Origin of the sequence: Gracilibacillus lacisalsi DSM 19029 (assembly GCF_000377765.1) — a bacterium.
Taxonomy (GTDB): Bacteria; Bacillota; Bacilli; order Bacillales; family Amphibacillaceae; genus Gracilibacillus; species Gracilibacillus lacisalsi.
On the sequence record NZ_KB898664.1, the window covers coordinates 1 to 45,388 of the forward strand.

Below are 45,388 nucleotides of genomic sequence, written 5' to 3' on the forward strand. Positions count from 1 at the left end.
AAAGTGGATCTTAGTCGAAAATCATCCCGTAGGAATGGAAGTGGACGGCCTCCGCTATGAAACTGTTCTACAACGTTTGTGACTGCTCACTTCTCGAGCTTTCTTAACCTGTGTAATAAAATTGGAATGTCAGCGAGTACATTCATTGTAGAGCATTAATTAGCGTAGGCGTCCACTTCGACTCCTGTGGGATCAGCGTGATCTGAAGATCCACTTTTGTAAAGCGATCTTCTTTACAAAAGTTAGCTGAAGAAACGCCCCACGGAAAGCGAAGTGGGCAAGCCTTAGCGGTTGTTACGCCTATTATTCATGTCAAAATAACTACTTTGCACAGGACCGGCGGGGGTTGCCGGTTTTTCTATTTCAGTTGAAAGAAAGCTATTAATCAGATATATCTGCGACTTTTACTAATAGTTTCCCGATGTTGTGACCTTTGAATAGATCTAGGAACGCGTCAGGGATAGTTTCAAAGCCTTCTTTGATTGTTTCTTGATATTTTAATTTTCCTTCATTCAGCCATTTTGCAAGTTCAGCTGTACCACTAGGGAATTGATTGGCAAAATCTCCGACGGTAAAACCTTGCATTAAAGCACTTTTCTTAATAAGCGTTGTTTGTACTCGTGGACCAATATCCTCTTCTTCCAGATTATAGCTTGATATGGCACCGCAAACTGGAATGCGTGCGAATTTATTTAAGTTTGCATGTACTACATCAGAGATTTCTCCACCAACATTATCAAAGTAAACATCTACACCGTTTGGACAAGCATTTGCCAAATCATCCTTGAGATTTGATGTTGTCTTATAATTAATCGCCTCGTCGAATTGTAATTCTTCTTTTAAGTATTGAAGCTTCTCATCTGAACCAGCAATTCCAACAACTCGTGCGCCTTTAATTCGGGCAATTTGGCCAACAACAGATCCGACAGCTCCTGCTGCTCCAGAAATAACGACAGTTTCACCTTCTTTGGGCTTACCAATTTCGAGTAATCCAAAGTATGCGGTTAATCCAGTCATGCCTAGAATACCTAAATGAGTAGAAATCGGGGCAATATCTTTATCTAGTTTTCTCACTTCCTTTTCTTTAGCAGTATAGTATGTCTGCCATCCAAATCCGCAAATGACTATATCACCTTCACCAAATTGATCAGACTGTGACTCAATTACTTCACCAATTGCTCCACCTTCAATTACTTCATTCAATTGAAAAGGTGCTACGTAAGAAGGAGAGTCAATCATTCTCCCGCGCATATACGGATCAACTGAAACATATAAAGTGCGAATAAGTACTTCGCCTTTCTTAGGCTGTTTTATATCTGTTGTAACAAACTGAAAGGTATCTTTACTGGGCGTTCCACTTGGACGTTTAGCTAAAAGTATTTGTTTATTTTTGTTATTCATTTTTACCTCTCCTGTCAATTAGAATTTTCTTACACATTCAACATAACAAAAAACGAACGGTTAACAGAAATCAAGTGCTTACCATTCATTTGTAAATAGGAGAGTAGCACTTAAACAGGAAGAACATTTGCTTGTTATCAGTTAACTTGAGCTAAATACTTGATGTATAAAATTTCAAATTCCATATTATCTTACAACATTAATAAAAATTAATATTGTAAAGAAAAATTTACAAGTAATTATCACTTTTCTAGTGTAAATCTATTCACATTAATTGCACGTCCATGTATGATTAAATTAAGATAGATATAAAAATGGGGTGCTTTTTTTATGGAAGAGAAAGTATTAATCGTTGATGATGAACAATCTATTGTAACTTTATTACAATATAATATTGAGAAATCTGGTTTTAAAACGGATACTGCTTTCGATGGAGTAGAAGGTTTACATAAAGCGGCTACCGGGGAATTTGATTTAATTATATTAGATTTAATGTTACCAGGTATGGAAGGCACAGAAGTGTGTAAAGCTTTACGACAGAAGCAAATTGAAACACCTATTTTAATGTTAACGGCAAAAGATGATGAATTTGATAAGGTGTTAGGGCTAGAATTGGGTGCTGACGACTATTTAACAAAACCGTTTAGCCCGAAGGAAGTAGTCGCAAGAATTAAAGCGATCTTACGAAGGACTAGAAAACAAGAAGGAGCAGCAGACCAGCCGTTTATTAAAATATCTGACTTACTTATCTATCCACAACAATATGAAGCTACGATCAAAGGGGAACCTCTTAGCTTTACCCGTAAAGAATTTGAGCTATTACACTATCTGTCTAAACATAAAGGAAAAGTATTGTCACGTGACCAATTGCTTAGTGCAGTGTGGAATTATGACTTTGTTGGTGATACAAGAATTGTAGATGTACATGTTAGCCATTTACGTGAAAAAATTGAACCAGATACGAAACATCCAGTTTATATTAAAACGATTAGAGGGCTTGGTTATAAAATGGAGGAGCCATATTAATGGACGCCAAAAAAAGAATAAATCTGTTTTATCGCTACATTTTAATGACAGCTTCTGTATTTATTTTAATCGGTATTGTTATTTTGCCTCTTACCTCTGGGGAAGAGCAATTTTTTGTACTATTTTCCTTAATTATTGGATTTATCATATTATTGATATTAATATATCATATGTTTGAAAACTATGTTCGTCCAATTCGAGCGTCCATTAATGTTACAAATGAACTTGTTAAAGGGAATTATAATGCCCGTACTTATGTAAAGCCTCACGGTGAAGCACAACAGTTAAGTAATGCAATTAATGTACTGGCAAGAAATTTACAAGAAATGACCATTCAAGAAAAAATGCAAGGTAGCCAATGGAAAACAGTGATGAATAACATGGAAAGTGGATTGATGCTAATTGATGAACGAGGATATGTCCATTTGATCAACCGCAAATTCATGCAAATGTTTGGCAAAAAATCTGTCGACTATATTGGTTTCCTATATTATGACGTGTTACAGGATAAGACGATTCATAAAGTGGTGCAGGAAACTTTTTTGTACGAAGAAAAAATGACTGGTAATATTACCAAAACAATAAATGGTGAAAAACATTACTTTGAAGTTGCAGGAGCACCTGTTATTAACGATGTAAGGGATTTAAAGGGAGCTGTACTAGTTTTTCATGATATAACAGATTTGAAGCGAGTCGAAGAAATGCGAAAAGATTTCGTAGCAAATGTGTCGCATGAATTAAAGACACCGATAACATCGATCCGTGGTTTTGCTGAAACATTGTTAGAAGATGAAAAAGCAGACGATGCAATTAAAGAACAATTTTTAACGATCATTTTAAAAGAAAGTACTCGTTTACAATCGTTAGTACATGATTTACTCGAGCTGTCCAAAATAGAAAAAGAAGAAATGAAGCTTTCAACTAAACTCATTGAAGTGGACGAATGGTTACAAAGCAGTTTGACGTTAATCGAGCAACAAGCAAGTAAAAAATCACTGGAATTTACCAAAGAAATAAAACCGAATATTTCCTTCCATGGTGATCCAGACCGCTTACAGCAGGTGGTATTAAATTTAATGTATAATGCGATTAATTATACTGCTGAAGAAGGAAGCATTTTCCTTCGAGTTGATGAAAATGATCATGAAGTGATAATCGAAGTAGAGGACACTGGAATTGGTATACCTGACGAAGCAAGACAACGTATTTTCGAAAGATTTTACCGTGTAGATAGAGCAAGAAGCCGCAATACGGGAGGAACAGGCTTAGGGTTAGCCATTGTAAAACATATTATCGAAGCACATCAAGGCACGATAACCGTAACAAGTGAAATGGGAAAAGGATCGTGCTTTACCGTAAAAATACCGAAAAAGTGGTGAGAGAATGGAATAGATTCTTTCACCACTTTTTTTGTAAAGAAAATGAAACTTTTCTGTAACATCTTACGTATGTACTGGTTGTATGGTAAAGTTACAGAGGAAGTACAGAAGGGGGAAATAGAATGACTTTAAAGCAAATATACAGCTGGATCGGAATTGTTGTAGCTGTAGTTGTCTTAGGTTTATTTGCGGCAACAAGTTGGTATACCGTAGATGAATCAGAGCAAGCTGTTTTAATTACATTTGGTAAAGCAGAAGAAGGAACGACGGAACCAGGTCTGCATTTTAAATTGCCATGGCCGATTCAAACAGTAGAAACTTTATCAAGGGAAACGTTTAGTTTGAACTTTGGATATGACCCGGAAAACGAAGAAGATGCAGATGTTGTACGAATGATTACCGGGGATGAGAATATACTTCAAGCAGATTTAGTCGTTCAGTGGAAAATAATTGAGCCGAGCAAATACTTATTTAATTCAGATGATCCACAACAAGTACTTTATAATGCGACCTCGGCTTCTTTAAGAAGTATTATCGGATCTTCGACAATTGACGAAGCACTAACAGATGGTAAAGCAGAAATCGAGAATGAAGTATTGGATTTATTAGTAACACTTATGGAAGATTATGAAGTCGGAGTTGCGATTCAGGATGTTAAACTGCAAGAAGTAGATTTACCTAACGAAGAAGTGCGTCAAGCTTTTATGAAAGTAACCGATGCACGTGAAACAATGAATACCAAGAAAAATGAAGCAGATAAATATCGTAATGAGATATATGAGGAAGCTCAAGGGGAAAAGGATGCTATTATCTCAAGAGCTGAAGGTGATAAGATTGAAAGAATTGAAACAGCGAGAGGGAATGTAGCAGCATTCAACGCATTATATGATGCATATGAAAGTAATCCTGATATTACAAGACAGCGACTGGTGTTAGAAACACTTGATCAAGTCTTGCCAGATGCAAATATTTACATTATGAATGATGATGGAAATACATTGAAATATCTACCGTTAGGAGAAAACACATCATCGCCCAAACCACCAGTAACAGAGTCCTCCGAAGATAATCAATCAGATAATGATACTGAAGATAGTGAGGAGGGAAATAATAATGACAGATCAGAATAATGTCTATGAAATGAAGAAAATGACACCAAAAGAAATCAGAAGATTAATTAAAATTGGTCTTGCTATTTTGCTTACAGTAGTGCTTTTAATCATTTTTGTAAGTAGTATGTATGTTGTGAAAGAAGGAGAATACAAGGTTGTTCGTCAGTTTGGTGAAGTGGTTGATATTAAAGACGAACCTGGACTTAAGTTTCGGGTACCTATATTACAATCCATTACAACACTTCCAAAGAAAAAGTTAGTATATGATGTAATGGAGCGTGAAATCAATACGTTAGATAAGAAACGTATGATTATTGATAATTATGCTATTTGGGAAATTACAGATCCTGCTTCGATGATTGCGAATGCCCGAACGGAAATGGGTGCAGAAGCAAGAATGGGAGAGTTTATCTTTTCTGTTATTCGATCCGAACTTGGAGCCATGGATTACGATGAAATTATTAATGATGAAGGAAGTACTAGAGGTGACCTTAATGAAAGGGTCATGGAACGTGTTAATACACTCTTAGAACGAGATAACTATGGTATTCAGGTAGACGATGTTCGCATCAAGCGTACAGATTTGCCAGAAGAAAATGAACAATCTGTTTTTAACCGAATGATCTCTGAACGTGAATCACAAGCTCAGCAATATTTATCCCAAGGGGAAGCAGAAAAAAGCAGAATTACCGCCAATGCCGACCGTGATGTAACCGAAATGTTATCGAAGGCAAATGCAGAAGCAGAAGAAATCCGTGCTGAAGGGGAATTAGAGGCTGCAGAAATGTATAACGAAGCATTCTCACAAGATCCGGAATTCTATCAGCTTTATCGAACACTTGAATCATACAAAGAAACAATAGATGGCGAAACAACCATCATTATCCCGCAAGGATCACCATATGCGGACTTATTGTTAGGATATATCGAATAATCAGTGCTTAGACCAACCTGTGTCCACTTATGTGGAATCAGGTTGGTCCTATTTTTAGTGAAGATTAAATTGATGAACAAATCTACGAAGTAAAGTGGACATAGATTTACTCTCTTCTATTCTTGACTAAGAGAGTGCAAACAAACCGCTCCGGCAGAATACTGCGCTTTCCATGCTCCCTTGCACCGAGGAAGCCAACTTCGGAGCATTACTAGCAGACGCAGGTGCATCACAGGGTCTTCGGCTCGCGCTACGTCGTGAGGAGTCTACGTATCTTGCCTCCGCTTTGTGTAGTATCCCGATTTTTGAAAGAAGTAACACAGGGGAATTGGTTTCCGAGTATTTCCTCTTATAAAAATATAAGAACTATTCACATAGCGTAGGCAGAATACGGAGACTCCTGTGGGACTCACGAGAGCTGAAGATCCACTTTGCAAAGTGGTTTTCTTTGCAAAGTTAGCTGAAGACGAGCCCACGGAAAGCGGAGTATTCTGCCGGAGCGGTATCCTAGCACTCCTTATGGAAAGAATGGAAGAAATCCTCATCACAAATTTTCATTACTTCGCAGTATGTATCTTTTTACATTAGTTAATTTATACATAAAGACGGTAACAAGAGTAACGAAAGTTTTTATAATCATTTGCAATCATGGTAAAATAGAAGCAATGTATAGAATCGAAAAGGAGATCGGTAAAATGACGAATAAATTAATATTAATCGACGGAAACAGTATTGCATATCGTGCATTTTTCGCCTTGCCATTATTAAATAATGATAAAGGCGTATACACGAATGCGGTATATGGCTTCACCACCATGTTATTAAGAATTTTGGAAGAAGAACAGCCTACTCATCTGCTAGTTGCATTTGATGCTGGGAAAACGACATTCCGCCATAAAACATACAAGGAATATAAAGGCGGACGAGAGAAAACGCCATCTGAATTAAGTGAACAGTTTCCCGTTTTGCGACAACTATTAGATGCCTTTAACATTAAACATTATCAATTAGAAAACTATGAAGCAGATGATATTATTGGTACGGTTGCCAATCAGGCTAAAGATAAGGATTGGCAAGTCAAAGTAATTTCAGGTGATAAGGACTTGCTACAACTAGTTTCTGACAAAGTCGATGTCAGACTAACTAAAAAAGGTATTAGTGATGTTATGACCTATACACCAGAAACATTGAAAGAAGATATGGAAGTTACACCGGAACAAATCATTGACCTGAAAGCATTGATGGGAGACAAATCTGATAATATCCCAGGTGTACCAGGTGTTGGAGAAAAAACAGCTGTCAAACTGATCAAACAGTTTGAAACGGTGGAAAATTTATATGAACATTTGGATGAAGTATCTGGAAAAAAATTAAAAGAGAAGTTAGAAGCAAATAAAGAAGAAGCCTTTATGAGCAAAGAGCTTGTAACGATAAATCTACAAGCACCAATTGAAATAGCAGCAGATGATACAGTGTACGAAGGATACGTCGATCAAAATGTTAAAGAAATCTTTCTGGATTTAGGCTTCCAGTCCTTATTAAATCGGATAGACGGTGATGTGGAAGAGACTGAACAGTCAGAAGCATTAGAAGATATTACATATGAAAATCTGACAGAAATTAAAAAAGATATTTTTACTGGACATGACGCATTTGAAATAGAAATACTAGATGAAAATTATCATACTGAGAAAATGATTGGTGCTTCATTGGTGAATGACAATGGTAAGTATTTCATTCCGATTTCTATACTTGAAAGCTCACAAGTGTTCCAAGAATGGGCAGAAGATGAGACCCAGAAGAAATATGTGTTTGATGCTAAGAAAATTACTGTTCTATTAAAGCGATTATCGATTTCCATCAAAGGTATTGCCTTCGATACCCTGTTAGCATCTTATCTAATTAATCCATCTGAAAACAATCATGACATTCCTGCGATTAGCCACCGATTTGGTCAAAAAAATGTGCTGTTTGATGAAGAGGTCTACGGTAAAGGAGCAAAGAAAGGTTTACCTGAAGAAACCAAGCAATGGGAAGAGCATATTGTCCGGAAAACGAATATGATTTATCAACTGAAAGAACAAATGGAACAAGCATTAAAAGAGAATAAGCAATTGGCATTGCTTATTGATCTGGAGTTACCACTTGCGCTTGTTTTAGGTGAGATGGAGGCAACAGGTGTAAAGGTGGACAAACAGCGTCTCGTTGATATGGGTGAAGAGTTAAAAGCAAGCCTTGCTACGTTAGAAAAAGAAATTTACGAGTTAGCAGGTGAAGAATTTAATATAAACTCACCAAAACAGCTTGGTCCGATCCTTTTTGAAAAATTAGAATTGCCTGTGATTAAGAAAACGAAGACGGGGTATTCTACTGCTGCTGATGTATTAGAGCAATTACAAGGAAAACATGCCATTATTGACAAGCTCTTATTATACCGTCAATTGAAAAAAATAGATTCAACGTACATCGCGGGATTATTAAAAGTAATTCATAAGGATACTAGTAAAATTCATACTCGTTTTAACCAGGCATTAACACAGACAGGAAGATTAAGTTCAATTGATCCTAACTTACAGAATATCCCAATCCGAATTGAGGAAGGGCGTAAAATCCGTCAAGCATTCATTCCATCTACTGCAGGTTGGAAGATGATTGCAGCAGACTACTCACAGATTGAATTACGAGTGTTAGCACATATTGCTAAGGATGAAAGGTTACAGGATGCATTCAAACAAGATAAGGATATTCATACCCAAACCGCTATGGATGTATTCCATGTGGCGGAGGAAGAAGTCACTTCCAATATGCGACGTCAGGCTAAGGCGGTTAACTTCGGTATTGTTTATGGTATAAGTGATTATGGGTTATCTCAAAGTCTAGGGATTACTAGAAAAGAAGCAAAATCGTTTATAAGCCGTTATTTGGAAAGCTATCCAGGTGTAAAAGAGTACATGGATGAAATCGTCCAAGAAGCGAAGCAACATGGATATGTTACAACGATTATGAACAGAAGAAGGTATTTACCTGACATTACGAGCAGAAACTTTAATCAGCGAAGTTTTGCAGAGCGAACTGCGATGAATACACCAATTCAAGGAAGTGCCGCTGATATTATCAAATTGGCAATGATTGAATTAGACCAACAACTCAAGAATGAAAACTACCAAGCAAAATTGTTATTACAAGTACACGATGAATTGATTCTGGAAGTACCTGAAGAAGAATTAGAAGCGATATCTCAGCTTGTTGTGGATGTCATGGAGAATGCGATCGAACTAACTGTTCCTTTGAAAGTGGATGTTGAACAGGGGGACACTTGGTATGATGCGAAGTAAGGAGTTAAAAGAAAATGCCAGAATTACCTGAAGTAGAAACGATTAGACAGACTTTAAAACAATTAGTAATAGGCAAAACCATTCAAACTGTTGATGTGTTTTGGCCAAAAATCATTCAAGAGCCAGATGATATGGAACAATTTATTGCATTAATCCAGGAACAAACAATTCATGATATTCGCAGGAAAGGTAAATTTTTATTGTTTGATCTGGACGAGCATGTCTTAGTATCTCACCTAAGAATGGAAGGGAAATATGGTGTGCATGATAGGAAAGAAGAAGTTGTACCACACACTCACATTATTTTCCGTTTTACTGATGGAACAGATTTACGCTATCGGGATGTTCGAAAATTTGGAACGATGCATTTGCAGGAAAAAGGAACGGAAGCAACAAAGAAACCACTTGTTTTGTTAGCAAAAGATCCGCTAGAAGCTGATTTTTCCGTGCAAACATTTAAAGAGAAAGTGCAAAAGAGTGAGCGTAATATTAAAAATATACTATTGGACCAATCGGTTATTGCAGGTTTAGGTAATATTTATGTAGACGAAACCTTGTTTTTGGCAGGAATTCATCCATTAACGAAAGGTGTAAGTCTAACAGATGAAGAAGTCATTAAAATCAAACAAGCAGCTGTTCTGACGTTAGAGGATGCTGTAAAGCAAGGAGGAACAACGATTCGTTCATATGTCAACTCACAAGGTCAAATTGGCATGTTTCAGCAAAAGTTAAATGTATATGCGCAAAATGAGAAGCCATGTAATAGATGTGAAGATACCATTATGAAAATAAAAGTAAATGGACGAGGAACACACTATTGTCCGACGTGCCAGCCGATTTAAATTTCTCACAACTTCTTTCCTTACTCCATATAATACAGAAACGACGTATGAAGGAGTAATGAAGGAAGATGATGTTAACCTTACTTATTATAGCAATTAGCATTGATAGCTTTTTAGTGGCATTTACGTACGGATTAAGAGGATTGACGTTACCTGTTCGAGCGTTGCTGTTAATTTCGGCGACGGTCGGGATAGTCTTTACTATATCAATGCTATCAGGTTCGATTTTATCTTCTATTATCTCGATTCGTTCTACAGAAATAGTGGGAGGATTTATTTTGGCGCTAGTAGGTGTCGTCTTATTAGTTTCACTATTTCAGGAAAAAAAGAAGAAAGATATTCCTTTTTTAAGAAGGAAAGAAAGTAGCGATCTGTCTAGCTCTGATCGCCAAGAAACGAAGCGAAATCACGAATTACCCTACGGTAAGTCTTCATCGGTTCGTAAACGCACAAGGATTTCTTTATCGCAGTTGATTCGCTCCAGTCGCTTCGTTTCTATACGAGCGCTTTGCGCCTTTTTTATAAATATTTTAAAGAAGCCAATGGCAGCTGACATTGACCGTTCTGGAAAGATTAATGGTGTGGAACCAATTCTGATTGGAATCGCCTTATCCTTAGATTCTTTTGGTGCTGGAATCGGGATTTATATACTGGGTGCTTCCCCGATTTTCACACCACTATATGTCTTTTTCATAACCGTTGTCTTTTTATTATTAGGTGTAAATGTTGGTAAATATTGCGCAAATATTAAAGGGTTAAAGAACATGTCGTTTATCCCAGGATGTCTACTTATTATTATTGGGATATGGAAAATGGTAGTTTAAAAAAGACACACCGTTCATTTTATTTAGCAACTGGGATATACGAATAAGGTCGTGTATCCCAGTACCACTATCTATTGTTACCTTTTTGATGGATAAAAGTGGACAAGGTGTCGGTAGAAAAGGGTGAAAGAATTGATTATTGGATTAACAGGTAATATAGCAACAGGGAAGTCAACCATCAGTAACATGATACAGGAAAAGTATCAGATTCCGGTTATTGATGCCGATATAGTTTCGCGTGAAGTAGTAGAACCGGGAGAACAAGCATTAGAAAAAATAGCAGCAACATTTGGTGAAGAAATCTTACTCGAAGATGGAACGCTAAATCGCAAGCTACTTGGATCGATCATCTTTCAGGATCAGAGCAAGAGAGAACAATTAAATGCTATTGTCCATCCCGCTGTTCGAAAGAGGATGATTTCCCAAAAAGAAGAGCTACTTCAACAAGGATACCAATCGATTGTGATGGATATCCCGCTTTTGTTCGAAAATAATCTTACATATTTAGTTGAAAAAACGATAGTAGTTTATACTACAGAGGATGTGCAATTACAGCGTCTTATCGAACGAAACGACCTGACTGAGAAAGAAGCCAGAAACCGAATGAATAGTCAAATGAATATCGAAGAAAAACGGGAACTTGCTGATGCAGTAATTGATAATAGTGGTTCCATCAAAGAGTCAGAAATTCAATTAATAAACATCCTCAAAAAATGGGAATTAATCGATTAGGTATTGTAAAAAATACAAAGGTAACTAATTTTGTCTTGTCAAAGTCGACAAAAGTAGATATAATCTTTTTGCAGCTAAATCATTTAAAGGAATGATTAGCTTGTAACGAGAACTTTTGAATAATGGCAACCGAATGATTGCTTAAAGGGTTAGGACCTCTTTGGACTAACTTTCCCCCGAGGCATATCAGGCATTATTATTCGAAAGAATTAGCGAACAAGGGGGAGTAATATATGGATACAATGGGAAGACATGTAATAGCAGAATTATGGGAATGTAATATTGATATGTTAAATGATATCGAACGTCTCGAAAGAACATTTGTTAATGCTGCTCTAAAAGCAGGTGCCGAAGTAAGAGAAGTTGCCTTTCACAAATTCGCACCTTTTGGAGTAAGTGGAGTAGTCATTATTTCCGAGTCCCATTTAACGATTCATAGTTTTCCGGAGCATGGTTATGCAAGTATTGATGTATATACTTGTGGTGACATAATTGATCCTAATGTTGCGGTTGCATATATTGAAGAACACTTAGAAGCCAAATCAACAGAAAAAATGGAAGTACCAAGAGGTATGGGTGCTGTCCAAATGAAAAATATAAAAGTACAATAAACAGGCTGAAAACGAGAGAACCCGTTTCGAGAACCAATGAAACGGGTTTTTACTTTTGAAGAATGATGAACAACATCCATAAACTGCGAAGTAACTCTCTTGAGGATCTGCTCTGTCCATCCCCCATAGAGAGTGCACCGAATACCGCTTCGGCAGAATACTGCGCTTTCCGTGGGCACGGCCTCAGCTAACTTGGTAAAGAAAAGCACTTTACCAAGTTAGCTGAGGCTCGTGCTGTTCCCACAGGAGTCTCCGTATTCTGCCTCCGCTATTGTTGTGCTCTGGTTATAGAAAGGATAGAACTCATGGAACTAAACTCTTTGAATTTCTTGTCACTTGATCAGAATTGTATACTAAGCTGTGGAAAATGCGACACTTCTGGAACTACATATGGTGGAGAAATCGACTGGTTGATTTCGGATTAGTGTTGTGGAGCATATCTTAACGAAGGCCGCCCACTTCCACTCCTGTGGGACCTGTTTGACCTGAAGATCCACTTTTTCTAGCGATTTTGGCTCGAAAAAGTTAGCTGAAGGGCAAACCCACGGAAAGGGAAGTGGGCAGCCGGAGTGGTGGTTATCATCACTATACATTTCAAAATTATGTTTTAGATTACCGCACATCTAATTAATACACTACTTCGAACAAACAAAACTTTTATTACTTCGCAGTATATATCTACTATCTATTAGAGCACGGGGTAGGGTTGTATATTATTGTCATGGTCATTTATGAGAGTTGTAATCATTAGATGGTTGGCTGTTTCTAGTGGAGATTAATCGTTTTCTTTTTAAAAACATGTTACAATTATAAGTAAACAAAAATACATAATGAGGTGTAAGTTTATGTCATTTCGTAACACGTTAAATAAGCATTTTAATAATCATTCGGAAACGAGAGACAAGCATTGGGACCCTGCTTTGCAAACACACTATTTTAAAACAACAAAAGATAAAGCCTTCGATAAATTAGAGCCACTTTTCCGAAATATGAAAGAATGTCAGATCGTCGGTATCTCAAAGGATCATGGGGAAATCAGCTTTAATTATAAGGCAGGTAGAAAAGTATTTGTTATCATGACTATTATTATGGTAAAACCTTATCGTACGGCCATTGATATTTCTGCAACAACAGAATCAGCTATTCCATTTGATTTTGGTTACAGCCATAAATTAATTCCTAAACTTTATGATAAAATAAAAAAAGAACTAGACTTTATTGGTACGAAAGAATAATGAACGAAGGATGATTGAGATTGCGATGTCCACATTGTCACTATAAAAACACAAAGGTTTTAGACTCCAGACCAATTGAAGAAGGACGATCGATTCGACGAAGAAGAGAATGTGAATCATGTGATTTTCGTTTTACTACTTTTGAACGTATCGAAGAAGTACCGTTAATTGTAGTTAAAAAAGAAGGGACAAGGGAAGAGTATAGTCGTGATAAGTTAATGCGTGGCTTAATACGAGCATGTGAAAAACGCCCTGTAGCACTTGAGCAGTTAGAACATATCGCAGTGGAAATTGAAAAGGAATTACGTAACAGAGGTACTTCAGAGGTAAAAAGTGATGAGATCGGTGAAATGGTAATGGATCGCTTAGCTGATGTCGATGAAGTAGCTTATGTGCGATTTGCTTCGGTTTATCGCCAGTTTAAAGATATCAGTGTATTTTTAGATGAATTAAAGGACTTAATCCGTAATGATAACAATGATAAGAACGAGTAATGGATAGGAAGGGGATGTGCATATGGAACTCGGTGACATCGGAAAAATACTACCATCAGAATTATATATAGTTGAAATGTCTCAGGAGCTGCCACTATCCTATACCAATGCATTAACACACTTATATCAACCTCTTATCGGTATTGATGCGCTATCCCTTTATCAAACATTGTACACAGAGTCAACATTATCTACCAATTTTCAAACACATCACATGTTGATGAATTATATTGGTTTACCACTCGATCGTATTTATAGAGCGAGAAGAAAACTAGAAGCAATTGGCTTATTGCAAACATTTGAACAAGAACAACAAGAACATAAGGCTTATCATTATCTGTTACATCCACCTCAATCACCAGCTCGTTTTTTTGAGAATGATTTTTTAAGTCACTTATTATATCATCAGCTTGGAAGTGACAAGTTTAAAAAAGTCAAACAAGCATTTGTTAAACAAGACGGTGAAAAGAAAGAACAAAAAGAAACGACGGCAAGATTTGAGGAAGTGTTTCAACTTGTTGATCAACAACCAAATCCATCTGATCTACAAGCGGAAGAGCAAGTTGTCGAAGTGCCAATACAGGAGAAAGTGGACTTTGAATGGTTAGAGCAAATGTTAAAACAACGGATGCTACCTGTCCAATCGATCTTAACTCCGGCAACAAGGAAATTGATTAATCAAATGTATGTTGCATACGACTTACACAATCAAGATATAGAAAAAGCATTGCTCTGGTCTATTAATGATGAAAACCAGTTACAAACAGAAGAATTTAAAAATGCTTGTATGGACCTTATTAGCGGATCCAATAAGCAAGTGTCTATTCAGGTTAGTTCTGATAAACAAAAATTACCTGATAAACCGGCAAAAACAACAAAAAAATCAAAAGAAGAACAATTTATTGAAATGTTGGAACACATTTCACCAAGACAACTTTTAGAAGACCTTGCAGATGGAAATCAGGCATCACAACAAGATTTAAAAGTGATCAGTGAGGTTATGACCAGCCAGGGCTTAAATCCAGGTGTCATGAATGTTTTAATTCATTATGTTTTATTAAAAACAGATATGAAACTTTCTAAAAGTTATTTAGAGAAAATCGCCAGTCACTGGGCACGAAAAAATGTAAAAACAGTCAGACAAGCTATGACACTTGCCAAGTCTGAAAATAAGAAATATCAGCAGTGGACCAATAGTTCAAAAAGTAATCAACGATTTTCGTATAAAAATACTAAAAAAGACATTGTACCGGATTGGTATAAAAAACAAAAACAGCAAACCAAACAACAGACAAAGAAAGAAACTTCGACAGAGGAAAAAGAACGCCTCGCGAAAGAAACGGATGAAATGCTTGCACAATATTTGAAACAGCAAGCGAATGAGGAATAGGGTGATAATCATGGAACCAATTCAATCTGCCATGAAAAAATGGATGAAAGAAAATAAAAAAATGAAAGATAATTTTACCCAGCAACGAAATAAAGTTATCAATGATCCGGAAATCAAACAAAAGTTAAGTGAACATGTTGAAATAGATGAGCAAGATATTAACCGTAATTTAATGAAATTATACGAATATCAACAGGCGTCTAAAAATTGTGCCGATTGCCCTAACTTAGAAGGTTGCAAAAATATTCTAAAAGGTTATACACCTCATTTAGATATTGACGGCAAAGATATTTCCTTACGATACGAAAAATGTAAAAATAAAGTCCATGAGGAAGCACAGCTTGAAAAAGAATCACTGGTTCGCAGTTTGTATATACCAAAACAAATTAAAGAAGCTGACTTAGCAAATATGGAACGTAATTCTTATGAACGCCAGGAGGTCATAAGAGAGATTATTGAGTTCGTGCAAAACTATTCCAAAGGGGAATTCCGTCGTGGTTTATATATTCATGGACCTTTTGGAACGGGAAAATCTTATATACTTGGTGTTATTGCTAATGAACTCAAAAAACAATATATTCAATCAGACATTATTTACATGCCTGAATTTGTAAGAGAGATAAAGGCCTCCATTGGAAATGACAGTTTTCAGTCGAAAATTGAAAGCTTTAAAAAGGTGCAAGTTCTTATGTTTGATGATATTGGGGCGGAGTCGATATCACCCTGGTTCCGAGATGAAGTACTCGGTGCTATCTTGCAATATCGGATGATGGAAGAGCTGCCTGTTTTCTTCACGTCAAATTATAATTTAGAGCAATTAGAGGATCATTTATCTACATCCAACCGAGGAGATGTAGAAACGATCAAAGCTGGAAGAATAATTGAACGAATTACCCAGCTTAGTAAACCAATCGAATTAACGAATCGTTTTCGAACGAATGAATAACCATGACTTCTGTCTAATCCTTGGACAGAGGTTATTTTTTTTCATCATCACCCATATAATATACCAGTTCGATGGTGGTGAGGGTGATGATATGTGTTAGAAGTATATTTTGAGCATGACAACGAAGCAGAGGTGTTTTATCAATTAGCCAAACAAGATAACAAATGGCAAGCTACACGTAAACGAACCAAGAAAAATCTTGTGCAACTCCATTTGTTGGAAGACTTGAATTGGGATGAAAAGAAGAAACATCTTGCTCCGTTGTTAAGTATGGTATTTATTCAGTGTCGAGAGACTTCTATGATTCAGCATATACTAATGAAAAAGTATTATTTCTCAAGTGAAGAGGAGATCGAGAGAATAACAGCCATTGCCAGATCATTATTGGAAAAAGATGAATCTGTTTATGAGGATCGAATCCATCAACATGAATTGCGCGACACGTTAACGACAATTTTCTCCTTACAAATAGACGCTTCTTTTATCCGCTTTGATTCGATTGTTCATTTCAGATTACATCACTATATCGACCAATTAACGGAAATGGTCGGTCTGGCAATAGATGAATTTAAGAGAGAAGAAGAATATCAAGACTTTATTCACTCGATTAGGGAGTTTGTCAGACGTAAGTCACCGGAAGAAGAGGTTGTTCATGTATTGCAAGGTGAAAGATTTCGCATTTTTAGGGATAATGGGGAAGTCTACACAATGGAAGATTTACAACAAGTCAAATCACGTTTTCCATTATTTATTTTCGGATTAGAACAAGAAGAATGGGATATTTCACCTCTCATTATGTTGGCGCCAAACCATATTTATATGTATGGGGAAGATCAGGCAGAATCGAGAACTCATACGATAATCACTATATTTCAAGAAAGATGTTCTTTTTATCCGACAGAATACTTTCCTTTTTATCACGCTGATGAAAAAGAATCTTGATTTTTTCGTTGACAATCGTTATAATAAATCGCATAACATGAATAAACAAGCAAAGATGAGGACACGATAGTCTGTATGGCGTACGGATAAGAGAGGGAAGCCTTGGCTGAAAGCTTCCTGTATGACCGCATTCTATTACCACCTCTGAGCACTACTAAGGAATGCTTATGCTAGTAATTAGTAGCGATTCATCATCGTTATCGATTGTCAATGAGCTACACGTTTATGTGTGGAAAATTGGGTGGAACCACGGGTATAACGCTCGTCCCTTTACTTTTTTTCGTAGGGGGACGGGCGTTTTTTAATGTTCAAAAGTTTGGCGTGATCAACTTTAATATAAAAAGGAGAGTGTGAAAATGAGTAAGATTCATATTACGTTTCCAGATGGAACTGTAAAACCGTTTGATCATGGAACAACTGGTGAAGAGATTGCTGCATCGATTTCACCAGGTCTAAAAAAGCAGGCATTAGCAATTAAATTGGATGATACGCTCTATGATTTGCGTACACCATTAGCGACAGATGGTGCAATCGAGATCATTACTATTAAAACAGACGAAGGCCTTGATATTTTAAGACACTCGACAGCTCACCTTATGGCACAAGCAATTAAACGCTTGTATGGTAATGTTAAGCTAGGTGTTGGACCAACTATTGAAGATGGCTTTTATTATGATATTGATATGGAAGAAACGATTACACCTGAAGATCTTCCACGTATTGAAAAAGAAATGAAGAGAATTGTTGACGAAAATTTAGAAGTAGTTCGTAAAGAAGTCAGTCGTAATGAAGCGAAAGCCATCTATGAAGAAATCGGCGATGAATTAAAGCTAGAATTACTGGATGCCATTCCAGAAGATGAAACAGTAACGCTTTATGAGCAAGGAGAATTCTTTGACCTATGCCGTGGTGTCCATGTACCACAAACAAGTAAAATAAAAGTGTTTAAACTTTTGAGCATTTCCGGTGCTTACTGGCGTGGTGACAGTAATAATAAAATGCTACAACGTATTTATGGTACAGCGTTCGAAAAACAAAGCCAACTCGATGAATATTTACGTTTGCGTGAGGAAGCAAAAGAGCGTGATCACCGTAAACTTGGTAAAGAACTTGGTATTTTTACTGTATCCCAAAAGGTAGGACAAGGTCTGCCGTTATGGTTACCTAATGGTGCTACAATTCGCCGTACTATTGAACGTTATATTGTAGATCTTGAAGAGCGTCTTGGTTATAATCATGTTTATACACCAGTACTTGGTAGTAAAGAATTATATATAACAAGTGGACATTGGGATCATTATAAAGATGATAATTTCCCTCCGATGGAAATGGATAATGAAGAACTAATCTTACGTCCAATGAATTGCCCACACCACATGATGATTTATAACCATGAGTTACACAGCTATCGAGATCTGCCAGTACGGATTGCTGAATTGGGTATGATGCACCGTCATGAAATGTCAGGAGCATTAGCAGGGTTGCAACGTGTTCGTGCTATGACCTTAAATGATGCCCATATTTTTGCGCGACCGGATCAATTAAAAGAAGAATTTATTCGTGTCGTGAAATTAGTGGAAAATGTATATAAAGACTTTGGTATTGATCAATACTTCTTCCGTTTGTCTTATCGTGATCCTGAAGATACTGAAAAATATATTGATAATGATGAAATGTGGGAGAAAGCACAAGGATTATTAAAAGAAACAATGGATGACATGAATCTTGAATATGTAGAGGCTGAAGGTGAAGCCGCTTTTTACGGACCGAAGTTAGACGTTCAGGTGAAAACTGCACTAGGTAAGGACGAAACATTATCTACTGTCCAATTAGATTTTAACTCACCAGAAAAATTTGACTTAACCTATATCGGTGAGGATGGTAAAGAACACCGTCCAGTAGTTATCCACCGTGGTGTTGTATCAACTATGGAGCGTTTTGTTGCCTTCTTAATTGAGGAATATAAAGGTGCATTTCCGACATGGCTAGCGCCAATCCAAGCACGAGTGATTCCAGTTTCTGCAGAAGTCCATGCTGACTATGCGAAGAAAGTAGAAGATGAATTACGCATGAGTGGTGTTCGTGTCGAAGTCGATCACCGTGATGAGAAAATTGGTTATAAGATCCGCGAAGCACAAACTGCGAAAATTCCGTTTGCTCTGATAGTAGGTGATAAAGAAGTAGAAGCAAATGCCGTTAACGTCCGACGCTACGGAGAAAAAGATTCAGAAACAATTGAGCTAGATGCATTTAAATCATTGATCACTGATGAAATTCAACATAAAAAATTGCGTAAGTAGCTAAGGGAATGGTCCAAATCGAGAATGATTTGGGCCATTTTTTGAATGTTGTTCACTCTGAAGGAGGGATTTATTAAGATGGGGATCTTGCGTGAAGAGTGGGAGGAAATCCAAAAAGATTAACATTTTAGTCAAGGTGAATTTTGTCTCAGCTAACTATTGACATGGGATGGTTCAGATGATAATATGTAAAAAGTGAATTAAATATGATCACTAGAGACAAGTAGAAGCACCCGCTTCTCACCTGATTGACACACAACTGTAGTTGACAGGTACAAATCCGACTTATTTGTAATGAAATTTAGGATGTGTGGGTGCAGTATGTGTACCGACACTTTTTTTATGAATATTTTAAACTTGTCTAGTTAAAATGATCATGTTTCATTACGCTTTTATTAAATTTCGGAGGTGGCTGATTATTAGCAAAGATATGAATGTCAATGAGAGTATTCGTGCACGTGAGGTGCGTCTCATTGATTCAAATGGGGATCAATTAGGAGTAAAATCTCGTCAAGAAGCGCTGGACATTGCTCAAACACGAAACCTTGATTTAGTATTGGTGGCGCCAAAAGCAAAACCGCCAGTATGTCGTATCATGGACTACGGTAAATACCGTTTTGAGCAACAAAAGAAAGAAAGAGAAGCACGTAAAAAACAAAAAGTAATTAACGTGAAAGAAGTACGTTTAAGCCCAGGTATTGAAGAGCATGATTTCAATACGAAGCTTCGTAACGCGCGTAAATTCTTAACAAAAGGAGACAAAGTAAAAGTCTCTATTCGCTTCCGTGGACGTGCGATTACCCATAAAGAATTAGGTCAAAAAGTATTAGAACGTATGGCAGAAGAATGTAAAGACCTTTCCACTGTTGAACAAAAAGCAAAAATGGAAGGCCGCAGTATGTTCATGATGCTTGCACCTGTAAACGAAAAGAAATAACTAGCTCAATCGTTGAGTTAAATAGATTTAGTTTCAAGGAGGAAGTAATAATGCCAAAAATGAAGTCACACAGCGGAACAGCTAAAAGAATGAAAAAGACAGGTTCTGGGAAGGTAAAACGTTCCCACGCATATACAAGTCACTTATTTGCAAACAAGTCTCAAAAACAAAAGCGTAAACTTCGTAAGTCCGCTCTTGTATCAGCTGGAGACTACAAACGCATTAAACAAATGCTACCAAAATAAAGTAGAAAAGCGAAAGTGACCGTTTAGAAACGTAGCGAATGGAAGGAAGCAACTGAGATAAAGGAATCACGGTGAGCATTGCGAACCGATGATGACTTATCGTAGGGCGCTTTCCTGAAGTCGCCTAGTTTCTGGTCACTCCGAGCTAGACATTGATTGAAATAACAAAACAGATTCGTTGATTTATAGGAGGGAATTATTATGGCACGTGTTAAAGGTGGAACAGTTACACGTAAACGTCGTAAACGTATATTAAAGCTAGCTAAAGGTTATTATGGTTCAAAACATTCATTGTTTAAAACTGCAAAACAACAAGTAATGAAATCAGGTCAATATGCATATCGTGACCGTCGTCAGAAAAAACGTGATTTCCGTAAACTTTGGATTTCTCGTATCAACGCTGCGGCACGTATGAACGATCTTTCTTACAGCCGTTTCATGCACGGATTAAAGCTTGCAGGTGTTGAAGTTAACCGTAAAATGCTAGCTGACTTAGCTGTAAATGATGAAAAAGCATTTGCACAATTAGCAGACCAAGCAAAATCTGCTTTAAAATAACGATAACTAAGAATGACGGATAGCTCTGCTTAGAGTTATCCGTTTTTTATATACGCTAATAGCAGAGGTTATCCATTATAATAAGACTGCTAAAGTTCCGCTCCATGCTTAAAATATGAAACCTTCTATTCTACACATACGTAAAAATTTTAGGGTGGTGTTACAGGTGGAGAAAGGACTTATTATTTTTCTAATTATCATGGGATGGACATTACTCATCTATGGTGAGCTTACGTTTTTAGTTGTGAAGAAAAAAGATTATTTTCTCCTTTCAGGATTCGCTAATCGTCCTGAAGAAGAACAAGCATACTTAAAACAGAACGGATATATAGAAGCGGTTGGTAAACTACTAATGGTTACGTTTAGTCTATTAGCATTGTCCTTTTTGTTAGGTGTGTTTTCTGTTCCGTATGGCTTTGAGGTTGGTATGGCTATTTTTCTAATTGTACTATTAGCAGGCACGCTTTGGTTGCAGCGATACGAAGTACCTCGTAAACGCAAAAGAAACTATTGGCTGATTGGGATTATTACAGGAATTATTGTTATATTTATTGCTTTCTTATCAATATTTGGCTATCAAGAAAATGATATGGTAGTTGTTGATAACACACTAGTAATTGAAGGGATGTACGGCGATAATATTCCAATTGACCAAATTAATAAAGTGGAAAAGATAGACCAACTTCCAGAGATTACAGCTAAGACAAACGGATTTGCTATGAGTAATCGTTTAAAGGGGAAATTCCTGACAGAAAAATCGGAAGAATCGATCAGATTGTTTATAGCAGGGAAGTCCAGTTATTATGTTACAGTGGAAACAGAGGAAGGACTTATCATTTTTAACAGAGAAAATGAATCAGAGTTAGATAAATTATATCAACAACTACAATCTCGATAAAGGTGTGAAGAAATGTTAGTGTACTTAGCAATTATTAATATCATTTCGTTATTTACTATGTGGATAGACAAAAGGAAAGCAAGAAAGAATAAATGGCGTATACCGGAAGGACGAATTTGGTTCTTTGCTATTATTGGTGGTGCACTGGGAGCGACTATCGGGATGTATGTATGTCGACATAAAACGAAACATACACTATTTCTAATCGGTTTACCTTTTATAGCCATTATTCAATGGTTATTGATCATCATTTTTTTCCTATAAGACAAGAAAGTATAAAATTTGCACAGATGTCTACGCAAACGCCCAGAAACTAGGCGACTTCACCAATCGCCCTACGATAAGTCATCATCGGTTCGTAAACTCACCGTGATTCCTTTATCTCAGTTGATGCTGAAGTAGCTACGTTTCTAAACGGGCGCTCTGAGCTTTTCTTATAATGGCTGTCATAAAGGCTCGTCTCTTGTCATATTGTTAAATAGAAGGAGCTGATGAATGATGCCAATTGAAATGCTTAGCCAAGTGAAAGTAATGGAAAGCTATGCATTTGTAGCCCCTGTGCTTTTTATTATGGTTCATATCCTTCGCCCGCTATTTTTTATTCCTGTCTTGCTGCTGTGTATTACCGGTGGGCTTGTATTTGGCTTATTAGCTGGTACGATATATTCGATTATCGGTTTAATGATTTCGAGCATTATTTTTTATCTGATCATTCACTTGTTACCTGCCATTGAAAAACGCTGTAAACGGCTGGAAGAAAAGTTGTTAGGTAATGAACTATCGTTAAATACGATTCAAATTATGCTCTTAAGAATGCTGCCATTTATCCACTTCCACCTTATGTCCTTTTGCATATATAAAAAATCCGTAAGTTTTTCCTCTTACTTACGGACAACATTTTTAACGGTGATTCCTGTTGCATGTTTTTATACTACTTTAGGTAAAACGATCCAAGAAATATCCATCTATTATGCGATTCCACTTGTCGTAATGGTAATAATTCTTGCCTATTTGGTCAGAAGAAAACAGGTAATTATTAAATGGCAAACTTTTTTTCAGCAAAACACAGCCTGAATTATTTTAAATGCAGTTTATTAATGGGATACTTCCACTCTATATCAGCGTGAGGATAACGAATCAATATTTCTTCCTCTAAGAAATAGAGATCCTTGCGCTCAAACCCTTTTAATTTCTCTGGATTTCTCGTGTGCATCACGATGTTGATTACTTCAAAGGCATCCTCTGTTGTCCCTAAATACTTTTCCCCTTCAAATAAAAATCCTTTATACGTGATAAAAAAATTTTTTTTAATATTATCATTATAATCAAGGAAATAGAATTCACTTTTTTCCTGGGCAACTTCTAGTTTTCTTTTTGGATTAACGATATATTTATAGGCAGTATATATTAATACAATCATAGCAATAACTACTAAAAAACGAAAAAGAATAACGATCACGAAAATCAACTCCTAATATACAAGACTTCTAAATAGGCTTACGAATTCATGGATGCTTTGGTTTCAAAAAAATAAACCAAACATGCTATAATATGAGAATAAATCCAAAAAATTGAGGGAGAACAATATGAATTGGCAAACACTTTTTGATATGCAACGAGAATTAGATAACTATATTTTAGCACAACATGATTTGAAAAACGAAAATGTTTTTGATAAAAAGGTATTAGCGCTCTTGGTAGAAGTTGGAGAATTAGCAAATGAAACAAGATGCTTCAAGTATTGGAGTGTCAAACCAGCTAGTGAGAAGGCTGTTATTGCAGAGGAATATGTGGACGGAATCCATTTCATCTTATCATTAGGGTTGGAATTAGGACTAGATCAATACGAGTCAAGTAATCAAGCTAGTGATGAAGATTTAACATCCTTGTTTCATCATGTTTTCCGTACCATTTCTGTGTTAAAGGAAGAACAGTCAGTAGAAGCGTATAAAGCTGTCTTTGATACATATTTAACTTTAGGTGAAAAATTAGGCTTTTCTGCAAGTGATATAAAAAAAGCCTATGTGGATAAAAATAAAATTAACTTTGAACGACAAAATCAAGGTTATTAATTTCTAGGAGGAAATCTGATGTCAAACTATGAGCAATTAACGATGTTAAAAGAACTAACAGATGCACGAGCAATTCCAGGAGATGAACGAGAAGCACGTGAAGTCATGAAGAAATGGATTTCACCTTATGCTGACAAAGTCTATACCGATCATCTTGGAAGTTTAATCGCCGAAAAGAATGGCGACGAAAATGGTCCGAAAATAATGGTAGCTGGTCATTTGGATGAAGTTGGCTTTATGGTAACACGGATTGATGATAAAGGTTTTGTCTATTTTCAAACAGTTGGTGGCTGGTGGAGTCAAGTAATGCTAGCACAACGCGTAACGATCCTGACCAAAAGTGGAGATGTTACAGGAGTAATTGGTTCAAAACCTCCTCATATTCTTTCAGCGGAAGCTCGCAAGAAACCAGTAGATATTAAAGATATGTTTATTGACATTGGAGCATCTAGTAAGGAAGAAGCAGCTGAATTTGGTGTTAAACCTGGTGATTCTGTTGTCCCATACTTCGAATTTACTCCTTTGAAAAATGAAAAATTATTACTAGCCAAAGCATGGGATAATCGTATCGGTTGTGCAATTGCGATCGAAGTCTTACGAAGATTAAAAGGAGAAAATCATCCTAACCGTGTCTATGGTGTTGCAACAGTACAGGAAGAAGTCGGATTACGAGGCGCAAAAACCTCTGCATACGCAATTGAGCCTGACATTGGTTTCGCGGTTGATGTTGGTATTGCAGGTGATACACCAGGTGTTTCAGATAAAGATGCAGATAGCAAAATAGGTGATGGCCCGCAAATAATCCTGTATGATGCCTCTATGGTATCCCATAAAGGATTAAGAGATTTTGTTGTTGAAACAGCTGATCAGCATCAAATTCCATATCAATATGGACACTTGGCTGGTGGAGGAACTGATTCTGGTTCGATTCACTTAACAGCAAATGGAGTACCGGCTTTATCGATTACCATTGCTACAAGATATATCCACACACATGCTGCGATTTTACATCAGGATGATTTCGAAAATGCTGTACAATTAATTGTTGAAGTTATAAAAAATTTAGATCAAGATACGGTAGATAATATTACTTTTTCTTAAGCTTGATCAAACATTATTGATATACGACAAAACACGAACATCAAATCGATGTTCGTGTTTTTCTTTAGAGTTATCAGTAAGTAATTATGCTAAGTATTTGCCAAGTACTTTTTGTACATAAGATTGAGTTTCTGCAAAAGGGGGAACATCATTATATTTATCAACATTTCCCGGACCTGCATTATACGCAGCTAATGCTAAAGATTTGTTACCATCATACCGATCCAACATTTGTTTTAAATATTTTGCTCCACCTAAAATATTTTCAACTGGATCAAATGGGTTTTGAACTCCCAATCCTTTGGCTGTTTCGGGCATCAATTGCATTAAGCCTTGAGCGCCAGCATGACTGACAGCCTGTTGATTATAATTTGATTCTGTTTGGATTACGGCATCAATTAATTTTGGATCGATATTATATCGATTTGCTGCTTGTTCAATAATAGCAGTTATATCAGAAGTAAATCCCGTATTATCTGATAAATCTGTAAAGGAGTTGGCATGTACCTGTGATCTGATTGATTGGGCCATCTCTGGATTATTCAGAAAGTATTCAGCAGGAATCTTACTATTATGGGATGTATTCATATAGGAAGAATTACCGATTAAGGATTGCAATAATTGACTAAAATCAGTTTCTGTAGCATTGCTATTAGAATTGCCTGTTAAATTAGACATCGCCTGCATTTGCATTAGATGATAAATGGATTGTACGTTCACTGAAACGCTCTCCCTTTTTTTTAGTAAAATATATCTATTATAAATATACAATTTATCACTCGAAAAAGCAATATCTTGAAAAGGGAAAGAGCTAAGCTTATGGAAATATAGAGAATGACTGATAAATATTTGAAAGTGACTGATAAACATATAAAAGTGACTGATAAAACAAATTGTGGTATAACACAAAAGTTCCGATCATCGTTTTTAGATGATCGGAATTCTTTGGGTTTTATTGATTAACGGCCTGTTCCAATGTATCAAGAACTTCTGTTTTTTCTGATTCGTCTGCTTGTTGCCAATATAATTCAAACAAAACTCCCAGACCAGGAAGCATCTTTTCTTCTCCACTTTGAATTGCATCGACAATAGTAGCTTCTAAATCATTAGCAGAATTACCTGACACGTTGGACATGATTGCTTTTCGTAAATTTAAATCCATATCATCACCCCACATCTTTTACATTTTTCATTATAGTTTGACCTTTATAAAGGATAATATGTATGATAGAAACATCAAAAAAGAGGAATGAGTTAAATGCTAACATCTGTTAAGAATGAAAAAGTAAAGAATTGGCGAAAATTAAAAAAGAAAAAAGAGCGAGATATTGAGTCGAATTTCTTGATTGAAGGCTTCCACCTTATTGAAGAAGCAGATAAAAGTAATTGGGAAATTACAGAAATTATCTATCAAACGGGAGTAGAGGTTAATCCAGAATGGCATGCTTATTCATTACATGAGGTTTCCGATAATGTAATGGCAGCTCTTACGGAAACGAAAACGCCTCAAGGTATATTGGCAGTAGTAAGGAAGAATCAATCAAGAGAAAGACAACTGCAACGTGCTTTGTTGGTAGATCGTGTACAAGATCCAGGCAATCTAGGAACAATGATCCGAACTGCAGATGCAGCAGGGTTTGACACTATCATATTAGGAGAAGGAACTGTAGATTTGTTTAATGATAAGGTGATTCGATCTACTCAAGGCTCGATGTTCCATCTTCATATTTATGAAGCAGATTTACATGAAGAAATCGACCGATTACAGCAGGAAGGTACGATAGTATGGTCAACAGGTCTCGATAATGCAACGTTTTATCATGAAATAGAAGTACCGAATAAGCTTGCAATAATGGTTGGAAATGAAGGATCAGGTGTAGATCCTGATTTAATGAAAAAAGCCACTCAAAATGTTAAAATTCCGATATACGGTCAAGCAGAATCATTAAATGTCAGCATTGCTGCAGCGATTCTTATGTATGAAGTAGCAAAAAAATAAACAGTTGGACTTGCAACATTTGCAATGCTTGCTTATACTATATGAAGTAAAAACATTTATAAAAGCGTTGAAAGAGCTAGTAAATGTGTGACTTATCGTTTCAAGGGAAGAAGCATCACGGACTGGAAATGCTTCTAACGATCACATGTTGAAATTTCACTCTGGAGCTGACACTTGGACCTTGTTTGACAAGTAAAGGTGTTCCGGTTTATACCGTTATCTTTTAACTTGAGTGGATATAGTGAACTATATCAACAAGGGTGGTACCGCGATACATACAGTCTCGTCCCTTCTTTAGGGGGCGAGACTTTTTTAATTGCTTTCGCAGTCAGAAATAAGTTTTGAATAAAAGAAGGAGGTTCACAAAATGAAAGAACAATTACATGCATTAGAAAAAGAAGCATTACAAAAAGTGGGCGATGCAACATCACTCAAGGAATTACAAGATGTAAGAGTTGCCTATTTAGGTAAAAAAGGTCCAATTACAGAAGTATTAAGAGGAATGGGAAAATTATCGAAAGAAGAACGACCGATAATCGGTGAATTAGCTAACAAAGTAAGAGGAAATATCGCGGACGCTATTGACAGCAAAAAGGCGTCCATCGAAGCAGCAGAGTTGGAAAAACAGCTGGAAGAAGAAACGATTGATGTTACGTTACCAGGACGACCTGTTCCAACAGGTGGGCCACACCTTTTAACAAGTATTGTTGAAGAGATTGAAGACTTATTCATCGGTATGGGGTTCGAAGTGCGCGAAGGTCCAGAAGTGGAAACAGACTATTATAATTTCGAGGCACTAAATTTACCAAAAGGACACCCAGCACGAGATATGCAAGATTCCTTCTATATTACAGAAGAAATATTGATGCGTACGCATACCTCACCAGTACAAGCAAGAACAATGAATGCAATGGAGGATAAACGTCCCGTCAAAATGATTTGCCCGGGTAAAGTATATCGTCGTGATACCGATGATGCGACACACTCCCACCAATTTACGCAAATCGAAGGCCTTTATGTCGACAAAAACGTACGAATGAGCGACTTGAAAGGTGTTCTGGATCGTTTTGCGAAACAGATGTTTGGACAAGAACGAGAAATTCGCTTACGTCCGAGCTTCTTCCCGTTTACAGAACCATCTGTTGAGATGGATATTTCTTGTAAAGTATGTAATGGAGAAGGATGTAGCGTATGTAAACAAACTGGCTGGATCGAAATTCTAGGTGCCGGAATGGTACATCCTCGTGTATTGGAAATGGCAGGATATGATCCGAAAGTATACAGCGGTTTCGCATTCGGTATGGGACCAGAACGAATTGCCATGTTGAAATACGGTGTGGACGATATTCGTCATTTCTATACGAACGATATTCGATTCTTGAAGCAGTATCATCAAGCATAAGGAGGAGGCTGAAACATGTTTGTATCATTAAATTGGTTAAAAAATTATGTAGATATCGATCAATTATCCCCAGAAGATTTAGCGGAACGTATTACTAAGTCTGGGATTGAAGTAGAAGGGTTAGAGCATTTTGCAAGCCCAGCAAATAATGTGGTTGTTGGTTATGTAGAAAGCTGTGAAAAACATCCGAACGCTGATAAATTAAACTTATGTCAGGTAAATGTAGGTGATGAAACACTGCAAATCATCTGCGGTGCACCAAATATTGCACAAGGACAAAAAGTTGCTGTAGCAAAACCTGGTGCTATTTTACCTGGAAACTTTAAAATAAAAAAAGCAAAACTGCGTGGTGTGGAATCAAATGGGATGATATGCTCCCTACAAGAATTAGGTGTAGAAGAAAAATTTGTCCCAAAAGAATTTGCTAGTGGCATTTTCGTATTTCCGGAAGATGCAGAAATTGGTGCAGATGTAAACGAACTATTGAATCTCGATGATATTATTATCGAGCTTGGTTTAACACCAAACCGTTCCGATGCATTAAGCATGCTAGGTGTTGCATATGAAGTAGCGGCTATTTTAGATGTACCAATTCGTTTGCCACAGGCGAATTATCATTCAAATGATGAGGAGATAGAGAAGCAAGTTTCTGTTAAAGTAGACGCAGTTGAGCAAAACCCATACTATGGAGCATTTTTGCTTAAAAATGTGAAAGTTGGTTCGTCACCACTTTGGCTGCGTAACTACTTAATGGCAGCGGGTATTCGACCAATTAATAATGTGGTAGATATTACCAATTATGTGTTGTTAGAATATGGTCAGCCATTACACGCTTTCGATTTTGATAAGTTTGGATCAAATGAAGTGGTTGTTAGAATGGCGAACGAAGGGGAAAAACTGGTTACACTAGATGACCAAGAACGTACATTAACAAATGAGCATTTAGTGATTACAAATGGAAAAGAACCTGTAGCACTTGCTGGTGTAATGGGGGGGGCTGATTCAGAAGTATCTGAGCAAACGACTACTGTGTTATTAGAAGCAGCTTATTTCGATGGTCAAACCGTCCGTAAAGCATCTAAAGACTTTGATTTACGTAGTGAAGCAAGTAATCGATTTGAAAAAGGAGTAGACCCTAATCGTGTTAAACAAGCAGGTGAAAGAGCTTGTCAATTGCTACAACAATATGCAGGAGCAACTGTTTTAAACGGAGTAGCAGAATATGATCAATTAGACTATTCAGAGAAAACTGTAACGATTTGGACGTCTACTATTAATGATCGATTAGGTACGAATATTTCTGATGCTGATATTGCTGATATCTTGCGAAAATTAAACTTTAACCATAATCAAGACGGTGAAACATTTACTGTTTATGCACCAACTCGTCGTCAGGATATTGTTATTTTTGAAGATATGCTAGAAGAAGTGGCACGAATTTATGGCTATGACAATTTACCTTTCACCTTACCAAGTGGTGGTGCACAAGCAGGGGGACTAACGAAACAACAAGCGTTAAAACGTCATGTTAAACGATTCTTAGAAGGTGCAGGCTTATCTGAAACGGTAACCTATTCATTAACAAGTAAGGAACGAGCAACTGAACTTGTTAGTCCTGAAGTAGCTGAAGCAATGGTTTCTTCTGTCTCGTTGGCAATGCCGATGAGTGAAGAGCACAGTACATTGCGCTTAAGCATTTTGCCTGAAATGCTATCATCTGTTGCCTATAATTTAGCGCGTAAACAAGCAAATGTAGCCTATTATGAATTAGGTAGTATTTTCATTTCCAAAGAAGAGAAAGTAACAAAGCAACCAGAAGAGAAAGTACGATTAGCAGGTGCACTAACTGGAGAATGGCTTACACATCCTTGGCAGCAAGAGAAGAAAACAGTAGATTTCTTTGTTGTGAAAGGAATTATAGAAGCATTATTTGAAACATTAAATCTAGATGTTACTTTTGTACAGGCGAAAGTGGAGGGAATGCATCCAGGTAGAACAGCACAATTATTCGTAGCTGATCAAGCAATTGGTTTTGTTGGACAGGTGCACCCGCAATTGCAAAAAGATTATGATTTAAAAGAAACGTTCGTGTTTGATATCGATTTTGATTATATTCTTTCCATCCATGCAAACGAACCTAGTTTTGCGAAGATACCTCGTTATCCAAGTGTAACTAGAGATATCGCATTAGTTGTCGATGAATCTGTTCAGGCAGGTGCATTGCAGGCAACGATTGCACAAGCTGGCGGAGAATTGGTTAAAGATATCCAAGTATTTGATGTGTATCAAGGTGAGCATTTAGCAGAAGGCAAGAAGTCTATTGCATTCAGTTTGTTCTATCAAGATCCTGAAAGAACACTAACAGATAAAGAAGTAGAATCATCCTACCAAGCGATTCTAGATGCAGTAGCAAACGACCATAATGCTGAATTAAGAGGGTAAAACAAAATAGGCTAGAACATAATAAAATAGTTAGGACGAGAATCCGAACAATCTGAAGCGGTATTTGCGATCAGACATTAATGTTCGGATTTTCCTATCTAATCAATCTTTTTTCTATTCTCTTTTTCAAAAGCAGTGTGCCTAGCCAAGATGGTGAAAGTTCAATCCGATGTGCCAAGACGCTCGGTAGCTGACGAGCAACTGATAGAGAAATTCTAAGGTTGAATTCCCGTTACAAAGTAACTCTCTTACAGCCTTGTCAATTAGAACCCTCTACTAGGGAAAAAGGAAAGTCGAGACTCTTTCTTATAGACGAAGACCTGGCAAGTGTGAAGATCTTGGAGTAACACCACCGAAAGAAGTGGCAAACATACATCGAACTAGCATATCTTACGTGGAAAACCTCTTATTTCACATGTAAGATTTGCCGGTAATTATCTGTTTATCGGGAAAACCGTTCCTCCTCATTGACAGATTTCCCTGTTAATCCAACTTTACGGGGAAATCTTACTTTTTTATTTAACAGTTTTCCTCGTGACACTATTCATTATTTAAGTTGGTCTTGAAGTCGTTACAGTTCTAACCATAGCTGAAGGGCAAAATCCAACAGAAAAGGAAGTGGTATTACATTGTTACATGAATGCACCTTACCTTTTTACATATTTCAAAGCTTTATCTGTATTAGCAAAGTGCATTTTTGCAACATGAGATAAAGCATCTAAACCATTTTTCTTAATAAAATATGCGGCAGCTTCATCGACTTTACTGGAAGCACCCTTTGGAATGGTGAAGCCATACTGCTTGGACATTTGATCCATCTCTTTCACAAACTTAGCACGTGCAATAATCGAGGCTGCGGCAACCGACGTGGAATAACTTTCAGCTTTCGTCATAAAAAAGGTGTTTTTCTCTAATTTCATTCCCTCTTGACCGATATGTTTTAGGTAGGAGGATGGCTGACAAAATTGATCAATTAAGATACCATGACTAGGTGCTTGACCGATTTTGGCTAATAATTTTTGGATCGCGTGCTGGTGGAGCATTGCTTTCATTTTACCTTGATTCCAGCCCTTTTTCTGCAGTTTATTATATCTCGTATTATCTAAGGTTAACAAAGTGTAAGGAATCTTCTCTTGGACAATTTCTTTGGCCAGTCGAGCAATATTTATATCTGTTAATGTTTTGGAATCGGTAATGCCCATTGACTGCAGTAACTGGATTTTATCCTCTGGGACATAAACAGCACTAACTGTGATTGGACCAAAATAGTCACCTGTACCTGCTTCATCTGTGCCGATATGTGCATGGGTAAAAAGTGATTCAGGTGGTTGGTAATTATGCTCGTTAACCGAAGCTTTAGCGCGGTTGGAGGAAGATTTCCCTGTAGACTGCGCACTCCATTTCTCTGCTTCTTGTTGAGCATGATCACCTTGAAACATAACCTTTCCAGATTTATAGGCAGTAACTGTTACATGATTGATTTTTGCTAAGAAAAGACTATTTGGCGGAACTTTGGTAATATATTTTTCGTAGTATTCTTTAACCTTAGATAACTCATTTTTTGAAAATTGTAATACGATATTTGACAACAGTATTCGTCCTTTCTTTAACCTAAGAGTAAAAAATAGGAGGCTAGAACGGTACTCTCTCCTCTTTTCTATAAGTATAACAGAGATAGGTTTTATCAGAATAGTTTTCTATTTGGATGCTTCATGTTAATATTAATTTTAAGGTTATTTGTCTAGAAGGGGGAATCGTGGTGTCCCAGCCAGAAAAAACACGGACTACCGTTGATATATATGGAAGATCATATAATATTGTTGGAAATGAAAAACCTGAGCAAATCCGTGCTGTAGCAAATTTAGTAGATGAAAAAATGCGTGAAATTCATGCTGTGAATAAATCATTAGATTCCACTAATTTGGCTGTTTTGACAGCTGTAAATACAATGAATGATTATATGAAACTGAAAGAAGAGTTTGAAGTATTACAAAAATTACTAGAGGAGAAAGAGGAATAAATTTGTCATGGTGAACTTTATATTGATTGTTTTATTAATTATCGGGGTACTTGTTGGTCTAAGGAGAGGTTTTATACTGCAAGTACTTCATCTTACTGCGTTTATTATTGCTTTTATTGTAGCAGCTACATATTATGATGATGTTGCTTCCAAATTAGAATTATGGATACCATATCCTGAGTTAATGTCTGATTCTTCATGGGCTGTCTTTTTAGAGTCATTACCTTTAGAAGCAGCCTATTATAATGCGATTGCGTTTGGTGCTTTGTTCTTTGTAACTAAAATTATCTTGCAAATCGTAGCAACGATGCTTGATTTTGTTGCGGATTTACCACTGCTGAATGTTATTAATAGCTGGCTAGGAGCTATTTTAGGATTTATAGAAGTTTATTTACTTATTTTTGTTGCACTTTATATTTTAGCACTTGCACCTGTCTCCGTTATTCAGGACTATATTGATGGTTCAAGTATTGCCACTTATATTATTGAACATACACCAGTATTAACGGATAAATTAACAACGTATTGGTTTGAAAATGATCCATTCAATAATGGTTAATCCATCATATACCCTTGCCACTGGAGTAAGCAAGGGTATTTCACATGTAGAATACGAAGAAGTGAGGGAATCAAGATGTCTGTTAACAAAAAAGATGTCATTAAACTACTTGAAAAAATAGCGACGTATCTCGAACTAAAAGGAGAAAATCCTTTTAAAATTTCTGCTTACCGTAAAGCAGCACAAGCTCTAGAACGAGATGATCGTTCTCTTACGGAAATAGACGACTTTACTAAATTACAAGGAGTCGGCAAAGGGACGGCAGCGGTTATGAAGGAGTTTATTGACAATGGTGAATCAGATACTTTAAAACAGTTAGAGAAAGAGGTACCGCAAGGCTTAATCCCGTTGTTAAACCTACAAGGACTTGGAGGTAAGAAATTAGCTAAGCTATATCAAGAACTAAATATTGTCGATGAACAAACTTTAAGAGAAGCATGTGAAAAAGGTGAAATCCGTGGGTTAAAAGGTTTTGGTAAAAAGACAGAGGAAAAAATTTTAGAAGCATTAAATAGTGCTGGCGCTCGACCGGAACGTTTACCAGTATCAATGGTAGTAGCCATTGTTGAGAAGATCGAAGCTTTCCTTTATACGATTGAAGAGATTAAGCAGTTTTCTATTGCTGGTAGTATGCGACGTTTTCGGGAGACGGTCAAAGATCTGGATTTTATCATTGCAACTGATGAACCTGAAGTAGTACGTGAAAAGCTATTACAGTTTGAAGACCTGATTGACACAATTGCCGCTGGTGATACGAAGGTTTCGATTGTTGTGGAAGGGCGCTTCGATATAAGTGTTGATTTCCGTTTAGTTACAGAGAAAGAGTTTCTGACAACATTACATCATTTTACTGGTTCGAAAGACCATAACGTCTTGATGCGACAACTGGCAAAAGCACAAGGTAAAAAAATTAGTGAATATGGGGTAGAGGATGTAGAAACAGGCGAAGTTGAAACCTTTGCTACCGAGACAGCATTTTATGAAAGTTTTGGACTTCACTACATCCCACCAGAGATTCGTGAAGGAAAAGATGAAATAGAACTAGCGAAAGCAGAAATAGATTTAGTGGATGAGACAGCGATACGTGGAGATCTGCATATGCACACCACGTGGAGTGATGGTGCACAATCTTTAGAAGAGATGGTGATCCGTGCAAAAGAAAAAGGCTATGAATTCATTGCGATTACTGATCATTCCAAATATCTTCGTGTCGCAAACGGATTAAACGAGGAACGCTTACGATTACAACGGAAAGAAATCGAGCAAGTACAAGCAAACCATCCAGATATTCATATTTTTGCTGGTATTGAAATGGATATTTTACCTGATGGACGCTTGGATTTTAATGATGACTTTCTACAAGAACTTGATTTTGTAATCGCGTCAATCCACTCTAGTTTCGGACAATCACAAGAAAAGATTCATGAACGGTTACTAAATGCGTTAGAAAACCCGAATGTCGATATGATTGCTCATCCAACAGGAAGACTCCTAGGTAGAAGAGACGGATATGCAGTTGATGTAGAATGGTTGATCGAAAAAGCCAAAGAAACCAATACGATATTAGAATTAAATGCGAACCCAAATCGTCTTGACTTAGCAGCAAAGTGGGTGGAACTTGCCCAACAACAAGGTGTGCATATTGCAATTAATACGGATGCCCACAGCTATGCTATGTTAGAAGATATGACAACAGGGGTAGGAACGGCTAGAAGAGGTAAACTAACAAAACAAACCGTCGTAAATACGTGGACGAAAGAACAATTAATTGAATTTTTAACGAAATAAACGAAGAGGAGGTCCGTTTATGAACGAAAGAATTCTTCATGTTTTAGAATTTCATAAAATTATCGATCAACTAGCTGAAAAAGCAGCTTCCTCCCTAGGTATCGAAAAAATACGTAAGTTGAAGCCATCAACGGATCTCGATCAAGTTGTGAATTGGCAAGAGGAAACAGATGAAGCCTATCATGTTATTCGCTTAAAAGGCAATGTCCCGCTCGGTGGCATTTCCGACATTAAACCTAGTGTGAAAAGAGCTGTTATTGGAGGGATATTGACTACCCATGAATGCTTGGATATCGCTAGTACCATTTATGGAGGTAAACAGCTAAAGCTTTTTATTGATAAATTAGAAGACATCGAATTACCAATTATTCAGAGTTTAGCAGATGAAATTGTCCCCTTAAATGAACTAGAACGAGAGATCAAAAGCTGTATTGATGATCATGGCCATATGATGGATGGGGCAAGTGATAAACTCCGAGGATTACGATCTAAAATTCGTACCAATGAAAATAGAGTACGTGATCGTTTGGATAATGTTACAAAAACAAAAGCAAAAATGCTGTCAGACGCGATTATTACGATTCGTAATGACCGATATGTGCTTCCAGTTAAACAAGAATATCGTTCTAGTATAGGAGGCATTGTCCACGATCAATCAGCCTCAGGACAAACATTGTTCATGGAGCCGCAATCAGTTGTGGAATTAAATAATCAATTACAAGCAGCACGAGTTGATGAAAAAAGAGAAATCGAACGGATTTTAAAAGATTTGTCACAAAGAATCGCTGCTGATGAAGGATTTTTAATCCAAAATGTCGAAGCACTTGCTATGATTGATTTTATTTTTGCTAGGGCAAAATTAAGTCATCAAATGAAAGCAAGCAGACCAACGATGAATAACCGAGGGGTCATCAAAATGAAACAGGCGCGCCATCCGCTGATTCCGGCAGATGAAGTCGTAGCAAATGATGTGGAATTAGGTGAGGACTTCACGGCGATTGTCATAACAGGTCCCAATACGGGTGGTAAGACCGTTACCTTAAAAATGGTGGGACTCTGTACCTTAATGGCTCAATCAGGATTACAAATTCCTGCTTTGGACGGTTGCGAGTTAGCCGTATTCTCAGATGTATTCGCAGACATAGGTGATGAACAATCGATTGAGCAAAGCTTAAGTACTTTTTCCTCGCATATGACGAACATTGTAGAGATCTTGAATACTTTCAACGAAAAATCATTGCTATTATTTGATGAACTTGGTGCTGGTACAGACCCACAAGAAGGGGCAGCATTAGCCATGTCTATTCTTGATCATGTTATTAGCAAACAAGCTCGGGTGATCGCAACTACCCACTATCCGGAACTGAAGGCGTATGGATACAACCGCGAAGGCGTGACAAATGCATCCGTTGAATTTGATATTCAAACATTAAAGCCAACCTATCGTCTGCTGATTGGTGTACCAGGACGGAGTAATGCATTTGAAATTTCTAGACGTCTAGGTTTAAATGAAGTTATTATTGAAGACGCTAAAGGACATATCGGAACGGATTCGAAAAGTGTGGAAAATATGATCGCATCCCTTGAAGATTCACGTCGAAAAGCGGAAAGCGATTATGAAGATGCAGAGGCCATTTTAGAAGATGCTGAACAATTAAAACAGGATTTGGAAAAACAATGGCAGCAGTTCGAAAAAGAACGCGAAGTATTATATAAGAAAGCAGAAGAAAAGGCAGAAAAAGCAGTCGCTAAAGCACGAGAAGAAGCTGAAACCATCGTATCTGAACTGCGCAATATGCAGACAGAGGCAGAATTAAAAGAGCATGAATGGATCGAAGCAAAGAAATTATTAAATGAAGCAAGGCCTGAGTTAACGAAAAAACAGGAAAAACAAGCACCAACCATTGATGAAGACAAAGCAAAAGCGTTAATGCCTGGTGATGAAGTACGATTATTAACACTGGATCAAAAAGGAACTATTATTGAACAGACAGGTAAAAATGAATTCCAGGTCCAAGTAGGTATCATGAAAATGAAGGCAAAACGAAAAGATCTTTTATTTATTAGAAGAGAAGAGCCAAAAATGGAAAAACCATTAGCAACAGTCAGAGGTTCTGCCTACCATGTCAAACCAGAGTTAGACTTGCGAGGGGAACGTTTTGAAGATGCTGTACAACAGCTAGAAAAATATATCGATGATGCCTTGCTTGCAGGTTACAACAAAGTATCAATCATTCATGGAAAAGGAACCGGAGCACTAAGAAAAGGGGTTAAAGATTTTGCCCGGAAGCATTCGAAAGTTGCCAGTGCACGTGATGGTGATATGGGTGAAGGTGGTCTTGGTGTTACAGTAATGGAATTAAAATAAAAGGAGGCCATGTCATGTCTGACTTTTGGGGAAATATCTTTGTCGAAACCGCAGCCCGTTATAGTGTAGCAGTGTTATGTTTAGTTTTATTTCTTGTTATTTTTGAATTAGTCACTTCTTATAAAAATTGGGAAGAAATCAAACGAGGTAATTTCAGTGTAGCGATGGCAACAGGTGGGAAAATTTTTGGGATTGCTAATGTTATCCGTTATTCCATACAACACAATGATACAATTTTAGAAAGCATTGCATGGGGTGGATATGGGTTTTTGTTACTGTTATTCGGATACTTTATATTTGAATTTTTAACCCCAACTTATAAAATTGATCAGGAAATTGCCAACGATAATCGAGCTGTTGGCTTTATATCGCTAGTAATTTCCGTTGGATTATCCTATGTTATCGGGTCAAGCATCCAGTAAAGGAGTGGCGTCGTGAAAACATTAGCCTATGTTTTAATGGTTATAGCAGGCATCTTTTTAGCAGTAGGTATCTATTATGTCATGACTGTATAGTATTTTTTTGGCAACATATAATAACGATAAGCAAAGTATTAGGCTGATTATTTTGTCAATGTTATACTTGTAAAGAAATCGGAATAATGAAGGAGGAATTTCATAATGGCAATTGTAGCAGCTAGCGATAGCACTTTTAGTAATGAAACTAGCGAGGGATTAGTATTAGCTGATTTTTGGGCTACTTGGTGTGGACCATGTAAAATGATTGCACCAGTCCTAGAAGAAATAGATGGTGAAATGAGTGATCAAGTTAAAATCGTAAAACTTGATGTAGACGAAAACCAAGAAACAGCTGGAAAATACGGCGTAATGAGTATTCCAACTCTTCTACTTTTCAAAGATGGGGAAGTAGTTGACCAAGTAGTTGGTTATCAACCAAAAGAAGCGCTTGTAGAACTAATTAATAAACACGCTTAATAAAATGCGATTATCCCTTATTATAGAGACCCTATAATAAGGGATTCTTTACGTAATGCGTCTTTTTTTGTACTATAATAATACTTACACACGAAAATAAAGAATAGAGAGAAACATCATGAAAACCTGGGGGTGAAGTGGTGAATGACCATATTAAGGAGAAATTAGCAGTGTTGCCAGCACAACCTGGTTGTTATTTAATGAAGGATAAGCATGGAACGATTATTTATGTCGGTAAGTCCAAAATTCTTCGTAACCGGGTTCGTTCTTATTTTATTGGGGCTAATGATCAAAAAACGCAACGTCTTGTCCGTGAGATAAGAGATTTTGAATATATTGTCACCAGTTCAGAGATCGAAGCATTAATCTTGGAAATGAACTTAATTAAAAAATATGATCCGAAATATAATGTACTATTGAAAGATGACAAATCTTATCCTTTTTTAAAAATTACTAATGAACGACATCCGCGCCTTATTATTACAAGAAAAGTCAAAAAGGATAAAGGAAAATATTTTGGACCTTATCCTAACGTATTGGCGGCAAAGGAAACGAAAAAATTGTTAGATCGCCTATATCCATTGCGCAAATGTAATAATCAAAAAGGGCGACATTGTCTGTACTATCATATGGGTCAGTGCTTAGCTTGTGCTGATAAGCCACCGTCTAAAGAAGAATATCGAAACATTACCCAAGAAGTCACGAGTTTTTTAAATGGTGGCCATAAAAAAATAAAAGCGGAATTAAAAGAAAAGATGCTAACTGCTTCTGAAGATTTAAATTTCGAACGAGCTAAGGAATTTCGTGATTTAATCCAGCATATCGAATCAGTCATGGAGCAACAAAAAATGACGATGAAAGATCAGGTTGACAGAGACGTGTTTAACTTTAGCTATGATAAGGGATGGATGTGTGTACAAGTATTTTTTATCCGCCAAGGAAAATTAATTGAACGTGATATCTCAATATTTCCGTTTTATGATGAAGCAGAGGAAACCTTCCTTAGTTTTATCGGGAGTTTTTACATGCACCACCATCATCCGAAACCAAAGCAAATACTAGTACCAATTCCTACGGATGTTGATTTGCTCAAGCAATTATTAGAAGTAGATGTGCATATCCCAATGAGAGGTCGCAAGAAGGAACTAGTAGAGTTAGCCAAGAAAAATGCTGAAATAGCTTTGCAGGAAAAATTCAGCTTAATTGAACGAGATGAAGAGCGGACTATCCGTGCGGTCGAAACACTAGGTGACAAACTGCATATCGAGACACCACATCGAATTGAATCTTTTGATAACTCGAATATTCAAGGGACAGATCCGGTATCAGCGATGGTCGTTTTTATTGATGGTAAACCGGCAAAAAAAGAATATCGTAAGTATAAAATTAAACAAGTGGATGGTCCTGATGATTATGAAACAATGCGTGAGGTTATTCGTAGAAGATATACGAGGGTATTAAAAGAAGGAGCACCACTGCCTGATTTAATCCTTGTTGATGGAGCCAAAGGTCAGATGTCGGCCGCTATAGACGTTTTAGAAAATGAATTAGGTTTAGATATTCCACTTTGTGGCTTAGCAAAAGATGATAAACACCGGACAAGTGAATTATTGTATGGAGATCCGCCAAAAGTAGTCGAATTAGATCGGCGTTCACAGGAATTTTACTTTATTCAACGGATACAAGATGAAGTACACCGGTTCGCAATCACCTTCCACCGTCAGCTCAGAGGAAAAAGTGCCTTTCATTCTAAGTTAGATGAAATTGATGGTGTAGGTGCCCAGCGGAAGAAATTATTACTTACCCATTTTAAATCGATTAAGGATATCGAGCAGGCATCTGTTGACTCGATCGTAAAGCTAGGAATCCCAAAACCTGTTGCAGAAAATATCTTAGAACATCTCCAGGAAGATGAATAAAGCCCCTTTTCCTAAAATGGACGTCGGCATTGGCCACAGGACGTGGCCATTTTATCCGACTAATAGGAATAAGGGGCTTTAATTATGTAGTACATGTAAAATAACATGGTCTTTATTGACTTCAGCTACACACTCACAGCTTTTGTCCGTTATTTGTAGCATAGTTTCCGCTAAAAATCCAGCTTCCAGTTGAAAATCAATCTCTTTTAAAGTTTGCAGTCGTGCTTTAACTAAGCTTCCACTCAATTCATATATAAAACCACGCCGCTTTTCGTGTGTTAAAGCTAACTCTCCCCAGCCAACATGTTGAAAAAATTCTTGTATTTCTTCTGTTGATGCACATTCCGCTTGTCTAGCCAAATTTTTACCCATAACATATAAAATAAGATCGGATTCCTGTCCCAACATATCTGGTAATCCGATATAGCGAAGTAAATCATAGCCACTGCTTGTTGTTTGAAGGTTTGTAAGTACTGTAGCAATGTTTGTCTTTTTATTTGTCACTTCATTGTCCCCTCTCTTACCTCAATCAAAACCTAACTCTTTACAACTATTATCACCTTTTTTACCGTTTTCTGCAATCGTTCAAAAGTAACTTTCTCTGTTTTTCCATGGATAATCGACAAATATTTGAAGAAAAAGAATTCGTTTTCTTGACGCTTTTTCCTGATAGAAGTACAATAGTTGTGGTACCAATATACGAAATTCTTGGATGGGATGTCTCGTAAGAGGGAGGAAACGAAAGAAAGAATCCGTACAACGAGATGTAAAGCGCTTTAAAATTTTTGCGCAAAAAAAGAGTCGTATGTTGAATTTATGATGAACTAGAGGGGGGTACACAAAAGGTGGAGAATAGGGAATTTTTTTATCGCAGGTTACATTCACTATTAGGGGTTGTGCCAATCGGGATCTTTTTAATTCAGCACTTGGTTGTCAACCATTTTGCAGTTTATGGTCCTGAGAGCTTTAATAAAGCGGCACACTTTATGCATGATTTACCATTCCGTATCGTGCTTGAAATCTTTATCATTTTTCTTCCTATAATATTCCACGCAGTATTGGGTGTGTATATCGTATTTGTTGCTAAAAACAATGTCAGCCGTTATGGTTTCTTCCGTAACTGGATGTTCTATCTGCAACGAATCACAGGTATCATTACACTTGTATTTATTGTGTGGCACGTATGGGAGACACGAGTTCAAATTGGAATGGGAACTAAAGAATTGGATTATAGCTTAATGGAAAACATTTTGGCTAATCCTGTCATATTCTGGTTCTATGTGATTGGTGTAGTTTCCACTACATTCCACTTTGCAAATGGTTTGTGGAGCTTTTTAGTAAGCTGGGGTATTACCGTTACACCACGTTCACAAAAAATTGCTACATATGCAACACTATTAGTTTTCTTAGCAGTAACATATATCGGTATTCGCGCATTGTTCGCATTTGTTTAATAAGTAGTAGGGAGTAAAGGGAGTGAGTATAAATGAGTGATCGCAATATTGTTATTGTTGGTGGTGGCTTGGCAGGTTTAATGGCCACAATTAAAGCAGCAGAAGCAGGCGTACACGTTGATCTATTATCAATTGTACCTGTAAAAAGGTCTCACTCTGTTTGTGCACAAGGTGGAATTAACGGTGCAGTAAATACAAAAGGGGAAGGAGATTCTCCTTGGGAACACTTTGATGATACAGTTTACGGTGGTGACTTTTTAGCGAATCAACCACCAGTAAAAGCAATGTGTGAAGCTGCACCGGGAATTATACATATGCTTGATCGTATGGGAGTTATGTTTAACCGTACGCCAGAAGGGTTACTTGACTTCCGTCGTTTCGGTGGTACACAACATCACCGTACAGCATATGCCGGTGCGACAACAGGGCAACAATTATTGTATGCATTAGACGAACAAGTTCGTCGTTATGAAGTACAAGGGCTTGTAACGAAATATGAAGGATGGGAATTCATTTCGGCTATTATTGATGATGAAGGTGTTGGACGAGGTATTATCGGTCAAAACATCAAATCTCATGAACTAAAAGCATTTAAAGCGGATGCCACTATATTAGCGTCAGGTGGACCTGGTATTATCTTTGGGAAATCTACTAACTCCGTTATTAATACTGGTTCTGCAGCTGCAGCTCTTTACTTACAAGGTGGTATTTATGCAAATGGTGAGTTCATTCAAATCCACCCAACTGCAATCCCTGGTGATGATAAACTTCGTCTCATGAGTGAATCTGCTCGTGGTGAAGGTGGTCGAGTATGGACTTATAAAGATGGAGAGCCATGGTATTTCTTAGAAGAGAAATATCCTGCATACGGAAACCTTGTACCTCGTGATATTGCAACACGTGAAATTTTTGATGTCTGTGTCAATCAAAAATTAGGTATCAATGGTGAAAACATGGTTTACTTGGATCTATCACACAAAGATCCAAAGGAATTAGATGTAAAACTTGGTGGTATCATCGAAATTTACGAGAAATTCGTTGGGGAAGACCCTCGTAAAGTACCGATGAAAATCTTCCCAGCTGTACACTACTCCATGGGTGGTCTATGGGTTGATTACGAACAAATGACCAATATTCCTGGTATTTTTGCCGCTGGTGAGTGTGATTACACTCAGCATGGTGCCAATCGACTAGGTGCTAACTCATTACTATCATCTATTTATGGTGGTATGGTTGCCGGACCTAATGCGATTAAATATATGGAAGGTCTCGAAAAAACAGTTGAAGACGTATCATCCACTTTATTTGATAACCAATTAAAAGATGAAGAAGAGAAATTCGAAGCGTTATTGAATATGCGTGGTGACGAGAATGCATATCAGATCCACAAAGAGCTAGGGGAATGGATGACTGATAACGTAACCGTTGTACGTGACAACGATAAGCTGTTAAAAACAGATGAAAAAATTCAGGAATTATTAGAACGTTGGGAAAACATCAATATGGACGATACATCACGTTGGAATAACTCAGGTGTTATGTTTACTCGTCAATTGAAAAACATGCTTCATTTAGCTCGCGTTATTACACAAGGGGCATATAACCGTAATGAAAGCCGTGGCGCCCATTACAAACCAGAATTCCCTGATCGTAATGATGAAGAATGGTTAAAGACAACGAAAGCATCTTTTGACGAACAAAATCAAGCACCGAAATTTGAATATGAAGATGTGGATGTGTCATTAATCAAGCCAAGAAAACGTGACTACAGTAAGAAAAAATAAAGGGGGTAGCGCGAAATGGCAGAGGAGAAATTAACACTAATAGTAACTCGTCAAGATAGTCCAGATTCAGCTCCCTATGAGGAGACTTTCAAGGTAAATTACCGTAAAAATATGAATATTATCTCCGCATTAATGGAAACACAAAGAAATCCAGTCAATGCAAACGGAGAATCTGTAGCACCAGTCCAATGGGAATCAAATTGTTTAGAAGAAGTATGTGGTGCTTGTTCGATGGTAATTAATGGGGAACCACGACAAGCTTGTTCAACGCTTGTTGATAAATTAGAACAACCTATCCGTGTCGCACCGATGTCGACATTCCCGGTTGTTCGTGACTTAGTCGTTGATCGTAGTCGTATGTTTGACTCCTTAAAAAAGGTAAAAGCATGGATTCCAATCGACGGTACACACGATCTTGGCCCTGGACCAAGAATGCCAGAAAAGAAACGCCAATGGGCATATGAATTATCCAAATGTATGACATGTGGTGTTTGCTTAGAAGCATGTCCAAACGTGAACAGCAAGTCCGACTTCATCGGTCCTGCACCATTGTCTCAAGTTCGCCTATTCAATTCTCATCCAACTGGTGAGATGAACAAGAGTGAACGTTTAGAAGCACTAATGGAAGATGGCGGTCTAGCAGGATGCGGTAACTCACAAAACTGCGTACAAGTTTGTCCAAAAGGAATTCCTTTAACAACATCCATCGCAGCACTAAACCGTGATACCAACATCCAATCATTCAAAAACTTCTTCGGAAGCGACAACGCACACTAATATCATTATTCAAAACCCTTCTCCAGAGATGGAGAAGGGTTTTCTGTGCTTCTGGGAGCTTGAAGTTGCCAGTAAAGCCCACGGAGTTGCCAATAAAACCATAAACTTGCTAGCAAAAATCCTTTTGTTAATAAATAATGGGCTACAGTTGATTGCAAAGTTCAAGTGTCAATCATAAGTTATTATGTACCAGTAGAAGGTGTGAGGGAATGAAGACAGTGATCTAGATGTCGCATGTACCTTTTTATGCTAATAATTATCCATAAAAACTTGTAGCCAATTTAGACGTTTGTAGAGCACAACTTCACTGTGGTTGACATATTATAAGATTGACTAAGTAATTACCCTCTTATTTTCAACGCCCTAAAGTTAGCAAGGAGGGGTTCACATTTGAAAGATAATGACTACAAGCCGAAGCAATTACTAACGAAAAGGGAAAGAGAAGTATTTGAGCTACTAGTACAGGACAAAACAACAAAGGAAATCGCCCAAGAGTTATTTATTTCGCAAAAAACTGTGAGGAATCATATCTCAAATGTAATGCAGTATAATTACGAACTGAATGAGAATTATTCAAGTAATAAAAATGTTACATTTTTAATAATTTTTTTGAAAAAAGTTGTATAA

At 37.1% G+C, this 45,388-nt stretch carries 43 protein-coding genes and 3 other annotated features; of the genes, 37 read left to right on the forward strand and 6 right to left on the reverse strand.

Annotated elements, in window-relative coordinates; translation table 11 throughout:
- Positions 1-381 precede the first annotated feature (381 nt).
- Complete coding sequence (locus D569_RS0104875) at positions 382-1,401, reverse strand: NADP-dependent oxidoreductase (protein ID WP_018931282.1); 1,020 nt, start codon at positions 1,399-1,401, stop codon at positions 382-384.
- A 330-nt stretch (positions 1,402-1,731) separates the two neighbouring features.
- On the opposite strand from D569_RS0104875, the gene D569_RS0104880 reads away from it, so the two are divergent.
- From D569_RS0104880 to D569_RS0104980, 21 genes are all read left to right on the forward strand, one after another.
- Positions 1,732-2,427: a response regulator transcription factor gene (locus D569_RS0104880; protein WP_018931283.1), complete on the forward strand. Its 696-nt coding sequence runs from the start codon at positions 1,732-1,734 to the stop codon at positions 2,425-2,427.
- Positions 2,427-3,806 (forward strand): two-component system histidine kinase PnpS, encoded by a 1,380-nt coding sequence (pnpS, locus tag D569_RS0104885; protein WP_018931284.1) that lies wholly within the window; start codon positions 2,427-2,429, stop codon positions 3,804-3,806. The genes D569_RS0104880 and pnpS overlap by 1 nt, the downstream gene beginning before the upstream one ends.
- 122 nt (positions 3,807-3,928) lie before the next feature.
- Positions 3,929-4,936 carry an FtsH protease activity modulator HflK gene (gene hflK / locus D569_RS0104890; protein WP_018931285.1) on the forward strand — a complete coding sequence of 336 codons (1,008 nt, stop codon included), beginning with the start codon at positions 3,929-3,931 and terminating at the stop codon, positions 4,934-4,936.
- Positions 4,920-5,852 (forward strand): protease modulator HflC, encoded by a 933-nt coding sequence (hflC, locus tag D569_RS0104895; RefSeq protein WP_018931286.1) that lies wholly within the window; start codon positions 4,920-4,922, stop codon positions 5,850-5,852. The genes hflK and hflC overlap by 17 nt, the downstream gene beginning before the upstream one ends.
- Before the next feature lie 695 nt (positions 5,853-6,547).
- Positions 6,548-9,187, forward strand: coding sequence for a DNA polymerase I (polA, locus tag D569_RS0104900; protein ID WP_018931287.1), 2,640 nt, complete (start codon positions 6,548-6,550; stop codon positions 9,185-9,187).
- A gap of 14 nt (positions 9,188-9,201) precedes the next feature.
- Positions 9,202-10,029: a DNA-formamidopyrimidine glycosylase gene (gene mutM, locus D569_RS0104905; RefSeq protein WP_018931288.1), complete on the forward strand. Its 828-nt coding sequence runs from the start codon at positions 9,202-9,204 to the stop codon at positions 10,027-10,029.
- A gap of 68 nt (positions 10,030-10,097) precedes the next feature.
- Entirely contained in the window at positions 10,098-10,853 is a 756-nt protein-coding gene (locus D569_RS0104910; protein ID WP_018931289.1) for a manganese efflux pump, read from the forward strand.
- Between the two features lie 123 nt (positions 10,854-10,976).
- Entirely contained in the window at positions 10,977-11,585 is a 609-nt protein-coding gene (gene coaE, locus D569_RS0104915; RefSeq protein ID WP_018931290.1) for a dephospho-CoA kinase, read from the forward strand.
- A 233-nt stretch (positions 11,586-11,818) separates the two neighbouring features.
- Complete coding sequence (speD, locus tag D569_RS0104920; RefSeq protein ID WP_018931291.1) at positions 11,819-12,196, forward strand: adenosylmethionine decarboxylase; 378 nt, start codon at positions 11,819-11,821, stop codon at positions 12,194-12,196.
- A gap of 845 nt (positions 12,197-13,041) precedes the next feature.
- The gene (locus tag D569_RS0104925) at positions 13,042-13,431 is read left to right on the forward strand and encodes a hypothetical protein (protein ID WP_018931292.1); all 390 of its coding nucleotides are present in this window, start codon (positions 13,042-13,044) and stop codon (positions 13,429-13,431) included.
- 20 nt (positions 13,432-13,451) lie between these two features.
- Positions 13,452-13,925 (forward strand): transcriptional regulator NrdR, encoded by a 474-nt coding sequence (nrdR, locus tag D569_RS0104930; RefSeq protein ID WP_018931293.1) that lies wholly within the window; start codon positions 13,452-13,454, stop codon positions 13,923-13,925.
- A gap of 22 nt (positions 13,926-13,947) precedes the next feature.
- A complete protein-coding gene (locus D569_RS0104935) occupies positions 13,948-15,315 on the forward strand; it encodes a replication initiation and membrane attachment family protein (RefSeq protein WP_018931294.1) in 1,368 nt (455 codons plus the stop codon).
- 10 nt (positions 15,316-15,325) lie between these two features.
- Entirely contained in the window at positions 15,326-16,261 is a 936-nt protein-coding gene (dnaI, locus tag D569_RS0104940) for a primosomal protein DnaI (protein WP_018931295.1), read from the forward strand.
- Between the two features lie 93 nt (positions 16,262-16,354).
- Positions 16,355-17,203: a putative sporulation protein YtxC gene (locus D569_RS0104945; protein WP_018931296.1), complete on the forward strand. Its 849-nt coding sequence runs from the start codon at positions 16,355-16,357 to the stop codon at positions 17,201-17,203.
- A gap of 43 nt (positions 17,204-17,246) precedes the next feature.
- Positions 17,247-17,476, forward strand: a binding site (T-box leader).
- 83 nt (positions 17,477-17,559) lie between these two features.
- On the forward strand, positions 17,560-19,503 hold the full coding sequence (thrS, locus tag D569_RS0104950; RefSeq protein WP_018931297.1) for a threonine--tRNA ligase: 1,944 nt from the start codon (positions 17,560-17,562) through the stop codon (positions 19,501-19,503).
- Positions 19,504-19,718: 215 nt separating this feature from the next.
- Positions 19,719-19,850 (forward strand) — a sequence feature (ribosomal protein L20 leader region).
- Positions 19,851-19,933: 83 nt separating this feature from the next.
- Positions 19,934-20,440, forward strand: coding sequence for a translation initiation factor IF-3 (gene infC / locus D569_RS0104955; RefSeq protein ID WP_018931298.1), 507 nt, complete (start codon positions 19,934-19,936; stop codon positions 20,438-20,440).
- 50 nt (positions 20,441-20,490) lie between these two features.
- Positions 20,491-20,685, forward strand: a complete 195-nt coding sequence (rpmI, locus tag D569_RS0104960; protein WP_018931299.1) for a 50S ribosomal protein L35 — start codon at positions 20,491-20,493, stop codon at positions 20,683-20,685.
- Positions 20,686-20,886: 201 nt separating this feature from the next.
- The gene (gene rplT / locus D569_RS0104965; RefSeq protein WP_018931300.1) at positions 20,887-21,243 is read left to right on the forward strand and encodes a 50S ribosomal protein L20; all 357 of its coding nucleotides are present in this window, start codon (positions 20,887-20,889) and stop codon (positions 21,241-21,243) included.
- 166 nt (positions 21,244-21,409) lie between these two features.
- On the forward strand, positions 21,410-22,141 hold the full coding sequence (locus D569_RS0104970; protein WP_018931301.1) for a DUF3784 domain-containing protein: 732 nt from the start codon (positions 21,410-21,412) through the stop codon (positions 22,139-22,141).
- Between the two features lie 12 nt (positions 22,142-22,153).
- Entirely contained in the window at positions 22,154-22,405 is a 252-nt protein-coding gene (locus tag D569_RS0104975) for a DUF1294 domain-containing protein (RefSeq protein WP_018931302.1), read from the forward strand.
- 231 nt (positions 22,406-22,636) lie between these two features.
- Positions 22,637-23,215, forward strand: a complete 579-nt coding sequence (locus D569_RS0104980; protein WP_018931303.1) for a TVP38/TMEM64 family protein — start codon at positions 22,637-22,639, stop codon at positions 23,213-23,215.
- Between the two features lies 1 nt (position 23,216).
- On the opposite strand, the gene D569_RS0104985 is transcribed toward D569_RS0104980, so the two are convergent.
- Complete coding sequence (locus D569_RS0104985; RefSeq protein ID WP_018931304.1) at positions 23,217-23,600, reverse strand: hypothetical protein; 384 nt, start codon at positions 23,598-23,600, stop codon at positions 23,217-23,219.
- Positions 23,601-23,727: 127 nt separating this feature from the next.
- Between D569_RS0104985 and D569_RS0104990 the strand changes: the two genes are divergently transcribed.
- Both D569_RS0104990 and D569_RS0104995 read left to right on the forward strand, forming a co-directional pair.
- The gene (locus tag D569_RS0104990) at positions 23,728-24,213 is read left to right on the forward strand and encodes a dUTP diphosphatase (protein WP_018931305.1); all 486 of its coding nucleotides are present in this window, start codon (positions 23,728-23,730) and stop codon (positions 24,211-24,213) included.
- 18 nt (positions 24,214-24,231) lie between these two features.
- Entirely contained in the window at positions 24,232-25,314 is a 1,083-nt protein-coding gene (locus D569_RS0104995) for a M42 family metallopeptidase (RefSeq protein ID WP_018931306.1), read from the forward strand.
- 84 nt (positions 25,315-25,398) lie between these two features.
- On the opposite strand, the gene D569_RS0105000 is transcribed toward D569_RS0104995, so the two are convergent.
- Both D569_RS0105000 and sspI read right to left on the reverse strand, forming a co-directional pair.
- Positions 25,399-26,034 (reverse strand): lytic transglycosylase domain-containing protein, encoded by a 636-nt coding sequence (locus D569_RS0105000; protein ID WP_018931307.1) that lies wholly within the window; start codon positions 26,032-26,034, stop codon positions 25,399-25,401.
- 232 nt (positions 26,035-26,266) lie between these two features.
- Complete coding sequence (gene sspI, locus D569_RS0105010) at positions 26,267-26,476, reverse strand: small acid-soluble spore protein SspI (protein WP_018931308.1); 210 nt, start codon at positions 26,474-26,476, stop codon at positions 26,267-26,269.
- Between the two features lie 96 nt (positions 26,477-26,572).
- On the opposite strand from sspI, the gene D569_RS0105015 reads away from it, so the two are divergent.
- The 3 genes from D569_RS0105015 to pheT all read left to right on the forward strand — a co-directional run bounded on the left by D569_RS0105015 (position 26,573) and on the right by pheT (position 31,157).
- Complete coding sequence (locus D569_RS0105015; RefSeq protein WP_018931309.1) at positions 26,573-27,313, forward strand: TrmH family RNA methyltransferase; 741 nt, start codon at positions 26,573-26,575, stop codon at positions 27,311-27,313.
- 58 nt (positions 27,314-27,371) lie between these two features.
- Positions 27,372-27,607: a binding site (T-box leader), on the forward strand.
- 73 nt (positions 27,608-27,680) lie between these two features.
- On the forward strand, positions 27,681-28,715 hold the full coding sequence (pheS, locus tag D569_RS0105020) for a phenylalanine--tRNA ligase subunit alpha (RefSeq protein WP_018931310.1): 1,035 nt from the start codon (positions 27,681-27,683) through the stop codon (positions 28,713-28,715).
- A 15-nt stretch (positions 28,716-28,730) separates the two neighbouring features.
- Positions 28,731-31,157: a phenylalanine--tRNA ligase subunit beta gene (gene pheT, locus D569_RS0105025; protein WP_018931311.1), complete on the forward strand. Its 2,427-nt coding sequence runs from the start codon at positions 28,731-28,733 to the stop codon at positions 31,155-31,157.
- 647 nt (positions 31,158-31,804) lie between these two features.
- Here pheT and rnhC read toward each other — a convergent pair.
- On the reverse strand, positions 31,805-32,746 hold the full coding sequence (rnhC, locus tag D569_RS0105030; protein WP_018931312.1) for a ribonuclease HIII: 942 nt from the start codon (positions 32,744-32,746) through the stop codon (positions 31,805-31,807).
- A gap of 170 nt (positions 32,747-32,916) precedes the next feature.
- On the opposite strand from rnhC, the gene zapA reads away from it, so the two are divergent.
- The 7 genes from zapA (at position 32,917) to uvrC (ending at position 40,746) form a co-directional block, all read left to right on the forward strand.
- Positions 32,917-33,177 carry a cell division protein ZapA gene (gene zapA / locus D569_RS0105035; protein WP_018931313.1) on the forward strand — a complete coding sequence of 87 codons (261 nt, stop codon included), beginning with the start codon at positions 32,917-32,919 and terminating at the stop codon, positions 33,175-33,177.
- Positions 33,178-33,184: 7 nt separating this feature from the next.
- Positions 33,185-33,736, forward strand: coding sequence for a CvpA family protein (locus D569_RS0105040; protein ID WP_018931314.1), 552 nt, complete (start codon positions 33,185-33,187; stop codon positions 33,734-33,736).
- 75 nt (positions 33,737-33,811) lie between these two features.
- Positions 33,812-35,524, forward strand: coding sequence for a DNA polymerase/3'-5' exonuclease PolX (gene polX / locus D569_RS0105045; RefSeq protein ID WP_018931315.1), 1,713 nt, complete (start codon positions 33,812-33,814; stop codon positions 35,522-35,524).
- 19 nt (positions 35,525-35,543) lie between these two features.
- Complete coding sequence (locus D569_RS0105050) at positions 35,544-37,892, forward strand: endonuclease MutS2 (RefSeq protein WP_018931316.1); 2,349 nt, start codon at positions 35,544-35,546, stop codon at positions 37,890-37,892.
- Between the two features lie 14 nt (positions 37,893-37,906).
- Complete coding sequence (locus D569_RS0105055; RefSeq protein ID WP_018931317.1) at positions 37,907-38,314, forward strand: DUF350 domain-containing protein; 408 nt, start codon at positions 37,907-37,909, stop codon at positions 38,312-38,314.
- A 198-nt stretch (positions 38,315-38,512) separates the two neighbouring features.
- Entirely contained in the window at positions 38,513-38,827 is a 315-nt protein-coding gene (gene trxA, locus D569_RS0105065) for a thioredoxin (RefSeq protein WP_018931318.1), read from the forward strand.
- A 140-nt stretch (positions 38,828-38,967) separates the two neighbouring features.
- Positions 38,968-40,746, forward strand: coding sequence for an excinuclease ABC subunit UvrC (uvrC, locus tag D569_RS0105070; RefSeq protein ID WP_018931319.1), 1,779 nt, complete (start codon positions 38,968-38,970; stop codon positions 40,744-40,746).
- 78 nt (positions 40,747-40,824) lie between these two features.
- Here the strand turns inward: uvrC and D569_RS0105080 are convergent, their stop codons facing one another.
- On the reverse strand, positions 40,825-41,250 hold the full coding sequence (locus D569_RS0105080; RefSeq protein WP_018931320.1) for a YslB family protein: 426 nt from the start codon (positions 41,248-41,250) through the stop codon (positions 40,825-40,827).
- 341 nt (positions 41,251-41,591) lie between these two features.
- On the opposite strand from D569_RS0105080, the gene D569_RS0105085 reads away from it, so the two are divergent.
- From D569_RS0105085 to D569_RS22525, 4 genes are all read left to right on the forward strand, one after another.
- Complete coding sequence (locus D569_RS0105085) at positions 41,592-42,200, forward strand: succinate dehydrogenase cytochrome b558 subunit (protein WP_018931321.1); 609 nt, start codon at positions 41,592-41,594, stop codon at positions 42,198-42,200.
- A 32-nt stretch (positions 42,201-42,232) separates the two neighbouring features.
- Entirely contained in the window at positions 42,233-43,984 is a 1,752-nt protein-coding gene (gene sdhA, locus D569_RS0105090; RefSeq protein WP_018931322.1) for a succinate dehydrogenase flavoprotein subunit, read from the forward strand.
- Positions 43,985-43,999: 15 nt separating this feature from the next.
- Positions 44,000-44,761 carry a succinate dehydrogenase iron-sulfur subunit gene (gene sdhB / locus D569_RS0105095; RefSeq protein WP_018931323.1) on the forward strand — a complete coding sequence of 254 codons (762 nt, stop codon included), beginning with the start codon at positions 44,000-44,002 and terminating at the stop codon, positions 44,759-44,761.
- A gap of 390 nt (positions 44,762-45,151) precedes the next feature.
- A complete protein-coding gene (locus D569_RS22525) occupies positions 45,152-45,388 on the forward strand; it encodes a LuxR C-terminal-related transcriptional regulator (RefSeq protein WP_018931324.1) in 237 nt (78 codons plus the stop codon).

Coding starts and splice junctions, on each gene's coding strand:
- sspI (WP_018931308.1), bottom strand. CDS start 26,476: ATGGATTTAAATTTACGAAAAGCAATCATGTCCAACGTGTCAGGTAAT.
- D569_RS0104925 (WP_018931292.1), top strand. CDS start 13,042: ATGTCATTTCGTAACACGTTAAATAAGCATTTTAATAATCATTCGGAA.
- polA (WP_018931287.1), top strand. CDS start 6,548: ATGACGAATAAATTAATATTAATCGACGGAAACAGTATTGCATATCGT.
- D569_RS0104980 (WP_018931303.1), top strand. CDS start 22,637: ATGATGCCAATTGAAATGCTTAGCCAAGTGAAAGTAATGGAAAGCTAT.
- D569_RS0105040 (WP_018931314.1), top strand. CDS start 33,185: ATGGTGAACTTTATATTGATTGTTTTATTAATTATCGGGGTACTTGTT.
- trxA (WP_018931318.1), top strand. CDS start 38,513: ATGGCAATTGTAGCAGCTAGCGATAGCACTTTTAGTAATGAAACTAGC.
- hflK (WP_018931285.1), top strand. CDS start 3,929: ATGACTTTAAAGCAAATATACAGCTGGATCGGAATTGTTGTAGCTGTA.
- D569_RS0104935 (WP_018931294.1), top strand. CDS start 13,948: ATGGAACTCGGTGACATCGGAAAAATACTACCATCAGAATTATATATA.
- mutM (WP_018931288.1), top strand. CDS start 9,202: ATGCCAGAATTACCTGAAGTAGAAACGATTAGACAGACTTTAAAACAA.
- pheS (WP_018931310.1), top strand. CDS start 27,681: ATGAAAGAACAATTACATGCATTAGAAAAAGAAGCATTACAAAAAGTG.
- D569_RS0105050 (WP_018931316.1), top strand. CDS start 35,544: ATGAACGAAAGAATTCTTCATGTTTTAGAATTTCATAAAATTATCGAT.
- infC (WP_018931298.1), top strand. CDS start 19,934: ATGAATGTCAATGAGAGTATTCGTGCACGTGAGGTGCGTCTCATTGAT.
- D569_RS0104880 (WP_018931283.1), top strand. CDS start 1,732: ATGGAAGAGAAAGTATTAATCGTTGATGATGAACAATCTATTGTAACT.
- D569_RS0104910 (WP_018931289.1), top strand. CDS start 10,098: ATGATGTTAACCTTACTTATTATAGCAATTAGCATTGATAGCTTTTTA.
- D569_RS0104990 (WP_018931305.1), top strand. CDS start 23,728: ATGAATTGGCAAACACTTTTTGATATGCAACGAGAATTAGATAACTAT.
- D569_RS0104875 (WP_018931282.1), bottom strand. CDS start 1,401: ATGAATAACAAAAATAAACAAATACTTTTAGCTAAACGTCCAAGTGGA.
- rpmI (WP_018931299.1), top strand. CDS start 20,491: ATGCCAAAAATGAAGTCACACAGCGGAACAGCTAAAAGAATGAAAAAG.
- hflC (WP_018931286.1), top strand. CDS start 4,920: ATGACAGATCAGAATAATGTCTATGAAATGAAGAAAATGACACCAAAA.
- pnpS (WP_018931284.1), top strand. CDS start 2,427: ATGGACGCCAAAAAAAGAATAAATCTGTTTTATCGCTACATTTTAATG.
- dnaI (WP_018931295.1), top strand. CDS start 15,326: ATGGAACCAATTCAATCTGCCATGAAAAAATGGATGAAAGAAAATAAA.
- polX (WP_018931315.1), top strand. CDS start 33,812: ATGTCTGTTAACAAAAAAGATGTCATTAAACTACTTGAAAAAATAGCG.
- D569_RS0104995 (WP_018931306.1), top strand. CDS start 24,232: ATGTCAAACTATGAGCAATTAACGATGTTAAAAGAACTAACAGATGCA.
- sdhA (WP_018931322.1), top strand. CDS start 42,233: ATGAGTGATCGCAATATTGTTATTGTTGGTGGTGGCTTGGCAGGTTTA.
- D569_RS0105015 (WP_018931309.1), top strand. CDS start 26,573: ATGCTAACATCTGTTAAGAATGAAAAAGTAAAGAATTGGCGAAAATTA.
- D569_RS0104975 (WP_018931302.1), top strand. CDS start 22,154: ATGTTAGTGTACTTAGCAATTATTAATATCATTTCGTTATTTACTATG.
- speD (WP_018931291.1), top strand. CDS start 11,819: ATGGATACAATGGGAAGACATGTAATAGCAGAATTATGGGAATGTAAT.
- pheT (WP_018931311.1), top strand. CDS start 28,731: ATGTTTGTATCATTAAATTGGTTAAAAAATTATGTAGATATCGATCAA.
- thrS (WP_018931297.1), top strand. CDS start 17,560: ATGAGTAAGATTCATATTACGTTTCCAGATGGAACTGTAAAACCGTTT.
- rplT (WP_018931300.1), top strand. CDS start 20,887: ATGGCACGTGTTAAAGGTGGAACAGTTACACGTAAACGTCGTAAACGT.
- sdhB (WP_018931323.1), top strand. CDS start 44,000: ATGGCAGAGGAGAAATTAACACTAATAGTAACTCGTCAAGATAGTCCA.
- D569_RS0105055 (WP_018931317.1), top strand. CDS start 37,907: ATGTCTGACTTTTGGGGAAATATCTTTGTCGAAACCGCAGCCCGTTAT.